The sequence below is a fragment of the Pseudomonas sp. GM50 genome, from assembly GCF_000282375.1.
Taxonomy (GTDB): domain Bacteria; phylum Pseudomonadota; class Gammaproteobacteria; order Pseudomonadales; family Pseudomonadaceae; genus Aquipseudomonas.
This window is the reverse complement of sequence record NZ_AKJK01000103.1, coordinates 1-55,996: the sequence shown is the minus strand read 5'-3', so window position 1 is coordinate 55,996 and position 55,996 is coordinate 1. Positions and strand designations below refer to the sequence as shown.

Genomic DNA, 55,996 nt, shown 5'->3' with positions numbered 1-55,996 from the left:
ACCGCGCAGAGCCCAAATCCCCTGTGGGAGCGAGCCTGCTCGCGATGAGGCTCTTACATTCAATATCGATGTCGCCTGACACTCTGCCATCGCGAGCAGGCTCGCTCCCACAACTGTGTGCCTGCTGGCTTGCGGCTACCCGACTGTCGGTTTTCACACAGCACAAAACAGCATTGTCTACAGTTTAAAGTGGCGGTAGTTCCGTTGCCGTCACCGTGATCGTCCAGAAAAACCCGGCCAACGCACCGGGTTTCCACCTGATCAGGAGTGCACGATGGACCTCAACCGTCGTCAGTTCTTCAAGGTCGCTGGTCTCGGCCTTGCGGGCTCAAGCCTCGGCGCGCTGGGCATGGCCCCGGCGCCAGCTTTCGCCGAACAAGTGCGTCATTTCAAGCTCGCCCATACCCATGAAACCCGCAACACCTGCCCGTACTGCTCGGTCGGTTGCGGCTTGATCATGTACAGCCAGGGCGACAATGCGAAGAATGTCGCCCAAAGCATCATCCACATCGAAGGCGATGCCGACCACCCCGTCAATCGCGGCACCCTCTGCCCCAAAGGCGCAGGCCTGCTCGATTTCATTCACAGCCCCAGCCGTCTCCAGTACCCGCAGGTGCGCAAGCCCGGCACCACGGAATGGACGCGAATCTCCTGGGATGAAGCGCTGGATCGCATCGCCGACCTGATGAAGGCCGACCGCGACGCCCACTTCATCGAGAAGAACGCCCAAGGGCAAACGGTGAACCGCTGGCTGACCACCGGGTTCCTCGCGGCGTCGGCATCGTCCAACGAAGCGGGTTACATCACCCACAAGGTGATTCGCAGTCTCGGCATGCTGGGGTTTGATAACCAGGCACGTGTCTGACATGGCCCGACGGTGGCAAGTCTTGCCCCGACGTATGGCCGTGGTGCCATGACCAACCACTGGACCGATATCGCCAACGCGAATCTGGTTCTGGTGATGGGTGGCAACGCCGCCGAAGCGCACCCTTGCGGTTTCAAATGGGTGACCGAAGCCAAAGCCCATAACAAGGCGCGGCTGATTGTGGTCGACCCACGTTTCACCCGTACCGCCTCGGTGGCCGACTATTACGCACCGATCCGCACCGGCACCGACATTGCCTTCATGGGCGGGCTGATCAATTACCTGCTGACCGAAGACAAGATCCAGCACGAATACGTGCGCGCCTATACGGACGTGTCGTTCATCGTCAAGGCCAACTACGGCTTCGAGGACGGGTTGTTCAGCGGTTACGACGCGAGCAAGCGCACTTACACCGACAAGTCCGGCTGGGGCTATGAAATCGGCGAGGACGGTTTCGCCAAAGTCGACCCGACCTTGCAAGACCCACGCTGCGTCTATCAATTGATGAAGCAGCATTACAGCCGCTACACCCTGGAGCTGGCCAGTCAGGTCTGCGGCATGCCCGTGGACGCGATGCAAAAAATCTGGGAAGAGATCGCCACGTGCTCGCAACCGGGCAAAACCATGACGATTCTCTACGCGCTGGGCTGGACCCAGCACTCGACCGGCTCGCAGATGATCCGCAGCGCGGCCATGGTGCAGCTGCTGCTGGGCAACGTCGGCATGCCGGGCGGGGGCGTCAATGCCTTGCGCGGGCACTCCAACATCCAGGGCCTGACCGACCTGGGCTTGCTGTCCAACCTGCTTCCCGGTTACCTGACCCTGCCGGCCGAGGCCGAACAGGACTACAACGCCTACATCGCCAAGCGCGCACTCAAGCCGCTGCGTCCCGGGCAGATGTCCTACTGGCAGAACTACGGCAAATTCCACGTCAGCCTGATGAAAGCCTGGTACGGCGCCAATGCCACCGCCGAGAATAACTGGGGCTACGACTGGCTGCCGAAACTGGATATTCCCGGCTACGACATCCTGAAAATGTTCGACATGATGGGCAAGGGCGAGGTCAATGGCTACATGTGCCAGGGCTTCAACCCGATCGCCGCGTTGCCGGATAAAAACCGTGTAATGAAGGCGCTGGCCAAGCTCAAGTGGCTGTTGGTGATGGACCCACTGGCCACTGAAACCTCGGAGTTCTGGCGCAACGTCGGGCCTTACAACGATGTGCAAACGGCCGAGATCCAGACCGAAGTCATCCGTCTGCCCACCACCTGTTTCGCCGAAGAAAACGGTTCGCTGGTCAACAGCGGTCGCTGGCTGCAATGGCACTGGAAGGGTGCCGATGGCCCGGGGCTGGCGCGCACGGACGTGAAGATCATGGCCGAGCTGTTCTTGCGCCTGCGCAAGCGTTACCAGGCTGACGGCGGTGCCTGGGCCGAGCCGATCCTCAAGCTCGACTGGCCCTACAAGATCCCCGATGACCCGACGCCGGAAGAACTGGCCCGGGAATTCAACGGCTACGCCGTCGCCGATGTCACCGACGCCTCGGGCGCGGTGGTCAAGGCCGGTCAGCAGCTGTCCGGCTTCGGCCAGCTCAAGGACGATGGCAGCACGGCGTCCGGGTGCTGGATCTTCTGCGGCAGTTGGACCGAGCAGGGCAACAACATGGCCCGGCGTGACAACAGCGATCCTTTCGGCATGAAGCAGAACCTGGGTTGGGCCTGGGCCTGGCCGATGAACCGGCGGATTCTCTACAACCGCGCTTCTTGCGACCCTCAAGGCAAACCGTGGGACGCCAACAAGCGGCTGGTGTGGTGGAACGGCAAGGTCTGGACCGGCACCGACGTGCCTGACTACAAGGCCGATGTGCCGCCTGAAGCCGGGATGAACCCGTTCATCATGAACCCCGAAGGCGTGGCGCGTTTCTTCGCCCTCGACAAGATGAACGAAGGGCCGTTCCCGGAACACTATGAACCGTTCGAGACGCCCATCGGCATCAACCCGATGCACCCCAACAACAAGAAGGCGACCAGCAACCCGGCCGGGCGGATCTTCGATTCAGTCTGGGACACCCTCGGGCAGGCCAAGGACTTCCCTTATGCAGCGACCAGCTACCGGCTGACCGAACACTTCCACTTCTGGACCAAGCATTGTCCGATCAATGCCGTGACCCAGCCTGAGCAGTTTGTCGAAATCGGCGAGGTGCTGGCCAAGGAGAAAGGCATTGCTGCCGGTGACCGGGTAAGGGTCAGTTCCAAGCGCGGACATATCGAAGCGGTGGCGGTGGTGACCAAGCGGATTCGTCCGCTGCAGGTCAACAATCAGGTGGTGCACCAGATCGGAATCCCGTTGCACTGGGGCTTCACCGGCGCCACCCGTCACGGTTACCTGACCAACACCCTGGTGCCGTTCCTCGGCGATGGCAACACACAGACCCCGGAATCCAAGTCATTCCTGGTCAACGTGGAGAAAATCTAAATGGCCAGCCAAGACATCATCGCCCGCTCGGCCACCACCACCGTGCCGCCCTCGGTGCGCACGCAAGAAGAAGTGGCCAAGCTGATCGACACCACCAAGTGCATCGGCTGCAAGGCCTGCCAGGTCGCCTGCTCGGAATGGAACGAGCTGCGCGACGACGTCGGTCACAACCTCGGCACCTACGACAACCCTCAAGACCTCAGCGCAGACACCTGGACCTTGATGCGCTTCACCGAGCATGAAACCGACGCCGGCAACCTCGAATGGCTGATTCGCAAGGACGGTTGCATGCACTGCGCCGAGCCCGGTTGCCTGGCGGCGTGCCCCAGCCCCGGCGCGATCATCAAGCACGCCAACGGCATCGTCGATTTCGATCAGGACCATTGCATCGGTTGCGGCTATTGCATCACCGGGTGCCCGTTCAACATTCCGCGCATCTCGCAAAAGGATCACAAAGCCTATAAATGCACGCTGTGTTCGGACCGGGTGGCGGTGGGGCTGGAGCCGGCCTGTGTGAAAACCTGCCCGACCGGCGCCATCGTTTTCGGCACCAAGGAAGACATGAAAGAACACGCCGCCGAACGTATCGTCGACCTCAAGAGTCGCGGTTTCGAAAACGCCGGTTTGTATGACCCCGCGGGCGTTGGCGGCACCCACGTCATGTATGTGCTGCACCATGCCGACACGCCCAGGTTGTATGCCGGGTTGCCGGATCACCCGGCGATCAGTCCGCTGGTGGACCTGTGGAAAGGCCTGAGCAAACCCCTGGCGTTGCTGGCCATGGGCGCGGCGGTGCTGGCCGGGTTCTTCCACTACGTGCGCGTCGGGCCACAACTGGTCGAGGAAGACGAACATCCAGCCACCCTCGACCCGGCGGTGCATGAGTTCGATCCATCGGTGCACACCTTTGATCCGACGAAACCCGGCGGGGAGGACAGGTCATGAACGACAAACCGATCCTGCGCTACACCGCCAACCAGCGCACCAATCACTGGCTGGTGGCGATTCTGTTTCTGATGGCCGCGCTGTCGGGGCTGGCCTTGTTCCATCCGGGGTTGCTCTGGCTCAGCAACCTGTTTGGCGGCGGTTCGTGGACGCGCATTCTGCATCCGTACATGGGCGTGGCGATGTTTGTGCTGTTTCTCGGCCTGGTGTTCAGCTTCTGGCGGGCGAATTACTTCAGCGCCAACGACCGGTTGTGGCTCAGGCGCGTAGGGACGGTCATGCGTAACGAAGAGGAGGGCGTGCCGCCGATCGGCAAATACAACCCGGGGCAGAAGCTACTATTTTGGGTATTGCTGATCTGCATGCTGGTGCTGTTGTTCAGCGGGCTGGTGATCTGGCGTGCCTGGTTCAGCGTGTACTTCGGCATCACCGGTATTCGCTGGGCGATGCTGCTGCATGCGCTGGCGGGTTTCATCCTGGTGCTGAGTATCATCGTCCACGTCTACGCCGGCATCTGGATTCGCGGCTCGGTGCACGCCATGGTGCGTGGCCGGGTCAGCCGCGCCTGGGCGAGAAAACACCATGAGCTCTGGTACCGGGAAGTGACCCGAGACGAGACGCCTGAGCGACCGATCACAAAAAAAGGATGATCCCTTGGCGACAATCCTCGAGCCTGGGCAGATAGAAGCGGCGGCGAGTTCACCGCCGTTTCTGTACCTGCCACCGAACAACCTGTTCACCTTGCGCGCGCTGCGCCTGGAACGCCTGGCCGACGGGCATCCCATGGCGGACTATCTGCGCTTGATCGCGGGGCTGTGTCACGTTCAGCAGAACCTGATGGACGATCCGCCCGTGACGACCCTGCCCGAACCCGAACGCCTGCGGGTGTGCATGGAACATGGCTTGCCGCCGTTTGCCGCCGACAGTCTGGTACGTGAAAACGTTTGGCTGCCGTATCTCGAAGCCTTGTTGCAACGCTATCAGCCACCGCCACAATCGGCGGTAGAAAACGCCGTGGCGACGTTGCGCAGCGCCAACCCGGGGCTGCTCAAAGCGTGGGCGATTGCCTTGGTCAGCGGCCAGTATTCAATGCTGCCGGCAGAGTTGGTGCCGTTCCTCGGTGCAGCGCTGCAAGCGGCCTGGAGCCATTGGTTGCTGAGCACACCCAACCTTGAACTCAAACGCGGCGACAGCCTCAGCCAATGCCCGGCCTGCGGTTCGCCGGCGATGGCCGGGGTGATTCGTCATCGCGGCAAATACAACGGTTTGCGTTATCTGGTGTGCTCGTTGTGTGCCTGCGAATGGCACGCGGTGCGGGTCAAATGCGTGTACTGCGAACAAAGCAAGGGCCTTCAATACGTCAGCTTCGAGGATGACCGTCGCGCTGCCAATCAGGCACCGTTGCGGGCGGAAGTCTGCCCTGGCTGCAACAGCTACCTGAAACTGATCTACCTGGAAAACGATGCCGAAGCCGAAGCGCTCTCGGCAGACCTGTGCAGCTTGATGCTGGATATGCGCCTGGAGCAAGAAGGCTACCAGCGGCTGTCGCCCAATCTGATGCTGGCACCGGGAGGCGACTGAGCCTGTCCCCTTGATGTTCAGGCTTGAGATAAATCCCACCCAGTAAGCGAGCCACGAAGCGTGCTGGTCAAATCCGATGCAAATAACTGGTCGAGTCAGGGGTATTCCTGCCTGGCATGCAAAACGGTCAAGATCTCGATTCGATCCGTCACCCGGTAGACCACCAAGTAATTGGGATGCACAACAATTTCCCGCGTACCGGGTACACGACCAAATCGATAAAGGTAGGGATGTTGCGGAAGGGCCGAGGTAGCAACCTCAATGGCTTAGTACAGTTCGCTCGCCGCTACAAGGTGGCGGTCGCCAATATAATCAATGATTTGCCACAGTTCAGCCCGCGCTTCGGGCCGCCACTCAACCAGCATCGCGCTTATTGCGCTTGGCTTCGAGAAGGGATCGCATATCAGCCATTACCTGATCGTGCGGGACATTCGGGCGTGGATCATCGAGCGACGCCTGCACTTTGGCACGGAACCAACGGTCGTAGCTGGCGGCCTGCTCTTCGGTTTCAAACTCTGAAACGATGGGGGAAAGTTCGGCGCTCATAGTGACCTCCGGGATCAATACTTGGCAGTCTAATCGGTATGTGGCTCACTGTCGTGGGTGTCAAGATGAAGTACACCCAGCCAAGCATCACGTGGTCCTATCTCTCTACCTGATGGGCGCAACCACATTAAACCTCTCGCTTGCGACAGCCAACCCCTAAAAGATGTCGGACGCTTCCTCAATTTTTTGAACGCTTTCATGTGTTTAACGTACGCGTTTAAAGACACCCGCCGTTACGTCCTAACGGCTACAACGCCTTGCGTCGTTACCTACGCGTGCGCCAGAATCGGCTGGCTTGTGCGGCTGTGGGGCGGGCTATATCGTTTCCCTGTCACTGAAAAACAGTGATCGGGTTTGGTAGCCCGCCTTTAAGTAGTCGCATGGCGACACCTTATGCAGTCTCTTTTTTGGCTCTCAGCTTTATATGGTGGTCATGCGTGGGGCTCCATTGTGAGCGCCGGGTTTCCTACTTAGACCGGTCTACCAACCCGCGTATGGCCGCCACCCTTCGTTTGGTAGCGAGGGTGATGGCTCTTATTTATTCTAAGTGGGAGTTTCATCTATGTTCAAAGTGACACCCAATCCACCGGAACCGGACACCGATCCGGCATCCCCGTACGAATCCCTCGACTCGAAAAAATTCCACGAAGCCGCCGAGCGTGCCCTGAATTTCTACCTCAACCCGGCAGCGGTCATGAACAACACCCCCCGCAAACCCAGCACCATGTACATGGTTGCGCCGGATGTCGGCCATGAAGCCTTGCTGGTTCAAACGTGTGAGAACTTGGCCTCGGCCAGTGTCATGGCCAGTGACATTGCTGCATTGGTGGAGGGCACCCACCGCAATACCCTGCTGGCGCTTCAGCAAGTCATCATGCTGGCTGAACTGGCGGTGAATCGAATGCTGGATAATTTCGTTCCACCTAAGTAATCACTCAGCCCTTTACCGAGAGGCTTGCCCCTCGGTAAAGAGCTTTGATCAAAGCGCTGTCTTTTTAAAGTCGATTAAAAGTCAGCACCACGGTCAGGTGCGATGCTCTGGGTTCTTCAAGAGCAACCCAGCCGGAGCACCAACAATGGCCGACCCACTCAGCTTCACCCTCAAATTCCCCTTCAAAAGCGCCAGCGGCGACACGATCACAACGCGAGCCTCAAACGCAAAGACATCACCGCCGCGCAGACGACGACCAAAGACGAAGGCGGCGCTCGGCATCACCTTGAACAGTGAGCTCAGCGGCTACACTCAGACGCGACGGTCACTCGTTTCCGGGAGCTCTGATGTCCGCACCTTCCGCCAGCCAAGCCTTGCGGCTGCCCTCCATCGACAGCTTGCTGCGCCATCCTGCCTGCCAGGCGTTGGCCGAGCGTTATGGACGTGACGCGCTGTTGGCCGGTTTGCGGCAACTGCTTGATGATCTGCGCGAGCCGGTGCTCAAGGGTGAACTCAATGCCGTTGAAATAACCCCCGACGTATTGGCGGGCAGGGTGGGCGAACGTCTGGCAATCCAGCATCGCAGCCAAGTCCGTCGGGTGTTCAACCTGACCGGCACAGTGCTGCACACCAACCTCGGTCGAGCGTTGTTGCCGGAGTCTGCTATCGAAGCCGTTCAACTCGCCGCCCGCTACCCACTCAATCTGGAATTCAACCTGCACAGCGGCAAGCGCGGCGACCGCGATGATTTGATCGAAGGCCTGATCCGCGAGCTGACCGGCGCCGAAGCGGTGACCGTGGTCAACAACAACGCCGCTGCCGTGTTGCTGACACTCAACAGCCTGGGCGCGCGCAAGGAAGGCATCATTTCCCGTGGTGAACTGATCGAAATCGGCGGCGCCTTCCGCATCCCCGACATCATGGCCCGCGCCGGAGTGCGGCTTCACGAAGTGGGCACCACCAACCGCACCCATGCCCGCGATTACGAGGCCGCCATCGGTCCGCGCAGTGGCCTGGTAATGCGCGTACACGCGAGCAATTATTCCATCGAAGGTTTCACCGCCCGGGTGCCGACGGCTGAGTTGGCGGAACTGGCTCACCGTCACGGGCTGCCGTTGCTGGAGGACCTGGGCAGCGGCAGCCTGCTGGACCTGACTCGCTGGGGCCTGCCCGCCGAACCGACGGTGCGTCAGGCGCTGCTCGATGGCGCGGACATCGTCACCTTCAGCGGCGACAAGCTGCTCGGCGGTCCCCAGGCCGGGTTGATAGTCGGCCGCAAAGACTTGATCGCGAAAATCAAAAAGAATCCGCTCAAGCGCGCCCTGCGGGTCGACAAACTGACCCTGGCCGCCCTCGAAGCCGTATTGGCGCTGTACCGCGATCCTGATCGGCTGGCCGAACGCCTGCCGAGTCTGCGCCTGCTGACCCGCCCCCAAGCCGACATTCATGCCCAGGCCGAACGCCTGCAACCGTCACTGGCGCGGGTGTTGGGTGACGGCTGGAGCGTCAGCGCGGTGCCGGCGCTGGGCATGATCGGCAGCGGCAGCCAACCGGTGGCACGACTGCCCAGCGCCGCGTTGTGTCTGCGACCCAACGTTGCCAAACGTCTGCGCGGGCGACGATTGCTTGGGCTGGAGGCCGCGTTTCGTCGGCTGCCGATTCCCGTGCTCGGGCGCATCGACGATGACGCGCTATGGCTGGATTTGCGCCAACTCGACGACGAAGCCGCATGGCTGGCCCAGCTCGATCAACTGCAGGAGGAGGGCCGGGACGGGTGATTGTCGGCACGGCGGGGCACATCGATCACGGCAAGACCTCCTTGCTCCAGGCACTGACCGGCCAGGCCGGCGACCGTCGCCGGGAAGAACGCGAACGCGGCATGACCATCGACCTCGGCTATATCTACGCGGCGCTGGAACCGGGCGACGCGCTGACCGGTTTTATCGACGTGCCCGGTCATGAGCGCTTCACCCACAACATGTTGGCCGGGGCGCAGGGCATTGATCTGGTGTTGTTGGTGGTGGCGGCCGATGACGGCGTCATGCCGCAGACCCGCGAGCATCTGGCGATCGTCGAGTTGCTGGGCATTCCTCGGGCGCTGGTCGCCATCAGCAAATGCGACCGCGTCGATCCGACGCGTGTACAGGCAGTCCGTGAACAGATCGAAGCATTGCTGGCACCCGGACCGTATGCCGACGCGACGCAAATCGCGCTGTCGAGTGTGACCGGCGAGGGCATCGAGACACTTCGCCAGGCTTTGCTGGATGCGCAGCATGAGGTGCTTCAACGCAGCGCCAGCGGCGGTTTTCGCCTGACGATTGATCGGGCGTTCAGCGTGGCCGGTGCCGGGATCGTGGTGACCGGCACCGCGTTGTCCGGCCAAGTGGCCGTGGGCGATACGCTGATGTTGAGTCCGCTGGGCAAACCGGTACGGGTGCGAGGCCTGCATGCGCAGAACCAAGCGGCCGACAGCGCAACGGCCGGGCAGCGAGTCGCGCTGAACCTGAGTGCCGAACGTCTGGCCCTGGAGCAGATTCACCGTGGCCACTGGCTGTTGGCCGAATGGCTGCATGCGCCGACCCAGCGTCTGGATATCGAGATGACCTTGTTGGCCAGCGAAGCGCGAAGCTTCGAGCACTTTCAACCGGTACACGTGCATCTCGGTACTCAGGACGTAACGGCGCGGGTGGCGTTGCTGGAGGGCGCAAGCCTGGCACCGGGGCAGCAGATGTTCGCGCAACTGCTGGTGAACGCGCCGGTGCTGGCGGTGAAAGGCGACCGCTTGATCCTGCGCGACCAAAGCGCCCAACGCACCCTCGGCGGTGGCCGGGTGCTCGACCCGTTCGCCCCGGCCCGACACCGCCGCAGCCCCGAACGATGGGCGCAACTACAAACGCTGGCCACCACGACCAGTCTGGAAGACGCACTGCCGGCGCTGCTGGCCAACAGCGACACCGGGCTTGATCCCCGGCGTCTGGAGCGCCAGTTCAATCGTCCGCGCGATAGCTGGGAATTGCCCGATGACGTGCGCTTGATTGATACGCGGCAGGGGCCGTTGCTGTTCAGCGCTGCCCGTTGGGAAGCCCTGAAAGCGCCGCTGCTGGAGCACCTCGCACGCTTTCATCAACTCGAACCGGATCAAATGGGGCCGGACAGGGACCGCCTGCGGCGCTTCGTCGGCACCGCGCTGGAGCGGCCGACCTTTATCAGCCTGCTCGACGAATTACTGGCCAGCGGCGCGATCGTCGCCAGCGGCCCGTGGCTGCATTTACCCGATCATCAAGTGCGTTTGAGCGAGGACGACGAGACCTTGTGGCAACAGCTACAGCCGCTGTTCGAACAGGCAGTTTTCGATCCGCCATGGGTGCGTGACTTGGCCAAAGTCGCTGGCCGTGAAGAGGCCGCCGTGCGCCTGCTGCTGCGCAAGATGGCGCGGCTGGGACTGCTGCATCAAGTGGTTCGTGACCTGTTCTACACCGACACGCTGCTGCGCCGATTGGCGGCTATGCTGGTGCAACTGGCCAGCGATGACCCGGTGATTCAGGTCGCTGCATTTCGCGATGCCGTGGGCCTGGGGCGCAAGCGCAGCATTCAGATTCTTGAGTACTTCGACCGAATAGGCCTGACCCGACGCTTTGGCGACCGGCGCCACATCCGACTCGACAATGCACTGGCCCAGCAAACAGAAGACTGAGTTCAAGGAAGGCAATCGCGCCCGGTGGCGCGGCCGGGCTTCAAACCCGGTTGGGGACGGCATCCGTTCCCGGGCAGGTTCGACTCCGGCTGCCTTCCGCCATTTTCAGCCTAACGGTACATAGTTTCGTGAGTGGGTACAGGAGGTCTGGCAGGGGTAAGCCTTCGAGCATCAGTGCCTTGCGATGTAAAAATACATCGTAAGACATCGCAATTCCTAAGCGCTGACAGCGATGTCGGCGCTTTTTATTACGGGACGCATACTTAGGTGAGGCTCTGCGTCCGGATTTCCATCCTCAGCATGGGTAGTTGCACGGACTTGTGCTTCCCATCTGAATTCGATCTGACCGGCCGAAACAGACGGTGGTAACAGGCATAAATCGGCCAAGAGCTGCCGGTCGCAACAGGCGATTTCCGTACTGAAGTAGTCAACCGTCTATCAATCTCGCGGAGCCTGGTCAGTCAAATTTCCAATGCTCGCGAGAAAAACTCTGGTATCCCGATTGGACCGCAGACAGACTACGCGGCAAGTGGATGGCGCAGTCGCCACGAGTTGCTGCATCTTTGCTCGCGCTGATTTTTTCGTCCGCCACATGAATCTAAAAAACTCCGGCAGATTCGCCAGCAGTTCGGGGCAGTTCTCCGGCAAGTCAGGCCGAGACCGACCGCGCTGGAGCAGCGTTCTGAGCACTACGCGCCAGAATCGAAGCGTCGCCGAACGATCAATCCATATCAAAAGATCTGCGCGGGCCACCCGATTGTCCCAAGTGGCTGAATGGCCACCTTCGAATATCCAGCGTTCACGGGCCTCGATCTCGCGACAAAGATGCGTCTTCTCGCCCCAGCTCCGTTCGACCCACCCTGGCTGCCAGTGGATAGTGTCGATATGAATGATCGGTAAGCCCGTAAGCTGGCCAAGCTTACGCGCCAAAGTGCTTTTACCAGACCCGGGTTGCCCAACAATCATCACCCGCAGCATCTAAGCTCCTTCTCGCTATGCAAGCTGATTTTTTGGGGGTGGCGATTTTACGTCAATGCCAGTCTCCGTCAACAACAAGCGGTCAGCGTGATGCTTCCGGCTAAAAGACGTTCATCCAAGGACTTCTTCCGGCCCAGAGTGTGTAAAAACGCTGTCTTTCGCGAAACTTTACAAATCTATGATGTACTGTCGGTCGCTAGGACTAGATCGATTCCAAAGGGATGAAAATGACATTGACTGTCGAAAGGTTGGTCAGGATAGCAATGGCCAATCCAATAAATACTGAAATCACCTCACGTTTACCTTCACTCGGTTTGAATCAATGCATGCTCACGGCGGGTTGCCTGTTCCAAGCCGTCTGGAATCATCAGTCACAACTGCCGCCAGCTTGGGGGGTGAAGGATTACGATGTTTTTTACTTCGACAATGATCTGTCTTGGGAGGCCGAGAATGAGGTCATCAACTCAACTCAGCGTCTCTTCCAAGACCTCGAAGTTAACGTTGAGATCAAGAATCAGGCTCGCGTTCACATGTGGTACAGCCAGCGCTTTGGCGGGGATTATCCTCAGCTTCAGTCGGCTAAAGACGGGATTGATCGCTACCTGATTTCCGGTACCTGCATTGGTTTGGATGTTGAAACTGGCGAAGTCTATGCTCCCAACGGCCTGGCCGACACAGAGCAAGGGCTACTTCGCATCAATCCAAAGAATCCCAAGCCAGATCTGTTCGATCAGAAGGCGAAAAGTTATCAAGCTCGCTGGCCTTGGCTCAGGATCGTAGAAACCCAAAGTTGAATCGGAACGCGCGGAGTATGCCGATGAAGAAACTTATTGGAGATGAGAGCCGATTGCTGCCTGTCACGACGGGCTGCAATCGAAGCGGACAGTCGAAGGGGCAGCAATTAATGAAGTAGTTCAGTCAGGTTGAGCGTGTCCTTCCAGAATCTCAAATCCATCATCAAAGGGAGCGTACCCCACAACTTTTCTGGTCTTCTCGATAGAAAGTCGCTTATATCTGTTATCTGAGACCCCGTGGATAACATGAAATCCGCTCAGCTCGGCCTCGACGCAATTACTAAGTAGTGCGACAACATCCCTGATACTAATAAAAGCAGCTACATCCCTGTGACTGTGGTTTTCCCCTTGGTGAAATATAGCTACGTTTGCAATACGGACTGCGATTGTTGTCATTTGACCATCGTTTGCATACATCGAAGCCAGCGCTTCCCCGAACGCTTTGCTGACCCCGTAAAGATTGCCTGGCTTAGGCGCCATACATTCATGTATCTGGACATCCTCTGGATAACCTTCGATAGCCTGAGCGCTGCTCGCAAATATAAAGCGCTCGCAGCCTTGAGCCTTTGCGGCGAATAGCATGTTGTAGGTGCCCACAATATTCACAGGGAGCAGGGATGTCATGAAATCGGCGTCTGGGCGAGGGTCAGCAGCTAGATGAATCACTGTATGTATGCCTTCGCAAGCTTCAAGGCAACTGGCTTGAACGCTGATGTCGAGAGCGAAACGTTGTGCCGATTGCGGAAGTGTTGATACATCTAAGTCGGCTAAACGCAAATCTGACTTATCGTAATGCGCTTTCCAAAAAGCGCTGCCGATTCGGCCCGCAGCACCTGTGATTAAAATTTTTCGCGCGTTCATTTCAGCATGTCCTTATGGTAAACGTCACTGTAGCTTCCCATCGTCGTGGTCGGTTCTCAACAACCAAAATCATCCTTTTTACTACTCCGTTAATTGCGCCATCCTTGCAGTCCTGCCAAATAGTTTGCAGCCACTATCATCGCTAAAGCGGCAGTGAGGTCTGTAAAGTCTCAGCATCAGCTGTTGGAATTTCGAAATTGTCCAAAGCTAGCATGCTGCCGTTAGAGAGCTGCCAGTCGTAGAAATCTGAAAAGTCGCTCTTGGCCAGAGCGCGGATTGTCTTTGCAACGAAGCCATGCGCAACAAGCAATACATTTTTTGACGGGTACCTCGATTCCAGCTCAACCAAACCGTCTCTGACCCGCTTCACAACGTCGGCAATTGACTCACCACCGGTTGGCCCAAGATCCCAACGACGAGTGATGTTTTGCGACCAAAGCTGCGGATATCGCTCCCTTGCGTCAGCTTGAGTCAACCCCTCGAAAACCCCTACATCACGCTCTCGAAAGCAGTCCATGATCTCGGCCTGGAGGTTAAGCCCTTCGTTAAGAATACTGGCGGTTTCTCTGGCCCGTAGACGTGGGGATACGACAAGCGCGTCCAGGTTTTTGGGCAAATTTACCTCAAGCGCTTGAGCTTGCTCACGTCCCCGTTCTGTAAGCGCTGGATCGAGCGATCCAAGGTAACGCTTTTCGGCATTTGCCCAAGTTTCCCCATGCCGCACGACATACAAATGCATGAAATCCATCTCATCGAGTCAAGAGCGGGGATAGTATCAACTTGGAACCGCTTGGAGCTGGTGAGTCCGGATCACTAGGCGCACATACCGAGTCTTACGTGCGAGGTAGCTCGCGAATTTCCACTGTACCGCCAGCCTCATAAACCGGATTGCCAGTTAGCAGCGCCTTGACCTCTTCGAGATTGGCTGCACGAACCCGGATGAATCCGCTGAGGTCAGTCACGCCGGGGTGACTCATTTGCCCTTTGCGCAGACGTTGCCCCTTACCGATCGAGCTACCACCATCGAATTGCCCGGTGCCACGTAGCCAGGTGATATATCGAGCCCACCGCTCTGGATCAATAGCCGCTTCCTGGTCGAAAGCATCCAGATACATAAGCAGTATGTATTCGTTCACGTGTTCCTCCTTTGTTCACGTTATTAAGGTGATGCTGCTCAAGCAGCGGTTGAATGTACTGGATAAGGTGAACGACCGCTTCGGGTCGATTCTGTTGAAAAAGTCGATCATGGTTTCCACGGCTGAAAAGTACGTGCTTGAGATTGAAATCTTTGCCTTGAGCACAGGACTCCAGGCTCAAATTTCAATCTCGGACGCGTACTTTTCGGATGCGCAAACCATGGCCGACTTTTTCAACACAATCGACCAAATGCAGACGTTCGCCGTTGGCTCCTTACACCCCGAAAGGGGGACATTCCACCAGGAATCAAACCTTATTTTTGCCCAATGAATCGGCCCATTTATTGGCGAATCTATACAGAGGGAAGAACGACTCCGAAAGCTCCGTACCCAGTGGAGTGAGCCCGTAACCGCCCTCGTTTGACTCGATGAAACCTGCCCCACGAAGTTCGTTGACCCTACTTTGCAAGACAGTGGGCGAGATATCGCCACACACACTTCGCAGTGCACGGGAACTGAGTGAACCGTGCTGAAGCTCCCAAAGGATCCTCAACGCCCATTTCTGTCCGAGCACATCCAAAAGCGCCATGATTGGGCGACGCCCACTCATCATTTGCAATCCCAAGCTTTGATCATCATTCATGCATATGGCCCTTGCTCGCTACAGATAATGTAGCAAATACTAGCGCTACACATTTGATAGCGAAGGGTACATCATGGCTCGAATCAAAACACTCGAAAAACCCTACACGGAAGGCCTCCAGGCGACGTTCGACAAAATAATGGGAGAGGGCGTCCCACCACTGTTGTTGTTCACCACCATCGCCACCAGCGAAAGGGCATGGCGGAAGTTCACGGCTGGTTCACTGCTGGATGGAAACCTGCTGACGCTTCGTCAGCGGGAGCTAATCATCAATAGGGTCTGCGCACTTACCGGATGCGAATATGAGTGGGGTGTGCACGTTATGGCTTTCGCAGAGCGGGCCGGATTGACGAGAGACGATATCGGCCACACCTTGGATTATCCGCTCCGGGCGGAGCACTGGACGGAGGAAGAGGCGGTGCTGCTGGCTACTATTGATGCCCTGCACAATCGCGCTACCTTGACTGAAGCGGAATTTCAGGCCACTCGACGATACCTCGATGACGATCAAATCCTTGAACTGCTGATGCTGGCGGGCTTCTATCGAACGGTATCGTATATCGCCAATAGCCTGACCCTTGCCCTTGAACCAAACGCGGCGAGATTCCGTGATTTTCGGCATGAAGCAGCGCAATCGTCTTAGGCTGACGACTCGCTTTCTGGCCGTGAGCTGCCCCCGCGAAGGGCAGCTTTGGGGCTGTGGATTCAACCGGTCGTTTTGGACTGGAAAATAGATCTGTCCCGTTATCTCAATTCCTAAGCGCCGAGTTCAGCTAGTTACCGCCATATACCTCACCCCGGTGCTGAAGGGCGACGAAAGCGGCTGCTGTTATCTGTTGATCTGTCCAGTTCCTGGTTAACCATATGGTCAGAGACGCGCCGGATAGGTGCCACCACAGCATTCGTTGACTTGTGTTCTGTTTGATCAGGTGATCAGAAGCCACCCATCAGGCGACCCGCATACTCCTATCGGTTTTCCCTTTCAAAATGAAAAGGTCGTACAGATACGAATACGGACTGATGCTCATGGGCGCACTGCTCTGCGACAATAACTGTACAGGTCAAGTCTAGGTCATCTGAGCAGACAAGCAGGGGAACCAGAGTCTTCCAACCAGGCGCAGTGGAATATATCCGGTCCCATATCAACAAGTTATCTTCATCGCTGTACAAGCCTGAATGGGCAGCTACGAGGTCGAACTCAGCAGCCGGGTTCTGCCTAGGCAGCCAAACCTCCAGAGGCACTCCGTCAATGGCAAAGGTCGGGTAGAAGCCGCTGCTGTATTTGGATTTATGGCTGGCAATTGATAGCAGGTTGATCATTCCATTCCTCGCTTTCCCTGAAATCTGTACAGACTAATTCTCCCACTTGTAAATGTGTGCTTTTGGCTTTTCTGCCAGTCCCTGCCTGTCACTCTGGACAGACCCAGTGGGGATAACCACGGAGTGTTTAAAAACTCTATTTTTCAGGGGCCCCTAACTATGCATTCTCAAGCGGGGGGGGAATAATCATCAGGGGCTGCCAGGATCAAAAGCATCCGTCGGGACTTCCATGCCCACCTTGATATTACTCATCGATACCAATGTCTTGAAGCGCTTAACGTTGTCGTTCTCAAAGAACAATTGCGCGGTCAGTTCGGTGTACTGCTCCATGTTCTTCACGAGCATGATGAGGACGAAGTCGCATTCTCCCGCCACGTAGTAACACTGCTGAACCTGTGGGCAGCTCAGAAAGCCGCGCTTCATGGCGTCGAGCTGATCAGGGCGTTCGCTCGCGACTTCAACCTCCGTGATGATCGTCAGGTGATAGCCCACTTGTGCCGGGTTGACCAGCGTGATGGTTTTTCGAGTGACCTTGTCGGCTGCCAGCTTTTTCAGGCGACGGTTGACCGCCGCCGGTGACAGGTTGATCCGGGCGCCCAGTTCATGTTGAGAAATCGTCGCGTCCCTCTGGACGGCGTCCAGCAGTGCAAGATCGAAGGCGTCAAGGCTCATAAGTGAAGGCTCTGAAGGGGCGCTCGAACACGAGCTGAAATACGCAATGAAATTTCATCCGGAGGGGGCAAATCAAGAAAATCCTGCAGCGTTCTCGAAATACTATTTACCACATCGTGAACAGCGTGACGTTGCGTTAGCGCCTGTTCATCCCGTACCTCTTGTGCCGGAGAGCCTTGTGCGTTCATTGACCGCTGACCTTCGCCTGAATGGCCAAATCCTTTTGCAGCAAATCCGTACCCTTGGGGAGATTGGGGTAGATGAAGCCAATGGCGGTCGCACGCGCATCGCCCTTACCGACACTGAAAAAGTCGGCCGCGATCAGCTCGTCGAGTGGATGAAGGCGCTTGCGCTGGACGTTCGGGTCGATCGGATCGGCAACATCTTCGCCACGTTGCGTTCGGCGACGGACCAAGGTGATCAAGCGCCACTGATGATTGGTTCGCACATCGATTCTGTGACCAATGCCGGCGCGCTCGATGGTTGTTATGGCGTGCTTGCGGGGCTGGCTGTCGTCAGGGCATACCGCGACGCTGGAGTGCTGCCGGCGCGTTCGATCACCATTGCTGCCTTCACCAATGAAGAAGGTGTGCGCTATCAACCGGACATGATGGGATCGCTGGTGCATGCCGGGGGAATGGATGTCGGGCAAGCGCTGGATACGCTTGGCACCGATGGAAGCCGCCTTGGGGATGAACTCGAGCGCATCGGCTATGCCGGTGACATGGAGCCCGGTTCGATCATTCCGTTTGAGTACCTGGAACTGCATATAGAACAGGGCCCGATACTGGAGGCCGAAGGCGTATTGATCGGCGTGGTTGAAAACCTTCAGGGCATCTCGTGGCAGCAGGTGGTCGTGCAAGGCAACGCCAACCATGCCGGCACCACTCCCACTCGCTTGCGCCATGACGCCGGGTATGTCGCTTGTGCCGTGGTGAACGAGTTGCGCCAAATAGCGATGGATTCAGCGGGGACTACCCTGGCGACCGTGGGTTGCATGAGTTTTGAGCCCAACGTGATCAACGTCATTGCGCGCAAAGCGACGTTCACCGTCGATTTGCGTGACCCTGACGAGTCGAGACTGGTTGCAGCCGAGCAACGATTGGCACAGTTCCTCTTCAGGGCTTGCGAGGAAGAAGGCGTGCGATTCAGCACTGAACAGTTAGTGCGGTTCGAGCCAGTGACCTTCAATGCCGAGCTGGCTGATGAGATTCAGGCGGCCGCCGAGCGGTTGGGCTACAGCCACAAACGGATGACGTCCGGGGCCGGGCATGACGCGCAGATGATTGCCCGCATCGCGCCGTCGGCGATGATCTTCGTTCCCAGCCGTGGAGGTATCAGCCATAACCCGCGAGAGCACACCGATGACGATCAGCTGCTCAATGGCGCCAATGTTCTGCTGGATGTGGTCATGAGGCGTCTCGACACTGGCCGCTGAGCCATTTCACCCGATAGACCGATTCGCTGGCTGACATCCGCCAGCGACGACTTCGCTTTGCCTGAAAATGGAGTGCCCCCATGTTAATCGCCAACCCCAACGCAAGACGTGAACCCTATCCTGATGACCTGCTGGACATCATGAGCATGCAGAAAGCTGCTGAAAGTCGCGCCTGGCTGGCCCATTGGCAGCACCTGAATCACCAGGGCACGCCTTTGTATTCGCTACCCGGCCTGGCCGCGCAACTGGGCGTCGGGCACGTGTGGGTGAAGGATGAATCCGCGCGCTCTGTGCTCGGCAGTTTCAAGGCACTTGGCGCACCGATTGCCCTGGTCCGTTTGATCCTCCGGACATTTCCAGCGCGAGGTTATGACGCGCCAGGTCTGCTTGCAGGCAAGTACGCGACGTCACTGGCCGACTTCACGGTCATCAGTGCTACCGACGGCAACCATGGCCGTGCGCTGGCCGCAGCCGCGCAAAGCATCGGCTGCCGATGCATGATCGTGCTGCATGCCAAGGTCAGTACCGAGCGCGAAGAGGGCATTGCAGCTTATGGCGCAGAGATCATCCGTATCAGCGGCAACTACGATGAGTCGGTCGAGCACGCAGCAGCCCTGGCTGCGAGCAATCAATGGCGGGTTGTTTCTGACACTTCCTATGATGGCTACGAAGAGATCCCGCGGGACGTCATGCAGGGTTACGGCACCATGGCCGCAGAGATCATCGAGGCGTCGAGTGAATGGCATGGCAGCGGGTGTGCATTCACCCATGTTTTTCTGCAAGGCGGGGTCGGCGGACTGGCGGCGGGGATCGCCAGTTATTTCTGGGAGCAGTATGGCGAGCAACGACCTGTGTTGATTGTCGTGGAGCCCGAGCAAGCCGATTGCCTGTACCAAAGCGCCCTCAGCGGTAAAGCCGCAAACGCAACGGGCTCGGTAGACTCGCTGATGGCCGGGTTGGCCTGTGGAGAAACCTCTACGCTTGCGTGGAAGTTTCTTCGTTCCAGCGTCGATTTTTTCATGACTGTCCAGGATCAGGATGCCGTGGACGCCATGTGTAAGCTCGCTACCGGTAGCCCACAAGATATCCCGGTGGTCGCTGGAGAATCCGCCGTTGCCGGGCTAGCCGGGCTTACGCAGATCATGTCGACGCCAGGCCTCGCCTCAAAGACCGGTATCAACCGGCAATCGAAAGTCCTGTTGATCAGCACCGAAGGGGCGACCGCACCCAATGTGTACGCTGAGCTGGTCGGTGAGACAGCGACATCGGTTTTAGCCCGTCAAAAAGAATGGTTGGCGGCCGTTTGACCGGATAACCGGGCGGCCCGCTCGCAGTCTGTCTCGACCTCTTTCGGCCACGGATCAGGCCCTCTTTGCTCTCTCTTTTTTTGCCTCACTACTTGGCACTTACGTTCTTTCTGAAATTTTTTGGTGCATTTTTTTGAGCATTAATAGTGCGTTCGATATTTATCGAGGCGTCGGGTGGGATGCTTTGTATTACAAGGGCAATAAAAATAATGAGTAGAAATTTCCCGCTTATAGGGCAAAAAACGCCCCGGAGTTGCTAATCGCACCATTTTTGCCCGCTCCAGAGTTGTGCAAGTTACAAGTGGGAAAAACGTTTCAGCGATCGCATCTGTTTTTGTCTCAAAAATGCAATGAAATGTCTCTCTGGTGTCTTTACGGAGGGGTTTTTCGTTTTTTATGAGCAGTAACAATACTTGGGCACAGCCCTTGCAAAAGTACTTTCCAACCACCGCAAGTGTGGTTTTCAACGAAAAAAGATAATGGGGAACGTTATAAATGGGGCGCCAGAAATCAAACCGCAGAGGCCGAATCTCTGGCGTCGGGACGCGTCAAGAGATTGCCGGAGTCATGAGGAAGTTATTTCCGAATGTGACAGGAAGTTAACGACGCACACTGAGGTGCTCAACAGAAACAGTACTCACTAAAACAACGTAAGGCCTTATTTTATTGAAATAGCAAAGTGATAAGAAAATGCCGTCTGTATCGCGGCAAGGAGTAGGGTATGTCCCGAGCTTTTTTTAACGAAATGTATGATGCGAGTGGTGGCTGCCGCCCACATTACCAGGAGTTCGCGCGTTGGTTGGCGGACACACCTCTGGAGTTGCTGGATCAACGTCGTCGCGAAGCCGACCTGTTGTTCCACCGAGCCGGCATCACCTTCACCTTATACGGGGACGAGCAGGGCACAGAGCGGTTGATTCCGTTCGACATCATTCCACGCAGCATCACCGCCCGCGAATGGCAAACGGTGGAGCGTGGCTGCATTCAACGGGTCCAGGCATTGAACATGTTCCTGGCCGACATCTACCACGGGCAACGCATTCTCAAGGAGGGCATTATTCCGGCCGAACAGGTATTGGCCAACGAGGGTTATCAGGTCGCCATGCAGGGCCTGAATCTGCACCGCGGCATCTATGCCCACATCTCCGGGGTCGATCTGGTCCGCGATGGGGATGGCAGTTACTACGTACTGGAAGACAACTTGCGCACCCCCAGCGGTGTGAGCTACATGCTCGAAGACCGCAAGATGATGATGCGCTTGTTCCCTGAACTCTTCGCCGCCCAGCGTGTGGCGCCCATCGATCACTACCCCAATCTGCTGCTGGACACCCTCAAGAGCTCCAGCCCCCTGGACAACCCGACGGCCGTGGTATTGACCCCGGGTCGCTTCAACAGCGCTTACTTCGAACACGCATTCCTGGCCCGTGAAATGGGCGTGGAACTGGTCGAAGGCGCCGATCTGTTTGTGCGCGACGATCATGTCTACATGCGCACCACCGCCGGCCCGAAACAGGTGGATGTGATCTATCGCCGCCTCGATGATGCCTTCCTCGATCCGCTGTCCTTCAATCCAGACTCCATGCTGGGTGTCCCGGGGCTGGTGGCGGCCTATCGCTCGGGGAACGTGGTCCTGGCCAACGCCATCGGCACCGGTGTGGCCGACGACAAGTCGATCTACCCCTATGTCGACGACATGATCCGCTTCTACCTCAGCGAGGAACCGATCCTCAAGAACGTGCCGACCTGGCAATGTCGCAAACCCGAAGAGCTGTCCCACGTGCTGGCCCATCTTCCCGAGCTAGTGGTCAAGGAGACCCAGGGTTCCGGTGGCTACGGCATGCTGGTTGGGCCGGCCGCCACGGCGGCGGAAATCGAAGACTTCCGCGCGCGCCTCAAGGCACGCCCCGAAGCCTATATCGCCCAACCCACCCTGTGCCTGTCGACGTGCCCGACCTTTGTCGAAAACGGCATCGCTCCACGCCACATTGACCTGCGCCCGTTTGTACTGTCGGGCAGCGAAACCCGTCTGGTGCCCGGTGGCCTGACCCGCGTCGCATTGCGCGAAGGCTCGCTGGTGGTGAACTCGTCTCAGGGCGGCGGCACCAAAGACACTTGGGTAGTGGAGGACTAAGACATGCTTTCAAGAACCGCTTCGGACCTCTACTGGATGTCCCGTTACCTGGAGCGCGCCGAAAACCTGGCGCGCATGCTCGAAGTCAGTTACTCGCTGTCCCTGATGCCCCATGCCGGGCGCACCGATGGCCGCGCCGAACTGGCGATGTCGCTATTGGCCGCCGGCACGCTGGACGACTACAACGAACGCTACGGCGAACTCAACACCGAGCGCATGCTGCACTTTTTCGCGCTGGATGAAACCAACCCCGGCAGTATCTATTGCTGCCTGCAGGCCGCCCGGGCCAATGCTCACGCGGTGCGTGGACGCATCACCGCCGACATGTGGGAGAACATCAACGCCACGTGGCTTGAGATGCGCAATATCGCCAGCAATGGCCTGGGTCGCTACGGCATCAGCCATTTCTGCGAGTGGGTCAAGGAGCGCTCGCACCTGTTCCGTGGGGCGACCTCGGGCACCATCATGCGCAACGATGCCTATTGCTTTATCCGCCTGGGCACCTTCCTCGAACGGGCCGACAACACCCTGCGCCTGCTGGATGCGCGCTACGAAATGTTCGGCGAAGAGTCGGAGGAGGTGAGTGACAACTCTGCGCGAGGCTACTACCAGTGGAGCGCCTTGCTGCGCGCCTTGTCATCCTTCGAGGCGTTCAACGAGATATATCGCAATGCGCCCGGCGCCGAGCAGGTGTCCGAGATGCTGCTGTTGCGCGGCGATGTGCCGCGTTCGCTGCACGCTTGTATCGAGGAGCTGGACCAGATCCTCGCCAGCCTGCCGGGCAAAAACGGCCGACCGGCCCAGCGCCTGGCAGCAGAACTGAATGCGCGGCTGCGTTACACCGGGATCGACGAGATTCTCGGCTTCGGTCTGCACCTGTGGCTGACTGATTTCATCTCCCAGGTTCGCCATCTCGGTCAGACCGTGCACGAGTCCTATCTGGAGGTCGTATGAAACTGTCCATACGCCACGACACCACTTACAGCTATGCCGACGAGGTCTGCACCAGCATCCAGTTCCTGCGGCTGACACCGCAGAACAGCGATCGCCAGCGCATCCTCGAATGGCACCTGGAATTGCCGCGCCTGGTCCGCAGCCAGTTCGATCCTTACGGCAACATCCTGCATGTGTTGACGATGGACGAGCCCCACGGAGCTCTGGTGCTGACGGCTTATGGTCAGGTGGAAATCGATCCGGACCGGGAGTTTGAACGCGACAGCCAATCGCCTTTGCCGTTTTTGCGCACCAGTCACCTGACAAAACTGGACGATGCCCTGAATGCCTTTACCGTGCAGCACTGCGGTACGCGGCGTGATCGGACGGCGCTGATCGACCTGATGAATGGCCTGGCCGACCACATGGTCTACAACCCGGGTGCGACCACGGTGGATACCACCGCAGCCGAGGCGTTTGCGGGCGGAGGAGGGGTGTGCCAGGACCACACCCACGCTTTTCTTGCCTGCGCCCGCAGCCTGGGAATTCCCGCACGTTATGTCTCTGGCTACCTGTGTACCGAAGATGAAAATCACTTGGCCAGTCATGCCTGGGCCGAAGCGTGGCTCGACGATGGCTGGTACAGCTTCGACGTGACGAATCGGTTGGCCCGGCCCGAACGCCATCTGAAACTGGCGGTGGGTCTGGACTACCTGGACGCCTGTCCGGTACGCGGTATGCGTCGTGGCGGCGGGGCGGAGTCGATGCTGGCCCGGGTACAGGTAACGTCCCTGTTTCAGGTTCAACACCAATAACCCCAAGTCAGTCGCAGCAACTGGCCATACCGTCGTGGAGACGGTATGGCCTCTCATCTCAAATTCACGAGTTAACACGAATGACTTATTGCGTCGCTATGCACCTGGCCGACGGGCTGGTGTTCATCTCCGATTCAAGGACCAATGCCGGTATCGACCAGATTTCAACCTTCCGTAAGTTGTTTATTTTCAGCACGCCAGGAGAGCGGCTGATCGTGCTGCAAACCGCGGGCAACCTGGCCACGTCGCAATCGGTGGTCAACCTGCTCAAGCAACGTGCGAGCGGGTCGGGTACCCATCTGTTGAATGTCCGCACGCTTTATGACGCCACCGTGCTGGTGGCCGAAACCGTTCGCGAAGTCGTCGCCCGGGATCGCACCAAGTTGGCGGGCAAGACCGACTTGAGTTGTTCCTTTCTGGTCGGTGGGCAAATCGCGGACGGGCCCATGGACGTGTACAGCATTTACCCGCAAGGCAACTTCATTCAAGCGACTGAAGACACGCCGTTCCTGCAATTGGGTGAAAGCAAATACGGCAGGCCGATCCTGGATCGCAACCTGAAGTTTCGCACCTCACTCGACGAAGGCCTGCGCTGCGGGCTGATCTCGTTCGACTCGACCATGCACAGCAACCTGTCGGTAGGCATGCCGCTGGACCTGCTGGTGTACCGCAAAGACAGTTTTACCCGCGCGAAAAGTTACCGCATCACGGCCGACGACCCTTACTTCAATCGTATCCGTACGCAGTGGGCCGCCGGGTTGCAAGACATGCTCGCTGCACTGCCGGAGCCTCCCGACGTGTACATGACGCCTGCATGACCGTAGTCGGCTGATAACAAAAATAACGATTCACCTCTTGTTCAAGCACCGCCCCGATTCAAGGGCGGTTTGCTTGCTGCCCGGTTCAGCGCACTTGAGCGGATAAAAGTCGTTCAGTGCATGGATCAACCTATTGCGAATGAATCGCTGCCATTGAGGCAATTGGAACTGGGTTAAACCCATGGAGGTGTTTTATGAAGAGCAAATTACCGGCTGCGGCATGGATTCTGATCGCCATGACCTTGGGGATCCTTATCGGTTACATGGTGTTCATCAACTTTCCGGACAAGGAATCGGCGACCAAAGTAGCGGGGTACATCTCCATTGTCTCGGATGTCTTTTTGCGTCTGATCAAAATGCTGATCGGGCCGCTGGTGTTCTCGACGCTGGTGGTCGGTATCGCGCATATGGGCGATGCCGCGTCGGTCGGGCGCGTATTTGCCAAGGCTCTGGGTTGGTTCGTGACGGCTTCGCTGGTGTCTCTGGTGCTGGGGCTGGTCATGGCCAATCTGCTACAACCTGGCCACAACCTCGGCCTTCCACTGCCCGATATCGGTGCCCACACTAACCTTGCAACGTCAGCCTTCACCCTGAAGGATTTCGTCGTCCACCTGGTACCCAAATCCTTCGCCGAGGCGATGGCCAACAACGAAATCCTGCAGATCGTGGTGTTCTCCATGTTCTTCGGCGTCGCGCTGGCGGCGCTGGGCAAAAAGGCCGAGCGCCTGGTGGGGCTGATCGAAGAGTTGTCCCACGCGATGCTGAAAATCACCGGTTACGTGATGAAGTTGGCACCCATTGCAGTGATGGCCGCCATGGCCGCGACCGTGTCGGTGAACGGGTTGGCAATCCTGTTGAAATTCGCCGTCTTCATGGGCGATTTTTACCTGGGGCTGTTCTTGTTGTGGGGGCTGCTGGTGCTGGCTGGCCTGCTGTTTCTCGGACCTCGGGTGTTCAAGCTCGTGGTGTTGATCAAGGAAGCCTTTCTGCTGTCTTTTGCCACGGCGAGCTCCGAATCGGCGTATCCGAAAATTCTCGAGGCCCTCGATCGCTTTGGTGTAAAGCGCAAGATCTCCAGTTTTGTCATGCCGATGGGGTACTCGTTCAACCTCGACGGCTCGATGATGTACTGCACGTTCGCAGTGCTGTTTATCGCCCAGGCTTACGGCATCGAGTTGTCCATCGGTACCCAGATCACCATGTTGCTGATTCTGATGCTGACCTCCAAGGGCATGGCCGGTGTACCGCGGGCGTCCCTGGTGGTGATTGCCGCGACGCTGAACCAGTTCAATATTCCCGAGGCCGGGCTGTTACTGATTCTGGGGGTCGATACGTTCCTCGATATGGGGCGCTCGGCAACCAATGCGGTGGGCAACTCCATTGCCACTGCCGTGGTCGCCAAATGGGAAGGCGAACTGATGAGCGAAGAAGAGGCCCAGGCTCACGCCAGAACGCTGGATCTTGAGGATGCGGTGGTATCGGCGGTCCCGGTAAAGGCCTGAAACGCGGGCGTGCAGCCTAATAGAATAATGCCCCTGCGTTTCTGATCTGCTTTTGGTGCCAGCCCCGCGGGACATCAGCTCATTGCGCGGGGCTACCGGTCATTGCCATCCGGTTGATTGAAAGGACACCAACAAACACAACTATGACCTACGCTTATTCCCAGATGCCTGTTCAACGAGCAGGGGCTACCCCTGATCGAAAACAACAAGAACTGTTATCGGGAGATCACACATGCTTGCCTTGTTCCGTCGATTCAGCAGCAACATGGCCGCCGCTGTCATTACCGCCGCCACGCTCGCATCACCTGTTTTTGCGCTGGACACCGTCAAGTTCATGGCCCCAGGTTCGGTCGGTGGTGGTTATGACCAGACCGCACGGGTCCTGGGCAAAGCCATGGTCGAGGCCAAAACGGCCAAGGCCGTCACCTTTGAAAACAAGGGCGGTGCCGGTGGGACCCTGGGGTTGGCGCAATTTGCCAACGGCACCAAGGGCGACGCCAATGCCCTGATTGTGGTCGGCGCGATCATGGTCGCGGCCATCGAGCAGAACAAACCGCAAATCACCTTGAAGGACGTGACACCGATCGCCCGGCTGTTTACCGAATACAACGTGATTGCCGTGCGTGACGACTCCCCGTACAAAACCCTGGACGACTTGCTCAAAGACTTCAAAGCCAACCCGTCCAGTATCAAATGGGGCGGTGGCTCCAAAGGGTCGATCGACCACATTGGCATCGCCGAACTGGCGAGCAAAATGGACGTCCCTGTCAACAAGGTGAATTACGTCGCCTTCGCCGGTGGCGGCGAAGTCGTCGCCGCGGTGCTGGGTGGCCATATCACGGTGATCACCGGCGGCTACGCCGAGCTTGCCAAATACGTCCAGTCCAAACAGTTCCGCTTACTCGCCATCGGCGCGCCCAACCGCGTTGAAGGCATCGATGCACCGACCCTCAAAGAGGCTGGATACGACGTGACGATCGGCAACTGGCGGGGTGTTTACGGCGCAGCGGGCCTGACGCCCGAGCAACGTAAAGAACTGACCGAAGCCGTCCTGACCGCCACCAAAAGCACCGTCTGGCAAGAAAACGTAAAAACCAATGCGTGGTCACCGAGCATTTTGACCGGGGATGATTTCGGTAAATTCGTCGAAGAAGAGCACGGGCGCCTGCGCGCGATGCTGGTCAAGGTCGGGCTGCTTTGAGATGGCCGGGCGCTGGAGAGTCATGCCGGCCCAACTGGCGATTGGCTTAGGTGTCGTCGTCATCAGCGCGGTATTGGCGTTCGGCGCCTCGCGGTTTCCTCCCGAGATGGGCTTCGTCATCATGGCGGCCTATGTCTACCCCTATGCCGTCGCGGTGTTTCTCGGCGTCGTCGGTTTGTTGATGTGCTATCAGGCGCTCACCGGTGGTTTTCGCAACCTTGGCGACGACCACGAAACCACCCAGGCTCAACCCGGCGGCAAGCTCGGCGCGACCTGGGTCACGGCGGGGCTGGTAGGGGTCGCCTTGCTCATTACCTACATCGGCTTCGTATTGGCAGCGGCACTGCTGTTTGCCTGTTCGGCACGGGGCTTTGGCAGTCGCAGCCCACTGCGGGACCTCGCCATAGGTATCGCCCTGACGCTGCCGATTTACTGGCTTTTCACCGCCGGGCTAGGGGTTTCCCTTCCGCCCCTGGTCAACGCCTGGATCTGATCCGGGCCGAAGGAGGTCGACAAGGTGGACATTCTCGCAAGTCTGGCAAGCGGCTTCGGGGCCGCGTTGGCACCGATCAATCTGATGTGGGGCTTTATCGGCTGCCTGCTGGGTACCGCAATCGGTGTTTTGCCGGGGATCGGACCGGCGCTGACTGTCGCCTTGTTGCTGCCGATCACCGCCAAGGTCGATCCTACCGGGGCGCTGATCATGTTCGCCGGCATCTATTACGGCGCTCAGTTTGGCGGCTCCACCACCTCGATTCTGCTCAATACCCCCGGGGAGTCGTCCTCCATGGTCACGGCCCTGGAAGGCAACCTCATGGCCCGTAACGGACGGGCCGGCCCGGCGCTGGCGACGGCCGCTATCGGTTCATTCGTGGCCGGCACCATCGCGACGATTTTGTTGACGTTGTTCGCGCCACTCGTTGCCACGCTGGCACTGAAATTCGGGCCAGCGGAGTATTTCGCGATTCTGGTGCTGGCCTTCACCACGGTGTCGGCGGTGCTCGGTGCGTCGATGCTGCGCGGCTTTGCCTCACTGGGCATCGGGCTGACCATCGGCTTGATCGGCCTGGACTCGACCTCAGGCATTGCCCGCTACACCATGGAGGTGCCCGAGCTGGTCGATGGCATCGAAGTGGTGCTGGTGGCGGTCGGCTTGTTTGCCGTCGGTGAGGCCTTGTACAGCGTGCTCTACCAAAAGGAAGAAACGGGCAGCCGACATCGCCTGACCTCGTTGTGGATGACCCGCGCCGACTGGAAACGCTCGATTCCCGCGTGGCTGCGGGGCACCTTGATCGGTTTTCCCTTCGGGTCGATTCCAGCCGGTGGCGCGGAAATTCCGACGTTCCTGTCTTATTCGACCGAACGCAAACTCAGCAAATACCCGAAAGAGTTCGCGGCCAGCAAAGGCGAGGGCGCCATCGAAGGTGTCGCCGGCCCCGAGGCGGCCAACAACGCCAGCGCTACTGGTTCGCTGGTGCCGCTGCTGACGCTGGGCATCCCGACCTCCGCCACGGCGGCGATCCTGTTGGCTGCATTCCAGAACTACAACCTGCAACCGGGGCCGCTGCTGTTCCAGACCTCGGGTGAGTTGGTCTGGACGCTGGTGGCCTCTTTGTACATCGGCAACGCCATTCTGTTGGTGCTGAACCTGCCGTTGGTTGGGCTGTGGGTCAAACTCTTGCAGATTCCACGGCCCTACCTGAACGCCGGCATTCTGGTGTTCGCCACCATCGGCGTATACGGCATGCGCCACTCGACGTTCGACCTGTTTCTGATGCTGGGCATCGGCTGGGCGGGGGTGTTGATGCGCCGTTTCGATTTCCCCGTCGCCCCGGTGATCGTCGGCATGCTGCTGGGCCCGATGGCGGAAAAACAACTGCGCAACGCCTTGTCCATCAGCCAGGGCGACTGGATGGTGTTTGTGACACAACCGATTGCGGCGTCGGTTCTGGTGCTGACGTTGTTGGTGTTGCTGGTTCCGTATTTGCTGCATAAACGCGGGATCAAATTGCATGAGGATGATTGAGTGCGTTGTAAGCCGGTTTGATGATCTGCACGACGATGCATGTCAACGCCAGCTCCAGCCCCAGCGCTGCCCTTGTGTTTTCCTCTTACCTCAAAGTTGACATCTTGGCCCCTGTTTCGTCCGTCTATCGAGGGTATTACCTCAATCTGGTGCTGCGCTTGACGATGTATCGCTATTCGATATAATTGGTTTTGATTCAAGTTGATTAGTGACGAGACAAGACAAATCACATCAGGAGTAATCGATCATGGCCACTAACGCGAAAACCCGATCCGTGACAGCCCATGTCCCTGTGCAGCTTGCCGAGAAAGTCGATTTGATGGCTGAGCGTCTAGAACGCTCCAAGAACTGGATCGTCAAACAGGCGCTATCCGCTTGGATAGATCAGGAAGAAGAACGCAGTCGACTTACTCGTGAAGCCTTGGCCGATGTAGATGCTGGTCGCGTGATTGACCACCAGACTGTCCAGTCCTGGGCTGATAGCCTCAGCACAGACACACCGTTGCCGGCGCCGCGTTGATGGATTTGAAGTGGACAAGTAAGGCGCTTTCCGACATTACCCGGCTGTATGAGTTTCTGGCGGCGGTGAATCAACCTGCTGCCGCACGGACAGTACAGCAACTGACGACTACACCGACCACGCTGCTGGCCAACCCACGCATTGGCGAGCGTCTGGAAGAGTTCGAGCCGCGTGATGTGCGACGAATTCAAGTCGGCCACTATGAGATGCGCTACGAGATAGTCGAGTCCACCATTTACCTGCTGCGTTTGTGGCACACGCGTGAGGATCGATAGCCTGGCAAATGCAGGCCGCCCGGCCCGATGGCGGAAAAAACTGCGCAACGCCTTGTCCATCAGCCAGGGCGACTGGATGATAAATGCGGCATCAAATTGCATGAGGCTGATTGAGTGCCGATCGTTCCCACGCGATCGTAGGAACGATCAACTTTGTGGCGCACAACTTTCCAAGACGTTTCCTACAACGTACCCTGTTGCCGCGTTTCGGTATCGCCCCCTATAGTTCGTGCTCGCGGAAAACACCGCGAACGACCTTGGCCGGTCGGTCACCCCAAAACGCATCAGCGTCATTGTTCAGACCTTTTTATGTCTGGATATCGTGTTATGGCAGCTGTGCGCGGGACACCCTCGGGTGTGCCGGTTTTGGGTGTGCCGGTCGGCCAACCCGCACACAGCTGCCACCTTTTCGCTTGGCCGCGGACGGTGGTTGCTCTATTTGGAGTTACACCCTATGTTCGATCAAGTCATGCCCCGTTACCTCCCCATCGACACCTACGACGCCGAAACCCCGGTGCTCTTCATCAACACCCACAAAGAACTCAGCGACATGGCCGCTTGCGCCATGCACCGCTTCACCGTGGTCCGCGATCTGACCGACACCTTGTCCAGCCTCAATCTCAAAGGTATTTCCGACTGCGACCTGACCCGTATCACCCGGGCGGTGCACCTGCTGACGCGTGAAGGTTGCGCAATACTGGATGTGATTCAGGCTCGGGCGTTGCAGCGGGAGGAGGGGTTCAAGGCTGCTGTTTAGCGGTGTGTCATCTGACGCTATCGCGAGCAGGCTCGCTCCCACATCGGGTTTTCTGTGAACACATTATTTGTGTACGCCAGCGATCAACTGTGGGAGCGAGCCTGCTCGCGATGGGGCCGGCACATCCAGCATAACCATCGCCTGACACTCCCTCATCTTGCACACAACCTTGTGGCGAGGGGGCTTGCCCCCGTTGGGTTGCGAAGCAGCCCCAAAACTGACACCGCATTATTTCAGGTACACCACGAGCGCTGATTTTACGACTGCTGCGCAGCCGAACGGGGGCAAGCCCCCTCGCCACAAGTGTTTGTGGGAAACAGCCTTCACCCCCGATAACGCAGCGCATCCACCAACAACGCAAACGCCGGCGATGCCTGACGCCGGCGCGGTTCGCGTCGATGCACCTTTCAAAGCAACTGCACCGGCCCGGGTCAGTGGCGGCACAGTCACCTTCGAACCCGGCGCTCGCACGGCATGGCTTGCCCGCGATAGCGGTGTATCAGCCAACATTAATGCCGACTGACACTCCCTCTTCGCGGGCAAGCCCGTTCCCACAGGGATTGCGCTTACCTGACTGGCATTAGCTTTTCATCCTTGGGCTTTGCGTGACGCGAATACGTCCTTCAGGACAGGAACAGCAAACATCTCCTTCGGCCAGCCGACGTAAAACGCCAGGTGCGTGATGACCTCGGCGGCTTGGGGTTGGGTCAGGCCTAAAGAGGCTGGATAGATCGATTAAGGCCAATAAGCCGTGGGCTCATCAATTGAGCCCGAAAAGATCGCAGCCTTCGGCAGCTCCTACGGATTTTCGTGGGTGTACCCGGTCGGCGTAGGAGCTGCCAAAGGCTGCGATCTTTTCGGGCTGCCAATGTTTAACTGACAGAAATCAGAAACGGAACGCTTGTCGTCCTACCAGTAGCCATTTGCCTTTCTGTTTCTGCCAGACCTGGAAGTTCTCGATTTCCGTCGGAACGATCTCTTCACCCTTGATGGCTTGTGCCGAAAAATGATGCCGGACCAACGCCACATCACCCGACAGCGTGATGGTCTGCCCCTGCATTTCCAGTGTCTTGAAAGCGCTTTTTCCGGTTTCGATGTCGGCGATGAACGCTTTCTTGTCCTGGATTTTCCCGCTGGAATGGCCGTAGGTTAGGTTTTCAGCGGTGAGCGCATTCAGTTGGGGAATGTTCTTGGTCAGCATGGCTTGCGTCAGATGGTCTACCGCCACGGCGACATCCTTCTCACCCGAGGAGGGGGCTGCCATCACATAGCCGCTGAAGAGGCACAAAAAGCCGATAAGCAATTTCGTTTTTTTCATGGGTATTTTCCTTGTTGTTATAGGGATGACAGGCAAGAGGTACGTATCTCGTCTGTCATCGTACAACTTAGCAGATTTTTGTTACGGGATGCATCCAGTCAGTCAATGAAACGCAATCCTGTGGGAGCGGGCTTGCTCGCGAAGACGGCGGCACATTCAACATTGATGTCGCCTGACACATCGCTTTCGCGAGCAAGCCCGCTCCCACAGGTTCCGCTCTCGCAAATACCTGCGGCGCGTTTTTTATCACTTCATCATCTGCTTGGAACTCCCCGCCAGACACCCTCGTCATCTGCAATGAAGCACCACCGCGGGCACACCGCGGCCACTTCCTGACGTGTTCATTACGAAGGCGAGGGATGACATGACTATTCCAGACAGCAGGACCGGACAACCGGATGCCCCTCGGGATCCCGCAGGCTCCGAACAAAACTTTCAGCATTTAAAGGAGGAGGTTACCGAAGCGATAGGCGGTGCGCGGCATCAGGCCGATGAGCAATTCGGCCAATACCGCGATACCGCAGCGGATCAGATTGAAGCATTGGCCAGAGGCGCCCAGTCAGTCGTTTCCGAGATCAGGACGAACGATACGTTCGGGATGTCCGACTACCTGGCAGACATGGCCGACAGCATGAGCAGCCTGGCGGGAAAATTGCGCAGCAAAAGTGCCGAAGAGCTTTTGCACGATGGCGCTGACCTGGCACGCGACAATCCAGGGTTGTTCATTGTCGGCAGCATCGCGGTGGGGTTCGGTCTGTCGCGGTTCCTGAAAGCGGGCACGGCGATCTTGCCGACAACGACCGACCGTGAGTTCGCCGCCCAAAGCAGCACACCCACGTTCAGTGGCGATGGCTCGCAAGGACTGTATGAAACTTCGATGCCATCCGGAGGCGATTTGTCGCCCGGGTTGGCCACTGGCATCACGCCGTCCACGCCGAGCGCGCCCGACCATCGTGGCGATAGTTCCTCAATGCCGGGGTCCAGCCCCTTCACAGGAGAACGGTGATGAACAGAAACGATCCAGAACTGCAACCCACACCACCCGTCACACCGTCTGTCACGACGGTTGATCATGACGCTTCCGTGGTCGGTTTATTGCGGCAGTTAACTCGGGAAGTACCGGCGTTATTCACCAAGGAGCTGGCGTTGGCCAAGGTGGAATTGCAGGCCAGCCTGACGACGTTGAAAGCAGGGATTGCCGGGGTCGTCGGCGGCGCCATTGTGCTGCTCGCCGGGTTCATCATTGTGCTGATGGCGGTCGTCTACGCCTTGAGCATGGTGATGGCGCCCTGGCTGGCCGCGCTGATTGTCGGCGTCGTGGTGATGGTCATCGGATTCGTGATGCTGCAGGCAGGCAAAAAACAATTCGAGCCTTCCCACTTCAAGCCTGATCGCACCCTGGACGCGTTGAACAAAGACCAGGAAGCCCTGCGGAGGAAAGTGTCATGAACCGAGAATTCGAAACCGAAGCGGCCAAGAGCCCGGAAACCATCGAGCGTGAAATCGATGCGCAACGGGAGAACATCGGGCATATCGTCGACGCGCTGGAAAGCAAGTTTACCCCTGGCCAGATGTTCGATCAGGCGCTGCTGATGATGCAAAGCAACGGCTCGACCTTCCTGACCAACCTGGGCACCAGCGTGCGCAACAATCCCGTGCCCGCAGTGCTGACCTCGGTCGGGCTGATGTGGTTGATGATGAGCCAGAATCGCCCGCCAACACCCCGGGAATATCGCGTCGAGCCGGATGTCGACTGGGCCGATGACTTGGCCGAAGGGCTCGCCGATGGCATGGACAGCGCCCGACAGCGTCTGCACAACACCACTGATTCGCTCAAGGACAGCTATCAGGCGGTCAAGGGTAAGGCCGCTCACCTGAGCGATAGCCTGCATGCGAAGACCGATCACCTCAGTCACGCCGTCCATGACACCAGTGATCGCCTGGCGCGCAGGACTCATGAAATGGGTGACCAGTTCAATCACCTGCTCAAGGAGCAACCACTGATGATGGCTGCGGTCGGTATAGCGGTGGGAGCGTTACTGGGCGCAGCGCTACCGACCACCGCGACGGAGCGTCGCTATCTGGGCAGGACCAGCGCAAGCCTCACCGGCAAGGTCAAACGGCAAGCACGGGAGGGCTATGAGGCGGTGCGCGAAAAGGTGATGGAAACCACGGAGCCCCATGCGTCAATCGCGGGAGAAACGGGAGAGATGCGCAAGACTGCGTCCGAAACCTCGGCCGATCTGTCGCGTGGCTTGGGGACTTCTTGACAGGTATCAGGGCAAGGCGGGAGGTCTTGCACAGACGTCCCGTCGAGCCCGGTGTATCGGTATCGAGGCCATCTGGAACGTGCGTCAGCCGCCACTGATTTTCCAGTGTTTGACGTTATCGGCAAACACCATCTGATGCATTTCGTGGGCGATTCCGTAGGCCAGGGATTCATGCGCCGCGATTACTTTTTCTTCCGCTGAAAGGCAATGGAAAATGTCCAGTTTGGTATCCGCGTGGGCGGTTTCCAGGGCAAAGATTTGCACATACCGCGCGAGGTCGTTATCCAGGCTTGAGAGGTATTCGCGCAGCCGTTGATGGTCGACCGAGCTTTGGCTGAAGTACCAATTCATGGGGTGAATCAGAAACCGCGAATGGGGCGCGGTGATCCTTCGTCCGGCGGCCAGGTACATGATGATGCCCATCGACTCGATGTTGCCGGCATTGATCGCACACAGCGGCACCGGCAGGGATTTGAGGAAGGTATAGAGGGCGAAACCAAAATTGGTGCTGCCGCCGCTGGTGGAGAGATTCAGCAGTAAGGAGGAGGCGCCCTGGTCGATGGCGTCGAGGCAGCAGTCCCTGAAGCGTTCCATCGTGCCCTGATCAATCTGGCAATGAAAGTGGACGATGTGCTCGGTCATCGACGTACCTCCATACAGGATAAATTAGAGAGCTGACAGTTCAGCGTAACTGCTTGAATGATGCCAGACCTCAACGCGCTTTTCTTTCATCAATTTGTATAACCGGAACTCATTTTTATACTCGTTTTACTCACACCCATTAGTCGCCACATCCGGAGTTTTCTGGAACTAATCATCCCGATCCGCTTGTCGCAAGAACGGCAGATCAGTTCAAACTTTCAATCGCAGAAAACCTCGGAATTAGACGAGCCGATGACGAAGGCTCGTGAATAACAATGAGGAGAACGGAAATGGCTAACACCGGAAACAAGAACCCAGGCAATTTTGCCAATGACCCTGGAAAAGCCAACGAAGCCGGTAGAAAAGGCGGGGAGTCGGGCGGCGGTATGATGAACGATCCGCAACGCGCCTCCGAAGCCGGCAAAAAAGGTGGACAGGCCTCAGGGGGCCGTCAATCCAGTGATACCAATCGTTCTGGCAGCGGACAGGGAGGAGGCCGCCCAGGCACCTTTGTCGAAGACAGAGAGAAATCATCTGACGCAGGCAAAAAAGGAGGAGGGCAATATCCCGGCGGCGGGCGTAAACCCTGATGCCGAGTGAAATACACCAAGCCCCGCTTTTGGCGGGGCTTGGTTTTATCCAGGTCAGAATCCTGTTGCCTCACGAATCATGCCGGTCCGTGACAGGCGCATGCTGTGCCATCAACTCAGCGACCCAATCAATGAATACGCGCAACTTGAAGCTGATATGCCGGTTCGGCGGAAAGGCCACGTAGATCGGCATCGGATCGAGGCGCCAATCTTCGAACAAACGGACCAACTCGCCGCGCGCTTCGTATGGTTTGGACATGTAGTCTGGCAGCCAAAGAATTCCGAGGCCGGCCAGCCCGGCCGCGATGTAGGCATTGCCATCGTCGACTGCCAACACATAGCGACCCTTGATATGGACGCTCTCGCTGTTGCTGCGCATGGCATAAGGCACGGCTTTGCCTGTGCGTGCCCACAGGAAACCGACGACACGATGATGCGAATCTTCTAGCTCTTGCGGATGCGACGGTGTACCGAGGCGCTCCAGGTAGCTCGGTGCCGCATAAACGCCCAACTGGAGTTCGCCTACCCGCCGAGCCATCAGAGACTGATCGGTTAGTTCGCCGCCGCGCACAACGCAATCGACATGCTCACCGATCATGTCCACGATGCGATCGCTGACGCCCATGTCGATCTGGATGTCAGGGTATCGAGCATGAAACGCAGGCATCGCCGGCACCAGAATCATGCTGGCCAACGGGCTCGGCACATCCACTCGCAGCCGGCCCCGGGGCAGGGCCGAGGCGCTGGACAGGCTAGTCTCGGCATCGTCCATGTCAGCCAACAAACGTACGACGCGCTCGTAATAGACGGCGCCGTCGGCCGTTACGTTGACCTTGCGCGTCGTGCGGTTGAGTAATTTGACGCGTAACCGGGCCTCCAACTGCTGCACCAGTTGCGTCACAGTCGTCTTGCTCATATGCAGTGTTTCGGCCGCCTTGGTGAAGCTGCCCGTTTCCACCACCCGAGCAAATGCCAGCATCGCATCGAAACGGTCCATTTCTGCCCCGGATATCTATTGGATTGTTTGGGTTTTACAAACAGTGATGGCTACAGTTGCTCGTTTATCGGGCCGGCACAAGTCCTTAAAGTCTCTTTCATCATTAATTGCGGGTCGGCTTTGATCCGTTGAAGGAGGCACTGTATGACCAAGCGTGATGTTGTTTTTCCGCCCGGACGCCAAGCGCTTTATGAGCGCAATCGCTATTCGCCGGCTATCCGGTCCAATGGCTTTTTATTCGTTTCGGGGCAAGTCGGTAGTACCGAAGACGGCTCACCCGAGCCCGACCTGGAGACCCAGGTTCGGCTCGCATTTAACAATCTGAACGCGATCCTGGGATCTGCCGGTTGCACCTTCGACGACGTGATTGACATAACGGTCTTCATCGTCGATCCGCAAGAGAAGTTCGAGACGATCTGGAAGGTTGTGCCGGAGTTCTGGGGTAACGCACCGCACCCGACATTAACCGCTGTCGGGGTCACGTGGCTGTATGGCTTTGAGTTCGAGATCAAGGTGATCGCCAAGCTTCCTGAAACCATCAAGAGCTGACCCGCGATAGCGCGGCGTAACTATCGGTTCAAGTAATAGTGACAATCAAGGAACGCAAGTTCTGGTTTGTTGGGCAAAGGTGGAAAATCGCCTCCATCGAAGACGCTGCTCAATGAACCAGACTTTTTATTTTCAGGACTTCACCGATGCGCCCTTTATTTGTTCCTGTCATGGCTTTCGCCTCTTTGCTGCTGGCCGGTTGCGCCTCCGCGCCGAACGACCCGACGCAGACCTTCCAGACGAAAAAAACGCCTGCCGAGTACGCCGACTGCGTGATTCCGAAGTTGCAGGGCAGCGCACTGAACCCGACGGTCTCGCAAACCCAGCGCAGCTACCGGATCGTGGTGCCGAGCAAAGTCGCGGCAGACAACGTTCTCGAAGCCTACAAGGCCCCGAATGGCGGCAAGGTGTTTTTGTATGAGCGCCACTTGCTGGCATCGAACTTCATGCCTTCGAGTTTCGAACGTGCCGCGCAGGAATGCCTGTAACCGGTAACCGCTTTTAAAAATGCTCCTTTGGTTGGCCGCAACCAACCAATTTTTTGTCCCGTGCCTCATTCGGTCACGGGACTTTTTTTGCGTGCGGTTTTTTGCGTGCAGGTTTTTGCATGCAGGTTTTAGTGTGCAATGGATCATTCTTTGAGAAGTGATCCTGCCGCGTGGCTGGCCTGGTTCCTGCTCCTGAAATGTGAGAATTGGTACGCGATGGCCAACCAAATGAACCATGCAGGCATTACGCACAGTGCAAGACGGGTGTCTGGCCGAAGAGCCAGCAGGCACAGCACAAATGCAAGGAATGCGAGGGAGAACCACGCCATCGGCACGCCCCCAGGCATTTTGTACCGCGATTGCGCATGCAGGTCGGGCCTTGCTTTGCGATACGCGATGTAGGACGCCAGGATGGTCGACCAGGTAAAGATCACCAGGATGGCCGACACCGTCGACACGATGGTAAAGGCAGTCATGACTTCAGGGATGATGAACAGCAGCAGCACACCCAGCAGCATCAGAAAGGTCGTGAAGGCCAGGCTGATGAGCGGAACGCTGTTTTTCGACAGCCGTCTGAAAATACCGGGTGCGTTACCCAGGTCGGCCAGGCCGAACAACATGCGGCTGGACGAGAACACGCCGCTGTTGGCGGAAGATGCCGCAGAGGTCAGCACCACAAAGTTGACAATGCCGGCCGCCGCTGGAAAACCCGCGATCAGGAACAGTTCGACAAAGGGACTTTTGTTGGGCGATACCTGCTGCCACGAGGTCACCGCGATGATGCAGACCAGGGACAGAACATAAAAAAGGATGATCCTGAGCGGTATGGAATTGATGGCTTTGGGCAGCGTTTTTTCGGGCGACTTGGTTTCGGCGGCCGCGGTGCCAATTAACTCCGTGCCCGCGAACGAAAAGATCGCCATCTGAAAGCCGGCGAAGAAGCCGAACAGGCCGTTGGGGAAGGCGGCCTGCTTGTCCAGCAGGTGCGTCAGGGAAGCCGTGACTCCCGTGGGTGAGACGAAGGAGCTGGCAATCAGCACCACACTCACGGAGATCAGCGCGACGACTGCGATTATCTTGATGATCGCGAACCAGAATTCAACCTCGCCGAACAGTTTGACGGTGAGCACATTCAAGGCGAACAGGGTCAGCATCATGCCGATGGCGGGGATCCAGGCCGGTACATCAGGGAACCAGTATTGAAAGAACCCGCCAACGACCACTGCATCTCCTACAACGGCCACGCTCCAGCTCAACCAGTATGACCAACCGAGAAAGAAGGCCGCACGAGGGCCGAGGTAGGCCCCGGCAAAGTCAGCAAAGCTTTTGAAGTTCAGGTTAGATAAAAGCAGCTCTCCCATGGCACGCATAACGAAGTAAACAAAAAGACCGATGATCATATAGATAAGTATGATCGAGGTGCCGGACAGGGCGATGATCTTGCCGGAGCCCATGAACAGCCCCGTACCAATGGCGCCGCCCATGGCCATTAGTTGAATGTGACGATTGCTGAGCGTGCGCTGTAATGCGGGTTGTTCAGCTATTTCATGCATATCTGATTTCATCACAAAACCTCTTGATTTTATGTTTTTGAGTTTTGGCAGATAAATAGTGCGTGTGTTTTATTGTTGTATGTATTGCCTTGCAGGGTGAGCACTCTTGCAGTAGCGGTTAATCAGTTAGCGTTTCCCTCAATCAGTTGATACAGGTTTTTTATATTGGCTGGCGTGGGTACAAGATGGATTTTTTCACCGACTGCGTATTTGCCAGCCTGGTCATGCAAATAACGAAGTGAAGAAAAGTCTTCAAGCGCGAATCCTACCGAGTCGAACACCGTGACTTGGGTGTCATTTTCTCGGCCTGGTTCGTTATCCCGAACGATGCGGAAATATTCGATGACGGGAAAGTCAGCGTCCAGTTGCTGAATGTCGCCTTCAATGCGTGTTTGCGGTTCAAACTCGACAATAATCCGGGCGTCGCGCAGGATATCTACGTGAAGTTCGGTTTTCCCGGGGCAGTCACCGCCAACCGCGTTGATGTGCATGCCCGGCTCGATCATGTCGGGCGTCAAGATTGTCGCGTAGGCCTTGTCCGCTGTGACGGTGGTGATGATATCGACGCCTTTGACGGCTTCATGCACCGAGGAGGCTACGGTGACATTGATGCCGGTATAGCTTTCCAGGTTTTGTTTCAATTTCAATGAGGCAGCACTGTCGATATCGAATATCCGCACCTCGTTGATCCCGAGCATTTCATAAAAGGCAATGGCCTGGAATTCGCTCTGGGCGCCATTTCCGATAATGGCCATGCGTGTCGAACCCTTGCGCGTCAGGGACTGGGCTATCAGGGCGGACGTTGCCGCTGTGCGAACCGCGGTGGTCAGGGTGAGTTCGCTGAGGACTGTGGGGTATCCGCTATCAACGTCCGCCAAAACACCAAAGGCCATGACTGTCAGCAGATTGTTGCTGGCATTGGCGGGATGGCCGTTCACATATTTGAATGAATATTGCTTGCCGTCGTCGGTCGGCATTAACTCGATGACCCCGGAATCGGAGTGATTGGCCGTACGTGGGGACTTATCAAAGTCAGCCCAACGGCAATAGTCGGCTTTGATGTAGAGCGCCATTTCCCTGATGGCATTACCGATTCCGATTTTACGAAAAAGCGTCGCAGCATGATCAACGTCTATGAATAGAGTCATATGTGTTCTCTCTGAGTTGTAAATCCAGGGGGATATATCGGTCTTCAAAACTCAGGATTGTTTACTCTCATATCCATGAAGTACGTTGACCGCATTGATACCGATTTCATCGACCATGTATCCACCTTCCATGACGAAGAGCGTGGGGGCGCCAACAGTGGCGATAATTTCACCCATGCCAAAGAAGTCGTCACTTTCCAGAAGAAAATGGCTGATCGGATCGTCCTTGAAGGTATCGACGCCCAAGGAAATAACTAACAACTCCGGCGAGAAGTTCCTGAGTTTTTTACAGGCATGCATCAGGGCGTTCTGGTAACTCTGCCACGTGGTGTTTTTTGGTAGCGGATAATTCAGGTTATAACCTTCGCCGGCACCGGTGCCGCATTCGGAACTGAAACCTGAGTAATAAGGATAAGAAACCGACGGCTCTCCATGCAGAGAGGCAAACATCACATCATTGCGGTTATAGAAGATGTTTTGCGTTCCGTTACCATGATGGAAGTCGACGTCCAGCACCGCGACACGTTTTGCACCTTGGGTGAGTGCATGTTGCGCGGCGATGGCTGCGTTATTCAGGTAGCAGTAACCTCCCATGTATTCACGAGCGGCATGGTGGCCGGGTGGACGACACAGGGCAAAGGCACTGTTATGGCCTTCGTTGATCAACGATAGGCCGGTGAGAGCAATGTCCGCGCTGGTTTTGACTGCATCCCAAGTGGTCGCGGTGATCGGCGAGCCGGCATCCATGGCAAAGAAACCGAGTTTGCCATCAATGAACGCGGGGACTTGTTCATTGGACAAGTCGCGTACCGGCCAGACGAGGGGCAGGGCATCATGCTCCCGTCCGGTTGCTGTCCATTCGGACCACGCGCTTTCCAGAAACGAGACATAGCGCTCACTGTGTGCATTGACGTAGCACGCCCGGTCAAACGTTCGCGGGACGATGATATCGCCGAGCCCGACGTGCTGGACTCGGTCGCGAACGGTATCCGCTCGGCTTGGCTGTTCGAAAGAAGGTTTGAGAACGCCGTCCTTTAGTTCAGTGCCATGGTGCAGTCGATGAGAATCGCTAAAAACTGTAAGCATTAAAACGCATCCGTCATTGTGGTCCAGTGCCAATAGTTTGTTCTGGTTCGGATGCACTTTCTTTGCTTTTCATTCTCGTTCTGCTAGCGTAATCGGGATTATTTACCCTTGGGTGGCGTCATGCAGAAAAAAAATACTCACCGCGCAATGCTTGACGATACCGACCTTTCCATCCTTGCCTTGTTGCAGGAAGACGCCAGCATTTCCAACGCCGAGTTGAGTGAACGGCTGTCGCTAAGCCTGACGCCATGCTGGCGGCGACGTAAGAGACTGGAAGAGGAGGGGGTGATCAAGGATTACCAGGCCAACCTGGATCGGCGAAAACTGGGCCTGGATATTATGGCGTTCGTGCATATTCGCTTTGCCACGCACACTGACCACACCCCGGAAGCCTTTGAAGCCGTCATCATGCAGCTCCCCGAGGTCTTGTCTTGCCACAAGATCACGGGGGATGCCGATTACCTTTTGCAAGTACTGGCCCAGGATCTTGATAGTTACAGTGACTTCGTCGAGAGCGTATTAAGGCGACAACTCGGTATTGCCTCAATCCAGTCAAGTCTTGCGTTGCGTGAAGTCAAAACGACCAGTCGTATCGCCATTCCGGGGCGGACAAAGCAGTAAAGGGGCGTTACAGACCGGACGTCCCACCAACGTTATGACGGCCTGAGCTTGCGCTAGCATGAAAGATGTTCAGGCCACTCGCCATTGAGACTGGTCATGGGTGTGTCGAGTGTGCGTGACGGGCTCTGCCAATTGCAGGGGCCGGAGGAGGCGTGTTGAAACCATTCCAGCTCAGACCTAGCGCCTCAACCCTGAACATGTTGCGTCAAGCGTGCCTGCAACGGCGTGATGCGGTGCCACCAACGTTAACGGAAAAAGCGCTCATCCCGGGCATTCCAGATGCTCGCTACTGGCTGGACCAGGACCTGACGCCGTTCATTCGGGATGTGAGCCAGGCCAACCTTCGAGAGGCTGAGGCGCTCGCCAGCGCAGGGCTACCGAACGACATCCTGCCGCGGGCAAATATGCTGGCCGTTTCGGGCGGCGGTGATGCCGGCACATTCGCGGGGGGCATCATTGCGGGATGGACCCTGCATGGGACTCGACCTGTGTTCAAAGTCGTCACCGGCATTAGCGCTGGCGCCCTGGTCGCCCCGTTTGCCTACCTGGGGCCCCAGTACGACGATGTCATTGTGCGTATCTGCAATGCAGTCGGTCCAAAAGACATTTTCCATGCGCGCAATATGCTGACCCGTCTTACCAGCGATGGCATGGCGCACAGCAAGCCACTGTCGCGGCTCATTGCACAGCACGTCACTGCCGAGATTCTTGCGGCGATCGCGGCGGAATACGCCAAGGGACGGCTGCTGATGATCGGTACCACCGACCTTGATTCAGGGCGCCCGGTCACCTGGAACATGGGGGCTATTGCCTCCAGCCAGGCACCGGGAGCGCTCGAGCTGTTTCGCAACATCATGGTCGCCTCGATGAGTATTCCCGGTGCCGTCTCACCCGTCATGATTGATGTGGACGTTAACGGCCACCCGTTTCAGGAAATGCACGTGGACGGAGGTGTCCTTACGCAGGTGTTCCTTTACCCACCCGGCACCGTGATGGCGCTGAACCAGGTGCCTGGGGCGCGTTTGCGCCGTGAACGGCATTTCTATGTGATTCGCAACGGCAAACTGGAACTGCAATGGTCCGGAACGAAGCGCCGCACCTTGAGCATCGGCGGTCGAGCCATCAGCGCATTGATCCAGACTCAGGGGATCAGCGATCTGGATCGAATTTACCGGATTGCCCAGCAAGATGGGGCGGACTTTAATCTGGCGTACATCGGCTCCGACTTCCGCATTTCTCGCCTCCATAAATTCGATGGCGAGTACATGAAGCGCTTGTTCAAATACGCCTTTGAACTCAGTGCCAAAGGCTATCCATGGCATAAATCGCCGAGTACGTGAGAGACGGTCTCAGCCGATCGGCTCGGCGGTACAGCTCATTTCCCCTGAGCCTGGCTTCTGGAAAAGGGCCGCGTTGCCGTCTTGCCAGAAGCGGTAATTCCCTTGGTAATCCTTGCCCGTGTATTGGGTTCCCGAATCGCTCTGCACCTGGTTCAGGGTGATCGAGGCGTTCGCCCACTTCAGGTACACGACACCAGGCTGCGTGTTAAAGAAAGTGGCGGCAATCAACGTGTTCAACCCTGTACAGCGAAAAGCCAGTGGGCCTTCGGTGAGTCTGTCCGGATCCTTGGTTCTCGCAATGACCGAGCCTTGGCGTAGCTGGTGCGCGCGCTCGGCATAACTTCGGATTGTGCATGTCTTGGGCGCAGGCTCGGAGGCACACTGATTGCGAGCGTCGATCCAGAACTGCTGGTCGATCATGACTTTGTCTGGACGCGGCACCGAATGATCATCCGTGAGCGCCAGGCGATAAAGACGCGTCAGTTCGATATCCATTTGCGTTAGTTGTGGATCGCGACAGATAAGCTTTTCGACGGATGCCCTTGCCGTGGCGCAGTCGAAGCTGGTCTGGATGATGGGCGCAGCAGTGGCACAGGTGCTCGTCGCCGCGCAAACGCTGGCAGCGAGCAGACGGGTGACTGTTTTCATGTTGGGCTGATTCATTACCTGATACCCGGATTGCTATGGGAGCTATCGATCCGTTGAACAGTCATTTGTTCGCATTGGGTGTATCGCAGTGTAAGTCAGTGCTCAAAACTTGCCGCACCCGTTCGAGGGAGTAGAAGCAGAAAAGGAATTAGAAGTTGCATCATAAGAACTTTGTTCCAGGGTTAGTCGCCAGACGCTGAACTAGACTCAAAGATCCAAAGCACACTGATAGCAGTGGAGGCTTTATGAAGAAATCCATCCCGCCCTGTCTGGCTACGATTGTCTCGGTATTCTGCCTTTGCGCTTCAGCCGAGACCGTAACGCCGCTCAAAGGGCAGTCCCCCGAAATGATTCAGCAGGACATAAGCTCATGCCAGGCTCAGGCCGGGAGCGCCGCCAGCACCAGCACAACACCTCAATCAGGTGGACGTGCCCGTGGTGCCGCTACTGGCGCAGTAGCAGGTGCGGCGGTTGCCGGAGCGCGCGGTCGTCAGTATGACGAGGTTTATGACAAGGTAGACGACGATGTTAAACAGGAATATCGACAGAACAAAGCCAAGGATGCGGCTGTGGCAGGTGCGGTTGTAGGTGGATCTCGGCAACGTCAGGATCGTCGTCAGGATCGCCGGGCAGAACCGGCTGCAACTGCTTCCGCCTACAGCAGTTGCATGCAGCAACGGGGCTACCAGATAACCCCTTGAACCTGAACAACAAAGGGTCATTGCATCAAGATCTGTATCGTTTTTGAAGGGCGCGACGGTGCAGGGAAGGGCGGAACGATCAAGGCGCTCAAGCCTGCCTGACCACATAGGGGGTGCAATGCGCATTCCATTGTTTTACGCGGTGTCGGCTGTATTGTTTTTGAGCGGATCTTCTTGCCTGGCGCAATCATTGGATGCGAGCGCGACTACAAACGCTGCCGATACAGCGCCCGTCACCGCGGTGGCCAAAGATGCCGTGTTTACCCAGGAGCAGCTGGATCAAATGCTGGCTCCTATTGCGCTTTACCCGGACCCACTGCTGGCACAGGTGCTGATGGCCACCACGTACCCCGGGGAAATCGCCGAGGCGGTAACCTGGTCTAAAGCACACGCGGACGCCAAGGGCGATGATGCGGTCAAACAAGTGGCAAGCCAGCCCTGGGATCCGAGCGTGCAGGCGCTGGTAGCTTTCCCACAAGTCATGGCAACGCTGGGACAGGATCCCGTCTGGGTACAACGCCTGGGTGATGCCTTCCTGGCGCAGCCCGACGATGTCATGGGGGGCGTGCAACGCTTGCGTCATCAGGCGCAAGCAGCAGGCAACCTGCAGAGCAACCAATATCAGAACGTGACGGTTCAAGCGGCTGCGGCACCGACACCGGCAGCTGCGGCTCCGGCCAGCAGCACCTCCACCATCATCATTCAGCCCTCCGATCCGCAGGTGGTTTACGTCCCCAGTTATAACCCGACGACAACCTACGGCACCTGGCCCTATCCGGCGTCGCCTCCTGTTTACTATCCACCGCCGCCGGCCTATTACCCCGGTTCGGCATTGATGGCCGGGCTGGCCTTTGGTACCGGCGTGGCTATCATCGGCTCGTTATGGGGTGAATGTGACTGGGGCAACAACGACATCGACATTGACGTCGACCGCTACAACAACATCAATCGCAACAACCAGATCACTCGGAATCAGAACAAGTGGCAGCACAACGCTGTTCATCGCGACGGCGTTCCCTATCGAGACAGTAAGAGCCGCGAACAGTACGGCCGACAACTGGACGGTGCCCGTCAGCGTGAAGCCTATCGAGGGGACAATGCCCAGCGAGCCCAGGCTCGTGAAAAAGCCCGTGGCTCAATGGACAAGCACGGTATCGAGCGACCTGCCACCAGCAACCGCGAAGCCCGTGATTCGGCGCGCAAAGCCCAGTCCGCAACTTCGCCTGGCAATCGGATGCAAGCCGGTGCAGACAGACCGAAGGCGTCTGACAGGAGCCAGGGCACTGCCAGAAACACTCGGGAGAATCAGCAATCCAGGCAACAGACCGCTCAAGTGAATCAGCGCGGGCAGGGCGATTTGCAAGGGCGCCAGACTGCGCAAAAACGACCGGCTGCCAGTACGAGTAGCGCGGGCAGTGCCCGCAACAATGCATTCGCCGGCGTGCGCTCACCGTCCCAGGCCAACGCACAAGCCAGTCGTGGCCAGGTCAGTCAGGCATCCGCCCGGCGCCCCAGTGCCTCGCGTCCAGCCGGCCATCAGGTCAGTCGGCCGTCCAATCCACCAGCGCGTCAAAGGGGGGGCCGTCGTTGAAAAACAATGCTCGAGTGAAGGCACTCATGGGCTTGCGCTTTCATGTCTTGGCGATCGCTGCCAGCTTGGCGTGGTCGCCCATGGCTACGGCACAGCAGGCATTTCCAACGCCAGAAATGGCCGCCCAGGCGTTCGTCGAAGCGCTGGGTACGGAACACGCCGATCAGGCACGCCTGGCAGAGTTGCTGGGTAATGAATGGCGCAGTTTCATCCCGCGCGAAGGCGTGCAGCGCAGTGATGTGGATGCGTTTTTGAAGCAGTACCGCGAGCAACACGCCATTGAAAAAACCAGCGATCGCAAGGCGGTCCTGTCGGTTGGCAGTGACCACTGGACACTGCCTATCCCCATGATAAAAGCCGCGAACGGTTGGCGCTTCGATATCGACGCCGGTAGCGCCGAAGTCCGTGCACGTCGGATTGGCCGCAATGAACTCGCCGCGGTGCAATCAGTGCTGACTTATCACGACGTCCAGATGGACTATGCATCAGTGGATCGTGACGGTGACGGCGCACTCGCCTATGCGCAGAAAATCTTCAGCACCGCCGGCAAGCACGACGGCCTTTATTGGGAGGACGACGATAGCGGTCAGATCAGCCCGTTGGGTCCCTTGTTCGGCAAAACCATTGCCGGCGAAGACTGGCAGGGTTATCACTTCCGCATCCTTGATGGCCAAGGTCCTTCGGCACCGGGCGGCGCCTACAGCTACCTCATCGGTGACAAGATGATCCGTGGCTTTGCGCTGATCGCCTGGCCGGCGAAATACGATGACACCGGGGTGATGAGTTTCATGATCAGTCATGAAGGGCAGGTGTTCGAGAAAGACTTGGGTCCTGGTGGTGACAAGTTGGCGCAGTCGATGAAACGCTTTGATCCAGATGACAGTTGGAAGGTGGTGGCTGTAGATCAAGAGTAGATCGGCCTGGGACTGCAAATCCCTGTGGGAGCAGGCAAACCTGCCCCCACAGGATGCGGGTTTAACCCAAGGCTGTGAAATCGCTGACGTGCAGATCCTGGACCCCCACCAGTTGGATTTCGAACTCGGGAGTGGCGTCGGCATCGACACTGCCGTAGAGAATGCCATCGGCAAAGCGCAGTTGGCCGGTGGCGTCGGCAGGGTCGAAGGCGTTGCTGCCGATGAAGGTGAAGGCGTCAACAGCGGTGGTCAGCGGGTGGGCGTCCAGGCCGGTGAAATCCAGAAGATCGCCCTCGGTGCTCTTGAAACCATTGATCACATCGCGCAACGCCCCGACGTCCATGTCCGACAGCGCACCAAACGCGTAGGTATCCGCGCCCGTGCCACCGGTGAGGTTGTCGGTGCCTGCACCGCCAATCAGCCGGTCATTGCCCGAACCGCCCACCAGCGTATCGTTGCCCGCCCCCCCGTTCAGAACGTTCGCGGCGCTGTTGCCCGACAGACTGTCGGCGTAGGCGCTTCCCGTCAGGTTTTCAACGAATTTCAAGGTGTCGAGCCCGGAACCCCCGGTGTTTTGTTGCGCTGACGTCGAGAGGTTTACGGTAACGCCGGACAGGGCGCGCTCAAAAGACACCGTGTCGTTGCCATCGCGCCCGTCCAGCACATTGTTGCCGGCGCCGGCGAACAGCGTGTTGTCCAGCGCGTTGCCCGTGCCATTGGCGGCGCCAGTGCTATCGATATACAGACGCTCGACGTTGTTGCCGAGGGTATAGGCCGCCAGGCTGCTGTGCACACTGTCGATCCCTCCAGACACCGTATTGCTGTTGGTCTCGATCACGCTGTCGTTGGCGTTATCGACAGAGTAGGTGTCGTTGCCATCGCCGCCGCTCATGCTGTCGTCCCCTGCGGCACCATTGAGCACGTTATTGGCGGCATTGCCGGTGATGAAGTTGTGCCGCTCATTGCCGGTGCCGTTGATGGCCGACACGCCGGTGAGCACCAGGTTCTCGAGATTGGCGCCCAGGGTCCAGCTGACCGAGGCCTGCACCGTATCGATCTGCGAGGTCGAGGTGTTGGTTTCCACGACGCGGTCGGACGCGTTATCGACCACATAGACGTCGTTGCCATCGCCACCGGTCATGGTGTCGGCGCCCAGTTTGCCATCCAGTGTGTCGTTGCCCGAACTGCCCACCAGGGTATCCGCCTGGTCGGTACCGGAAATCATGTTCTGAGCGTTGTCGAAAATCTCCTGCACGCTGTTGTTGTCGTTGGGGTTGCCCTGGAAGCCCAGGTCATTGGCAATGTAGTCGGCCAGGCGCTGGCCGACGATCTCCGCCGACTCCTCGTGCAGGTGCCAGACATCATCGGGATACGCCAGCGGATCGACTTCGTGGCGCAAGGGCAGGTCGGTGTAGTCCACCGCCAGCTTGACGTCGGCGCGCTCGGCGGCGATGGCTTCCTGGGCGGCGCGGACATAGCCGGCCCCTTCGACGATGGAGGCAATTTTTTCTTCCGAATAACCACGGGCACGCGCCGCGTCCTGTTCGTAGTGACCGGTTTCCATCATGTACACATTGAAGTTGCCGAACTGGGCATGCAGGTAATCGAACACCTTCAGGGTCGCGGCCTTATAGGCCGCTGCTGCCGCTGCTTTGTCCGTGGCGCGGGCGATCTCCTGGGCGGCTTCCTCGCCCTGGCCCCAAATGATGCCCATGGTGACGTTACCGGTGGATTGCAGTTCGGTGAGCTGGTCGCGCAGCAGCGTCACGGCGCGCAACAGCGCAGCCCCGGGCTGGTTGGTGTCGGTCAGCCACCAGCACAACTTGAGTTCCTCGGCGCTGAGCGTCGACAGGCCGGTGACCGTGCTGCCGCCCACCGCGATGTCGATGCCGTTGCCATTGGCGTCGGTGAACTGGCTGCGCACGTCATAGGGGGTGTAGCGGTCCAAGTCGTTGACCAGCGTCGAGGTGCCGGATTGATTGTCGTCCTCCGTCATGCGCAGCAGGCGCGCATTGGACTGGCCGAGGGTGGGCAGGTAGAGGATGTCCTGCTGGACGCTCTCGCCGAACACGAAGTCGCTGGCGGTCAGGGTGTTGAGGTAGTTGCCGCTGAGGGCGATTTCAAAACGATTGCCATCGGCATCCGCTTCAGCGGACTTGATGTAGGTCTTGTCGCCGGCCGCGTTGAGGGTGACGTACAACGTGCCATTGCGGCCATCGCCGAGGCCTTCAAAGCCAACGCCCGAAACATCGATCTTGTCGACGCCCGTGGCGAAGTCATAAATCGTGTCGGTGACCGTGACACCACCGGTGTCATAGTCGCGGTAGCTGTCGAGTACGTTGGTGTAGCGGAAGGTGTCTGCACCGTCGCCGCCGTACAGCGAATCGCGTCCGGCGCCGCCATCGACGATGTCCGCGCCGGTGCCGGCCTTGATCGTGTCGTTGCCACCGAGGCCGAGGATCAAGTCCGCACCCGCCGTGCCGTTGAGGGTTTCGGCATTGTTGGTGCCGGTGATGGTGTTGGCGGGCGCATCGGCCACGACCAGGGCGAAGCTATCGCTGACCGATGCACCGGCCGGGTCCGTGGCCTTGACCAGCACGTTGTAATTGCCGGATGCGGTGCTGGTCGGCGTGCCGGTGAAGGTCAGGTTGGTGGCATTGAAACTCAGCCACGCGGGCAGGGCGCTGCCATCGGCCAGGGTCGCGGTGTAGCTGAGGCTGTCATTATCCGGATCGGTGAAGCTGGTGTCCGGCACCGAGTAGCTGAACGAGGTGTTTTCGGTCGCGTTCTGATCCAGCAACGCCGTTGCCACCACCGGCGCATGGTTGACCGTTGGCGAAGTGGCGAAGACGAAGTTGGCGCTGGTCAGCTTGCCGAGGTAGTTGCCGTCCAGTGCCACTTCGAAGCGGTTGCCATTGGCGTCGGCGGTCAGGGACTTGATGTAAGTCTTGGTGCCCGCACTGTTGAGCACCACGTACACGGTGTTGTTCTTGCCATCCCCCAGGCCGGTGAAACCCATGGCCGAGAGGTCGATCTTGTCGGCGGTGATATCGAAATCGGTAATCAGGTCGCCAAGGTTGGCACCGCCGGTGTTGTAGTTGCGGTAACTGTCCAGGCGATTGGAGAACACGAACGTGTCCGCCCCGGCGCCACCGGTGAGGGTGTCCATGCCTGCGCCGCCGTCGAGCTTGTCGTCGCCCGCGCCGCCATTGAGGCTGTCGTTGCCCGCCAAGCCGAGCAGGGTGTCGGCCGAATCGCTACCCAGCAGCGAGTCGCTGCCGCTGGTGCCGGTGACCACACGATTGAAGATGAAGTTGCTGGCGGTGAGGGTGTTGGCGAGGTTGCCCGAGAGAATCAACTCGAAGCGATTGCCGCTGGCGTCGGCATCGTAGTCCTTGATGTAGGTGCGGTCGCTGCTGGCGCTGTAGCTGACTTGCAGGGTGCCGCCACGGCCATTGCCCAGGCCGGTGAAACCGAGGCCGGCGAGGTCGATCTTGTCCTGGCTGACGTCGAAGTCGGTGATGGTGTCGTCGAAGCTTGTGGTTGCATTGCGGTAACTATCGGACTGCGCGGCGAAACGGAACGTATCGGCGCCGGTGCCGCCGGTGAGTTTGTCGATCCCGGTACCGCCCACCAGAATGTCGCCACCGGCCCCGCCATTGATGGTGTCGTTGCCGGCACCGCCGTAGAAAATCTCGCTGGCGGCGCTGCCCAGCAGGGTGTCATTGCCAGCCGTACCTTGCACGGTGATCATCGGCACCGTGGCGCTGACGTAGCTGCCGTCGCCATAGACCAGCGTGGCACCGTTGCTGGTGTGGCTGATGGTGTTGCCGATGATGGCGTTGCGATCAGTGCCGTCTTCATTGCGCTCCGCAACGCCGTAGGTCGATAGGTTGCTGCCAGTGATGATGTTGCCCTGGATCGTGTTATCGCTGCCGTTGAAGTACTTGCCGGACACGCCCAGGGTGTCGTTGTAGGACTGGATGATGATCTCTGGTACGGGGTTGCCCAGGGAGTTGTTGTTGAGCGTGTTGTCGATGATCTCGACGTGGTTACTGCCGTAGATGCGTATCCCGGCGCTGGTGTTGTCGTGAATGTCGAGGCCGCTGACCGTCACCTCGCTGGACATTTTGATCAGCACCCCTTCGGCGCCGTTGCCGTACACCTCGCCACCGGTGATGGTGATGTTGCTGGGGGAGGGAATGTCCTCGCTGCCGCGCTGGACCACGATGCCATTGCCACCGTTGTCGTAGGCGACGTTATTGGTGAGCGTGAAGTCGTGGGTGCTGGTGACGACGTTGAAACCGTGGCGGTCGTTGTCGTAGGCGATGTTGTTTTCGAAGGTGCTGTTGCTGAGGAAGTCAGCCACGAAGCCGTCCAGGCCGTTGCCGTGGGACACGCTGTTCTTGATGACCATGTTGACGGTCTGCTCGTGGGGGTCGAAACCGTACCCGGAGCAATCCTTGATCTCGACGCCGTCGAGGGTGACGTTGGAGTCGTAGCCCGCTTCACCGGGAATGTAGCCATTGAACCAACCGTCGATCTTGCCCGTGGTGCTGTCACGGTTGCCGTCGATGGTGAGGTTGCTGACGCCGAAGTCGTGGGTTTCCTCGCCATAGGCGGAGCGGATGACCCCCGTGATCTTGGTGTCGGAGCCGTCAGCCACCTTGACGGTGGTTGCTCCCATGCCGTCGCCGTACAGGTAGACGTTGCTCTTGAGCATCAGGCAACCGTCGGAGGGTTCCTCACCTCCCGAAACGATGTAAGTTCCGGACGGCATATACACCTGCCCCCCGCCTGCAGCGGCCGCCGCATCAATTGCACTTTGTATTGCCGCTGTGTCGTCAGTGATGCCATCTCCTTTGGCGCCAAAATTTTGTACATTGAAAATCATGAGTTTATCTCCGTATCAGGCGAAAACCTCGGTAGATGCCAATATTCCATCGACAGCTACCGGGTTATGACCCAGCGGAGCGCAAAAGTTGTGACCGCGTATCGGGGAAGTGTCAAAAAACCGGACTAACTGATTAGCGGTTGCGAGGGTTTTTGAGATTTTTCGAAAAAATAACGTTCTGTTGACGCTCGCTCAGGTAGAGGTTGGGTCTACGAGAAGGCGGGTGAACATCTAGGGGCGGCGGTAGAACGGCGAGTCCGAAGGGTTGTTCGCAACGGGTGGCGAATCCGCTGCAGGCGAAATCGATCTGCCTCCCTTCGTCACTCATACCATACTACTTGAACGTATTAATGAGGCCTTCGATCTGATGCATGAAGGCACCATCAAATACTGATCCGCACCCTGGAGCTCAGGCTCCAGATCCAGTTCGAATACTCCCTGATACTGGAGGTTTATCGTGAGCAACTTGAAGCTTCATCCTTCACTGGATAACGGCATAGAGCCAAGCGCTGCAAATTTCTCTGGCGGTACCCTGCAATGCCTGTGTCCGACCGATAAGGTTGAAATCAGGATTGACGCCCAGACTCTGCACAATCATGCCTGTGGCTGCAGCAAGTGCTGGAAGCCCGCAGGTGCGAAATTCGCGGTCGTGGCTGTTGTTCCTCGCGATAAAGTCAGCGTCATCGCGAACGCTGAGAAGCTGGTCATCGTTGACGAGCGCGCCACTATCCAACGACATGCTTGCAAAGAGTGCCATGCGCATATGTTCGGCCGCATCGAAAATAAAGACCATGCGTTCTATGGCCTGGACTTCGTGCATACCGAGCTTTCTCCGCAAAAAGGCTGGGCTGCACCGGGCTTTGCAGCCTTCGTTTCGTCGCTCATCGAAACCGGCACTCCGCCGGAGGACATGAAGGCAATTCGCGAAAAACTGCGCGCGCTCGGTTTGGAACCTTATGACTGCTTGTCGCCAGCTCTGATGGACGCATTGGCTACGCAAGTGGCGAAGTTGAATGGTGTTCTCGCATCCCGTTAAACCCATGTGCCGAATGTATTGTTCGGCACGATCCACCTTGGCGGAACCATGAGTGCAACGCCCTTCACGGTGAAGCTCCAGCCATTGCCAAACGGCCTCAATGGCAGCCACCCAGCGCGCATAGTGTCGTAGCTGTTGGCGGAGATTCGGGACTTAATAATTTCAGCAATATCGGACATGGTGATCTCTGGGCAGGGTAGGGAGATGAGCGCAGCCCCATTTTTTGCATCGAGCCTGCGCGTGTCATGGAACTTAGCGGGTGAAACCGTCGAAAGGCGTCATGTACACGGCCCCGAAGGGGTCCAGCCGCTTGCGGATCTCGGCGTCATGTATTCGGCAGCGGTACCGGTGTTTTTAACAATGCTTTCGGTGATTTCGGCAGCGACAGCCTGTTTAGCGGCACTGTCTTTTCCTTCGAACCAACTGACACGTACTACGGGCATGGAGTAATCCTCTGAAACACTCATCTGAATAAGAAGTGCATGTCAGAGCAATGCTAATGTAGTAAGGTTTGGCAATAATTTGGAGAATTAAAAGATACAAGCGGCTTGGTAGCACGGTGACTTGCCCGGCAACGCTGGGCAATCTGTGCCGCGCCAAGTTACCTGGCGCGCTACGGAGTTCCTGAAACAGTGGAAGACTTGGGCCATCACCACTGTATTGTCGGCCATCGACGAGGGCAGCCATTATCGTGGCGTGTAAGGCAAGGTTTCGAAACTGTGCGATACGCTCCACCGTCGACCCATCAGATAGGTGATGGAGAGGCGATGATTCTCGCTGCTGTAGCCGGAATCGGCTTATGTCAGATGCCGCGCTGCCTGTTCAGGAATGATATTGACGCTGGCAGGCTGGTCGAAGTGCTTGGTTATGTGAGCGTTGGCAGTGACGCGTACTGATGCATGTGAGGGCAGTGCAACACTTCGAAACTTCGGAAAAAACAAGTAACAGTAGATATTAACTCTACTGATTATAGATTTTCAGGCTGTTTATCGAGAGCCAGATCCACTTTAGGATCGAACGCACACAAATATCATGGTCACGCTCGTCGGGGCGCTTGCGGACATGGTTTTTTGATTTCACGTTTCGCTAATGATTAAAAAGCATTTCGTACAGGACGGTAACGACGATGTCGCAATCAAACACCGATGGATACACGAGCACTGCAAAATGGTTGCACTGGGGGATGGCTCTGGTTTGGATTTGTAGTTGGGGGCTGGGCATCCTGGCTACCCACTGGCGCGATGAGCTCAACCCGCACCATGAACTCACCTTCCTGCACAAAGCGCTGGCCAGCACTCTGCTTTTTGTCCTTGTTGTGAGAGTTGCCTGGCGTTTAATGAACCGGCCACCGGCGTTGCCCGAGAGCATGAGTCCGCTGATGAAGCGGGGGGCAATGATCGGTCATATTTTGCTTTACGCAGTTGCTCTGATTGCCTTGCCCCTTTCGGGTTGGTATTGGAGTTCGATTGCAGATAAGCCCATTCTCGTGCTCGGACTTTTTCTTTTACCTCCCTTGGTCGCGCCTGATCCTGACCTCTACGACTTGGCTAAATACATACATACCTGGACGGCATGGTGCTGTGGTGTGCTCGTCGGCGGTCATTTGTTGGTCGCTCTTAAGCACCACTTCCTCGACAAGGATGGCATCTTGGACGGCATGCTCCCCAATACCAAGAATTGAGGCGGAACTGGATCCCGGAAATAGTGCTGCTAACACTGCTTATATGCGCGCGCTGCTACCTGCCATCAATCGAATACTTGCCAGGACCTGTAATGCCCAGCAGCAGCAAGCCGCCCATGATGCTGAGGTTCTTGAAATATTGGGTCATGTTGGCCGCGCGCTCTGGGTCAACCATAGTCCAAAAGTGATGCCCGATCAGAGCTGTACCGAGTACGAACAAAACGTAGAGAAATGCGAGTGGACGGGTGTAGAAACCCACGACGATCGCTATAGCGGCAAAGAACTCCATGACGACCGCAACCCCCGCAGCGACCATGGGCATGGGCGCGCCGAGTGAGCTCATGTAAGCAACGGTACCGCCAAAGTGGGTCATCTTGCCCCAGCCGGAAATGATGAAAAGGATCATTAGAAGGATACGGGCGAGCAGGATGATCTCGTTTCTCTGATTCTCAAACAGGTTGTATCTCATGGTATTCCGCCTGTGGACGCGAGAGAGGAGGCGCAAGTAAGTCTGGTATTGAAGCCTTGCGCGCACTTTTAACACTAGCAGTTGATTGTCAGCCTGCTCTGGGACGGGGGAGGGGCGATAAAAGCGTTTCTGTCTGCCAGCAGGTGGCATATGGAGCTGCTAGTGTTAATCCGCATGCCGTCAAAGTCTCTGCAGCCGGGTGGGTGTGAGCCGCAGTTTTGTTCGTGACCAAGCGCTACATCTGCCGCTGTGGTTCGTCGGCAGTGGTTGTAATCCAAGATCTTCCTAATCCATCG

Annotated in this window: 53 protein-coding genes, 1 tRNA gene and 5 pseudogenes; 40 read left to right on the top strand and 19 right to left on the bottom strand. The window is 57.7% G+C overall.

The genetic code is table 11. From position 1 onward, the window contains the following. The first annotated feature begins 274 nt into the window (after positions 1-274). From fdnG to fdhE, 4 genes are read left to right on the top strand one after another with little or no spacing between them, the layout of a single operon-like run. Complete coding sequence (gene fdnG / locus PMI30_RS05620; RefSeq protein ID WP_157173045.1) at positions 275-3,340, top strand: formate dehydrogenase-N subunit alpha; 3,066 nt, start codon at positions 275-277, stop codon at positions 3,338-3,340. Beyond that, positions 3,341-4,285, top strand: coding sequence for a formate dehydrogenase subunit beta (gene fdxH / locus PMI30_RS05625; RefSeq protein WP_008013279.1), 945 nt, complete (start codon positions 3,341-3,343; stop codon positions 4,283-4,285). It abuts the gene before it with no gap. Next, positions 4,282-4,935: a formate dehydrogenase subunit gamma gene (locus PMI30_RS05630; protein ID WP_008013277.1), complete on the top strand. Its 654-nt coding sequence runs from the start codon at positions 4,282-4,284 to the stop codon at positions 4,933-4,935. Before fdxH ends, PMI30_RS05630 begins: the two co-directional genes overlap by 4 nt. 4 nt (positions 4,936-4,939) lie before the next feature. Further along, a complete protein-coding gene (gene fdhE, locus PMI30_RS05635) occupies positions 4,940-5,866 on the top strand; it encodes a formate dehydrogenase accessory protein FdhE (protein ID WP_008013276.1) in 927 nt (308 codons plus the stop codon). Positions 5,867-5,961: 95 nt separating this feature from the next. Here the strand turns inward: fdhE and PMI30_RS30865 are convergent. Continuing rightward, positions 5,962-6,231 (bottom strand): annotated as a pseudogene (locus PMI30_RS30865) (type II toxin-antitoxin system RelE/ParE family toxin). Continuing rightward, positions 6,221-6,412 (bottom strand): type II toxin-antitoxin system RelB family antitoxin, encoded by a 192-nt coding sequence (gene relB, locus PMI30_RS05640; protein WP_007902309.1) that lies wholly within the window; start codon positions 6,410-6,412, stop codon positions 6,221-6,223. The pseudogene PMI30_RS30865 and the gene relB overlap by 11 nt, the downstream one beginning before the upstream one ends. Positions 6,413-6,974: 562 nt before the next feature. Here relB and PMI30_RS05645 point away from each other — a divergent pair. The 4 genes from PMI30_RS05645 (at position 6,975) to PMI30_RS0129875 (ending at position 11,139) form a co-directional block, all read left to right on the top strand. Beyond that, positions 6,975-7,343 (top strand): DUF6124 family protein, encoded by a 369-nt coding sequence (locus tag PMI30_RS05645; protein ID WP_007902308.1) that lies wholly within the window; start codon positions 6,975-6,977, stop codon positions 7,341-7,343. Between the two features lie 347 nt (positions 7,344-7,690). Then, a complete protein-coding gene (gene selA, locus PMI30_RS05650) occupies positions 7,691-9,121 on the top strand; it encodes an L-seryl-tRNA(Sec) selenium transferase (protein ID WP_008013273.1) in 1,431 nt (476 codons plus the stop codon). Continuing rightward, positions 9,118-11,037 carry a selenocysteine-specific translation elongation factor gene (gene selB, locus PMI30_RS05655; RefSeq protein ID WP_008013271.1) on the top strand — a complete coding sequence of 640 codons (1,920 nt, stop codon included), beginning with the start codon at positions 9,118-9,120 and terminating at the stop codon, positions 11,035-11,037. The genes selA and selB overlap by 4 nt, the downstream gene beginning before the upstream one ends. 6 nt (positions 11,038-11,043) lie before the next feature. Further along, positions 11,044-11,139 (top strand) — tRNA-Sec (locus PMI30_RS0129875). Positions 11,140-11,475: 336 nt separating this feature from the next. On the opposite strand, the gene PMI30_RS31990 is transcribed toward PMI30_RS0129875, so the two are convergent. Then, on the bottom strand, positions 11,476-12,015 hold the full coding sequence (locus tag PMI30_RS31990; RefSeq protein WP_008013268.1) for a hypothetical protein: 540 nt from the start codon (positions 12,013-12,015) through the stop codon (positions 11,476-11,478). Positions 12,016-12,278: 263 nt separating this feature from the next. On the opposite strand from PMI30_RS31990, the gene PMI30_RS05665 reads away from it, so the two are divergent. Further along, a complete protein-coding gene (locus tag PMI30_RS05665; RefSeq protein ID WP_008013266.1) occupies positions 12,279-12,809 on the top strand; it encodes a nucleotidyltransferase family protein in 531 nt (176 codons plus the stop codon). A gap of 120 nt (positions 12,810-12,929) precedes the next feature. On the opposite strand, the gene PMI30_RS05670 is transcribed toward PMI30_RS05665, so the two are convergent. From PMI30_RS05670 to PMI30_RS05680, 3 genes are all read right to left on the bottom strand, one after another. Further along, positions 12,930-13,670: an NAD-dependent epimerase/dehydratase family protein gene (locus PMI30_RS05670; RefSeq protein WP_008013264.1), complete on the bottom strand. Its 741-nt coding sequence runs from the start codon at positions 13,668-13,670 to the stop codon at positions 12,930-12,932. A 142-nt stretch (positions 13,671-13,812) separates the two neighbouring features. Then, positions 13,813-14,418 carry a histidine phosphatase family protein gene (locus PMI30_RS05675; protein WP_157173044.1) on the bottom strand — a complete coding sequence of 202 codons (606 nt, stop codon included), beginning with the start codon at positions 14,416-14,418 and terminating at the stop codon, positions 13,813-13,815. 85 nt (positions 14,419-14,503) lie between these two features. Next, entirely contained in the window at positions 14,504-14,806 is a 303-nt protein-coding gene (locus PMI30_RS05680; RefSeq protein ID WP_008013259.1) for a hypothetical protein, read from the bottom strand. Positions 14,807-14,834: 28 nt separating this feature from the next. On the opposite strand from PMI30_RS05680, the gene PMI30_RS05685 reads away from it, so the two are divergent. After that, on the top strand, positions 14,835-15,137 hold the full coding sequence (locus PMI30_RS05685; RefSeq protein ID WP_157173043.1) for a hypothetical protein: 303 nt from the start codon (positions 14,835-14,837) through the stop codon (positions 15,135-15,137). On the opposite strand, the gene PMI30_RS30860 is transcribed toward PMI30_RS05685, so the two are convergent. Then, positions 15,114-15,395: a winged helix-turn-helix transcriptional regulator gene (locus PMI30_RS30860; RefSeq protein WP_238542023.1), complete on the bottom strand. Its 282-nt coding sequence runs from the start codon at positions 15,393-15,395 to the stop codon at positions 15,114-15,116. The genes PMI30_RS05685 and PMI30_RS30860 overlap by 24 nt on opposite strands. A gap of 127 nt (positions 15,396-15,522) precedes the next feature. On the opposite strand from PMI30_RS30860, the gene PMI30_RS05690 reads away from it, so the two are divergent. After that, complete coding sequence (locus PMI30_RS05690) at positions 15,523-16,092, top strand: carboxymuconolactone decarboxylase family protein (RefSeq protein ID WP_008013255.1); 570 nt, start codon at positions 15,523-15,525, stop codon at positions 16,090-16,092. Positions 16,093-16,958: 866 nt separating this feature from the next. On the opposite strand, the gene PMI30_RS05700 is transcribed toward PMI30_RS05690, so the two are convergent. Continuing rightward, entirely contained in the window at positions 16,959-17,441 is a 483-nt protein-coding gene (locus PMI30_RS05700) for an Lrp/AsnC family transcriptional regulator (RefSeq protein ID WP_008013253.1), read from the bottom strand. 178 nt (positions 17,442-17,619) lie between these two features. On the opposite strand from PMI30_RS05700, the gene PMI30_RS05705 reads away from it, so the two are divergent. The 13 genes from PMI30_RS05705 (at position 17,620) to PMI30_RS05765 (ending at position 31,164) form a co-directional block, all read left to right on the top strand. After that, positions 17,620-18,879 (top strand): Zn-dependent hydrolase, encoded by a 1,260-nt coding sequence (locus PMI30_RS05705; RefSeq protein WP_008013252.1) that lies wholly within the window; start codon positions 17,620-17,622, stop codon positions 18,877-18,879. A gap of 80 nt (positions 18,880-18,959) precedes the next feature. After that, a complete protein-coding gene (locus PMI30_RS05710; RefSeq protein WP_008013251.1) occupies positions 18,960-20,186 on the top strand; it encodes a diaminopropionate ammonia-lyase in 1,227 nt (408 codons plus the stop codon). 721 nt (positions 20,187-20,907) lie between these two features. Next, entirely contained in the window at positions 20,908-22,317 is a 1,410-nt protein-coding gene (locus tag PMI30_RS05715; protein WP_007902297.1) for a circularly permuted type 2 ATP-grasp protein, read from the top strand. A 3-nt stretch (positions 22,318-22,320) separates the two neighbouring features. Further along, positions 22,321-23,271, top strand: a complete 951-nt coding sequence (locus PMI30_RS05720) for an alpha-E domain-containing protein (RefSeq protein WP_008013250.1) — start codon at positions 22,321-22,323, stop codon at positions 23,269-23,271. Then, positions 23,268-24,065, top strand: a complete 798-nt coding sequence (locus PMI30_RS05725) for a transglutaminase family protein (RefSeq protein ID WP_008013249.1) — start codon at positions 23,268-23,270, stop codon at positions 24,063-24,065. The genes PMI30_RS05720 and PMI30_RS05725 overlap by 4 nt, the downstream gene beginning before the upstream one ends. A gap of 80 nt (positions 24,066-24,145) precedes the next feature. Continuing rightward, positions 24,146-24,883, top strand: coding sequence for a proteasome-type protease (locus tag PMI30_RS05730; RefSeq protein WP_008013248.1), 738 nt, complete (start codon positions 24,146-24,148; stop codon positions 24,881-24,883). Between the two features lie 194 nt (positions 24,884-25,077). Beyond that, entirely contained in the window at positions 25,078-26,385 is a 1,308-nt protein-coding gene (locus tag PMI30_RS05735; protein ID WP_008013247.1) for a dicarboxylate/amino acid:cation symporter, read from the top strand. A gap of 232 nt (positions 26,386-26,617) precedes the next feature. Next, positions 26,618-27,586 carry a tripartite tricarboxylate transporter substrate binding protein gene (locus tag PMI30_RS05740; RefSeq protein ID WP_008013245.1) on the top strand — a complete coding sequence of 323 codons (969 nt, stop codon included), beginning with the start codon at positions 26,618-26,620 and terminating at the stop codon, positions 27,584-27,586. 1 nt (position 27,587) lies between these two features. After that, entirely contained in the window at positions 27,588-28,079 is a 492-nt protein-coding gene (locus PMI30_RS05745; protein ID WP_032836027.1) for a tripartite tricarboxylate transporter TctB family protein, read from the top strand. A gap of 24 nt (positions 28,080-28,103) precedes the next feature. Next, complete coding sequence (locus tag PMI30_RS05750) at positions 28,104-29,612, top strand: tripartite tricarboxylate transporter permease (protein ID WP_008013242.1); 1,509 nt, start codon at positions 28,104-28,106, stop codon at positions 29,610-29,612. A 247-nt stretch (positions 29,613-29,859) separates the two neighbouring features. Continuing rightward, positions 29,860-30,132: a CopG family ribbon-helix-helix protein gene (locus tag PMI30_RS05755; RefSeq protein ID WP_008013240.1), complete on the top strand. Its 273-nt coding sequence runs from the start codon at positions 29,860-29,862 to the stop codon at positions 30,130-30,132. After that, entirely contained in the window at positions 30,132-30,407 is a 276-nt protein-coding gene (locus PMI30_RS05760; RefSeq protein ID WP_008013237.1) for a type II toxin-antitoxin system RelE/ParE family toxin, read from the top strand. Before PMI30_RS05755 ends, PMI30_RS05760 begins: the two co-directional genes overlap by 1 nt. Before the next feature lie 454 nt (positions 30,408-30,861). Next, the gene (locus tag PMI30_RS05765; protein WP_008013235.1) at positions 30,862-31,164 is read left to right on the top strand and encodes a hypothetical protein; all 303 of its coding nucleotides are present in this window, start codon (positions 30,862-30,864) and stop codon (positions 31,162-31,164) included. Positions 31,165-31,752: 588 nt separating this feature from the next. On the opposite strand, the pseudogene PMI30_RS31380 reads toward PMI30_RS05765, so the two are convergent. Both PMI30_RS31380 and PMI30_RS05770 read right to left on the bottom strand, forming a co-directional pair. Then, positions 31,753-31,878, bottom strand: a pseudogene (locus PMI30_RS31380) (carboxymuconolactone decarboxylase family protein); the annotation flags it as partial. A gap of 172 nt (positions 31,879-32,050) precedes the next feature. Next, complete coding sequence (locus PMI30_RS05770; protein ID WP_008013234.1) at positions 32,051-32,482, bottom strand: nuclear transport factor 2 family protein; 432 nt, start codon at positions 32,480-32,482, stop codon at positions 32,051-32,053. 364 nt (positions 32,483-32,846) lie between these two features. Between PMI30_RS05770 and PMI30_RS05775 the strand changes: the two genes are divergently transcribed. From PMI30_RS05775 to PMI30_RS05785, 3 genes are read left to right on the top strand one after another with little or no spacing between them, the layout of a single operon-like run. Then, complete coding sequence (locus PMI30_RS05775; protein WP_008013232.1) at positions 32,847-33,488, top strand: hypothetical protein; 642 nt, start codon at positions 32,847-32,849, stop codon at positions 33,486-33,488. Further along, positions 33,488-33,931 (top strand): phage holin family protein, encoded by a 444-nt coding sequence (locus PMI30_RS05780; protein WP_008013230.1) that lies wholly within the window; start codon positions 33,488-33,490, stop codon positions 33,929-33,931. Before PMI30_RS05775 ends, PMI30_RS05780 begins: the two co-directional genes overlap by 1 nt. Continuing rightward, positions 33,928-34,752 (top strand): DUF3618 domain-containing protein, encoded by an 825-nt coding sequence (locus tag PMI30_RS05785; protein ID WP_008013228.1) that lies wholly within the window; start codon positions 33,928-33,930, stop codon positions 34,750-34,752. Before PMI30_RS05780 ends, PMI30_RS05785 begins: the two co-directional genes overlap by 4 nt. Before the next feature lie 84 nt (positions 34,753-34,836). On the opposite strand, the gene PMI30_RS05790 is transcribed toward PMI30_RS05785, so the two are convergent. Further along, a complete protein-coding gene (locus PMI30_RS05790; RefSeq protein WP_007900348.1) occupies positions 34,837-35,394 on the bottom strand; it encodes an ATP-dependent Clp protease proteolytic subunit in 558 nt (185 codons plus the stop codon). Positions 35,395-35,684: 290 nt separating this feature from the next. Between PMI30_RS05790 and PMI30_RS30855 the strand changes: the two genes are divergently transcribed. Then, positions 35,685-35,984: a general stress protein gene (locus PMI30_RS30855; protein WP_008013226.1), complete on the top strand. Its 300-nt coding sequence runs from the start codon at positions 35,685-35,687 to the stop codon at positions 35,982-35,984. 70 nt (positions 35,985-36,054) lie between these two features. Here the strand turns inward: PMI30_RS30855 and PMI30_RS05795 are convergent, their stop codons facing one another. After that, positions 36,055-36,981, bottom strand: a complete 927-nt coding sequence (locus PMI30_RS05795) for a LysR family transcriptional regulator (protein ID WP_008013223.1) — start codon at positions 36,979-36,981, stop codon at positions 36,055-36,057. Positions 36,982-37,125: 144 nt separating this feature from the next. On the opposite strand from PMI30_RS05795, the gene PMI30_RS05800 reads away from it, so the two are divergent. Beyond that, on the top strand, positions 37,126-37,530 hold the full coding sequence (locus tag PMI30_RS05800; RefSeq protein WP_008013222.1) for a RidA family protein: 405 nt from the start codon (positions 37,126-37,128) through the stop codon (positions 37,528-37,530). A 146-nt stretch (positions 37,531-37,676) separates the two neighbouring features. Then, positions 37,677-38,018, top strand: a complete 342-nt coding sequence (locus PMI30_RS05805; RefSeq protein ID WP_008013219.1) for a hypothetical protein — start codon at positions 37,677-37,679, stop codon at positions 38,016-38,018. Positions 38,019-38,161: 143 nt separating this feature from the next. On the opposite strand, the gene PMI30_RS05810 is transcribed toward PMI30_RS05805, so the two are convergent. From PMI30_RS05810 to PMI30_RS05820, 3 genes are all read right to left on the bottom strand, one after another. Further along, positions 38,162-39,583, bottom strand: coding sequence for an amino acid permease (locus PMI30_RS05810; protein ID WP_008013217.1), 1,422 nt, complete (start codon positions 39,581-39,583; stop codon positions 38,162-38,164). Between the two features lie 110 nt (positions 39,584-39,693). Next, entirely contained in the window at positions 39,694-40,719 is a 1,026-nt protein-coding gene (locus PMI30_RS05815) for an ornithine cyclodeaminase (RefSeq protein WP_008013215.1), read from the bottom strand. Positions 40,720-40,770: 51 nt separating this feature from the next. Continuing rightward, complete coding sequence (locus PMI30_RS05820; RefSeq protein WP_008013213.1) at positions 40,771-41,805, bottom strand: histone deacetylase family protein; 1,035 nt, start codon at positions 41,803-41,805, stop codon at positions 40,771-40,773. 120 nt (positions 41,806-41,925) lie between these two features. Between PMI30_RS05820 and PMI30_RS05825 the strand changes: the two genes are divergently transcribed. Then, on the top strand, positions 41,926-42,426 hold the full coding sequence (locus tag PMI30_RS05825; RefSeq protein ID WP_008013211.1) for an Lrp/AsnC family transcriptional regulator: 501 nt from the start codon (positions 41,926-41,928) through the stop codon (positions 42,424-42,426). A gap of 155 nt (positions 42,427-42,581) precedes the next feature. Further along, the gene (locus PMI30_RS05830) at positions 42,582-43,766 is read left to right on the top strand and encodes a patatin-like phospholipase family protein (RefSeq protein ID WP_008013209.1); all 1,185 of its coding nucleotides are present in this window, start codon (positions 42,582-42,584) and stop codon (positions 43,764-43,766) included. A 9-nt stretch (positions 43,767-43,775) separates the two neighbouring features. On the opposite strand, the gene PMI30_RS05835 is transcribed toward PMI30_RS05830, so the two are convergent. Further along, on the bottom strand, positions 43,776-44,429 hold the full coding sequence (locus PMI30_RS05835) for an MliC family protein (protein WP_008013208.1): 654 nt from the start codon (positions 44,427-44,429) through the stop codon (positions 43,776-43,778). Between the two features lie 230 nt (positions 44,430-44,659). Between PMI30_RS05835 and PMI30_RS05840 the strand changes: the two genes are divergently transcribed. From PMI30_RS05840 to PMI30_RS05850, 4 genes and pseudogenes are all read left to right on the top strand, one after another. Then, positions 44,660-45,115 (top strand): YMGG-like glycine zipper-containing protein, encoded by a 456-nt coding sequence (locus PMI30_RS05840; RefSeq protein ID WP_008013206.1) that lies wholly within the window; start codon positions 44,660-44,662, stop codon positions 45,113-45,115. A 24-nt stretch (positions 45,116-45,139) separates the two neighbouring features. Further along, positions 45,140-45,205: pseudogene (locus tag PMI30_RS31985) on the top strand (hypothetical protein); the annotation flags it as partial. A 28-nt stretch (positions 45,206-45,233) separates the two neighbouring features. Beyond that, positions 45,234-46,706: a DUF3300 domain-containing protein gene (locus PMI30_RS05845; protein WP_008013203.1), complete on the top strand. Its 1,473-nt coding sequence runs from the start codon at positions 45,234-45,236 to the stop codon at positions 46,704-46,706. Between the two features lie 26 nt (positions 46,707-46,732). Then, positions 46,733-47,620, top strand: a complete 888-nt coding sequence (locus tag PMI30_RS05850; protein ID WP_008013201.1) for a DUF2950 domain-containing protein — start codon at positions 46,733-46,735, stop codon at positions 47,618-47,620. Between the two features lie 61 nt (positions 47,621-47,681). On the opposite strand, the gene PMI30_RS05855 is transcribed toward PMI30_RS05850, so the two are convergent. Beyond that, on the bottom strand, positions 47,682-52,514 hold the full coding sequence (locus tag PMI30_RS05855) for a M10 family metallopeptidase C-terminal domain-containing protein (protein ID WP_008013200.1): 4,833 nt from the start codon (positions 52,512-52,514) through the stop codon (positions 47,682-47,684). 295 nt (positions 52,515-52,809) lie between these two features. Here PMI30_RS05855 and PMI30_RS32225 point away from each other — a divergent pair. Both PMI30_RS32225 and gfa read left to right on the top strand, forming a co-directional pair. Continuing rightward, positions 52,810-52,908 (top strand): annotated as a pseudogene (locus PMI30_RS32225) (hypothetical protein); the annotation flags it as partial. 63 nt (positions 52,909-52,971) lie between these two features. After that, positions 52,972-53,550, top strand: coding sequence for an S-(hydroxymethyl)glutathione synthase (gene gfa / locus PMI30_RS05860; RefSeq protein ID WP_008013198.1), 579 nt, complete (start codon positions 52,972-52,974; stop codon positions 53,548-53,550). Between the two features lie 278 nt (positions 53,551-53,828). On the opposite strand, the gene PMI30_RS30850 is transcribed toward gfa, so the two are convergent. Further along, positions 53,829-53,993, bottom strand: coding sequence for a tautomerase family protein (locus PMI30_RS30850; RefSeq protein ID WP_008013194.1), 165 nt, complete (start codon positions 53,991-53,993; stop codon positions 53,829-53,831). Between the two features lie 78 nt (positions 53,994-54,071). On the opposite strand from PMI30_RS30850, the pseudogene PMI30_RS0129865 reads away from it, so the two are divergent. Both PMI30_RS0129865 and PMI30_RS05870 read left to right on the top strand, forming a co-directional pair. After that, positions 54,072-54,416 (top strand): annotated as a pseudogene (locus PMI30_RS0129865) (LysR substrate-binding domain-containing protein); the annotation flags it as partial. A gap of 260 nt (positions 54,417-54,676) precedes the next feature. Continuing rightward, positions 54,677-55,231, top strand: a complete 555-nt coding sequence (locus tag PMI30_RS05870) for a cytochrome b (RefSeq protein ID WP_008013191.1) — start codon at positions 54,677-54,679, stop codon at positions 55,229-55,231. Between the two features lie 55 nt (positions 55,232-55,286). Here the strand turns inward: PMI30_RS05870 and PMI30_RS05875 are convergent, their stop codons facing one another. After that, a complete protein-coding gene (locus tag PMI30_RS05875; RefSeq protein WP_008013189.1) occupies positions 55,287-55,700 on the bottom strand; it encodes a DoxX family protein in 414 nt (137 codons plus the stop codon). Between the last annotated feature and the right edge of the window lie 296 nt (positions 55,701-55,996).

Coding starts and splice junctions, on each gene's coding strand:
- PMI30_RS05855 (WP_008013200.1), bottom strand. CDS start 52,514: ATGATTTTCAATGTACAAAATTTTGGCGCCAAAGGAGATGGCATCACT.
- PMI30_RS05760 (WP_008013237.1), top strand. CDS start 30,132: ATGGATTTGAAGTGGACAAGTAAGGCGCTTTCCGACATTACCCGGCTG.
- PMI30_RS05815 (WP_008013215.1), bottom strand. CDS start 40,719: ATGACTCTATTCATAGACGTTGATCATGCTGCGACGCTTTTTCGTAAA.
- PMI30_RS05715 (WP_007902297.1), top strand. CDS start 20,908: ATGTCCCGAGCTTTTTTTAACGAAATGTATGATGCGAGTGGTGGCTGC.
- PMI30_RS05730 (WP_008013248.1), top strand. CDS start 24,146: ATGACTTATTGCGTCGCTATGCACCTGGCCGACGGGCTGGTGTTCATC.
- fdxH (WP_008013279.1), top strand. CDS start 3,341: ATGGCCAGCCAAGACATCATCGCCCGCTCGGCCACCACCACCGTGCCG.
- PMI30_RS05665 (WP_008013266.1), top strand. CDS start 12,279: ATGGCCAATCCAATAAATACTGAAATCACCTCACGTTTACCTTCACTC.
- PMI30_RS05770 (WP_008013234.1), bottom strand. CDS start 32,482: ATGAAAAAAACGAAATTGCTTATCGGCTTTTTGTGCCTCTTCAGCGGC.
- PMI30_RS05720 (WP_008013250.1), top strand. CDS start 22,321: ATGCTTTCAAGAACCGCTTCGGACCTCTACTGGATGTCCCGTTACCTG.
- PMI30_RS05745 (WP_032836027.1), top strand. CDS start 27,588: ATGGCCGGGCGCTGGAGAGTCATGCCGGCCCAACTGGCGATTGGCTTA.
- PMI30_RS05805 (WP_008013219.1), top strand. CDS start 37,677: ATGCGCCCTTTATTTGTTCCTGTCATGGCTTTCGCCTCTTTGCTGCTG.
- PMI30_RS05810 (WP_008013217.1), bottom strand. CDS start 39,583: ATGAAATCAGATATGCATGAAATAGCTGAACAACCCGCATTACAGCGC.
- PMI30_RS05845 (WP_008013203.1), top strand. CDS start 45,234: ATGCGCATTCCATTGTTTTACGCGGTGTCGGCTGTATTGTTTTTGAGC.
- PMI30_RS05820 (WP_008013213.1), bottom strand. CDS start 41,805: ATGCTTACAGTTTTTAGCGATTCTCATCGACTGCACCATGGCACTGAA.
- PMI30_RS05710 (WP_008013251.1), top strand. CDS start 18,960: ATGTTAATCGCCAACCCCAACGCAAGACGTGAACCCTATCCTGATGAC.
- PMI30_RS05795 (WP_008013223.1), bottom strand. CDS start 36,981: ATGGACCGTTTCGATGCGATGCTGGCATTTGCTCGGGTGGTGGAAACG.
- PMI30_RS05690 (WP_008013255.1), top strand. CDS start 15,523: ATGGCTCGAATCAAAACACTCGAAAAACCCTACACGGAAGGCCTCCAG.
- PMI30_RS05735 (WP_008013247.1), top strand. CDS start 25,078: ATGAAGAGCAAATTACCGGCTGCGGCATGGATTCTGATCGCCATGACC.
- PMI30_RS05870 (WP_008013191.1), top strand. CDS start 54,677: ATGTCGCAATCAAACACCGATGGATACACGAGCACTGCAAAATGGTTG.
- PMI30_RS05800 (WP_008013222.1), top strand. CDS start 37,126: ATGACCAAGCGTGATGTTGTTTTTCCGCCCGGACGCCAAGCGCTTTAT.
- PMI30_RS31990 (WP_008013268.1), bottom strand. CDS start 12,015: ATGCTGCGGGTGATGATTGTTGGGCAACCCGGGTCTGGTAAAAGCACT.
- PMI30_RS30850 (WP_008013194.1), bottom strand. CDS start 53,993: ATGCCCGTAGTACGTGTCAGTTGGTTCGAAGGAAAAGACAGTGCCGCT.
- PMI30_RS05785 (WP_008013228.1), top strand. CDS start 33,928: ATGAACCGAGAATTCGAAACCGAAGCGGCCAAGAGCCCGGAAACCATC.
- PMI30_RS05765 (WP_008013235.1), top strand. CDS start 30,862: ATGTTCGATCAAGTCATGCCCCGTTACCTCCCCATCGACACCTACGAC.
- PMI30_RS05825 (WP_008013211.1), top strand. CDS start 41,926: ATGCAGAAAAAAAATACTCACCGCGCAATGCTTGACGATACCGACCTT.
- PMI30_RS05755 (WP_008013240.1), top strand. CDS start 29,860: ATGGCCACTAACGCGAAAACCCGATCCGTGACAGCCCATGTCCCTGTG.
- PMI30_RS05670 (WP_008013264.1), bottom strand. CDS start 13,670: ATGAACGCGCGAAAAATTTTAATCACAGGTGCTGCGGGCCGAATCGGC.
- PMI30_RS05775 (WP_008013232.1), top strand. CDS start 32,847: ATGACTATTCCAGACAGCAGGACCGGACAACCGGATGCCCCTCGGGAT.
- relB (WP_007902309.1), bottom strand. CDS start 6,412: ATGAGCGCCGAACTTTCCCCCATCGTTTCAGAGTTTGAAACCGAAGAG.
- PMI30_RS05700 (WP_008013253.1), bottom strand. CDS start 17,441: ATGAGCCTTGACGCCTTCGATCTTGCACTGCTGGACGCCGTCCAGAGG.
- PMI30_RS05850 (WP_008013201.1), top strand. CDS start 46,733: ATGGGCTTGCGCTTTCATGTCTTGGCGATCGCTGCCAGCTTGGCGTGG.
- PMI30_RS05740 (WP_008013245.1), top strand. CDS start 26,618: ATGCTTGCCTTGTTCCGTCGATTCAGCAGCAACATGGCCGCCGCTGTC.
- PMI30_RS30855 (WP_008013226.1), top strand. CDS start 35,685: ATGGCTAACACCGGAAACAAGAACCCAGGCAATTTTGCCAATGACCCT.
- PMI30_RS05780 (WP_008013230.1), top strand. CDS start 33,488: ATGAACAGAAACGATCCAGAACTGCAACCCACACCACCCGTCACACCG.
- PMI30_RS30860 (WP_238542023.1), bottom strand. CDS start 15,395: ATGGCGCTTTTGGATGTGCTCGGACAGAAATGGGCGTTGAGGATCCTT.
- PMI30_RS05645 (WP_007902308.1), top strand. CDS start 6,975: ATGTTCAAAGTGACACCCAATCCACCGGAACCGGACACCGATCCGGCA.
- PMI30_RS05875 (WP_008013189.1), bottom strand. CDS start 55,700: ATGAGATACAACCTGTTTGAGAATCAGAGAAACGAGATCATCCTGCTC.
- PMI30_RS05840 (WP_008013206.1), top strand. CDS start 44,660: ATGAAGAAATCCATCCCGCCCTGTCTGGCTACGATTGTCTCGGTATTC.
- PMI30_RS05675 (WP_157173044.1), bottom strand. CDS start 14,418: ATGGATTTCATGCATTTGTATGTCGTGCGGCATGGGGAAACTTGGGCA.
- PMI30_RS05835 (WP_008013208.1), bottom strand. CDS start 44,429: ATGAATCAGCCCAACATGAAAACAGTCACCCGTCTGCTCGCTGCCAGC.
- selA (WP_008013273.1), top strand. CDS start 7,691: ATGTCCGCACCTTCCGCCAGCCAAGCCTTGCGGCTGCCCTCCATCGAC.
- PMI30_RS05790 (WP_007900348.1), bottom strand. CDS start 35,394: ATGACCGAGCACATCGTCCACTTTCATTGCCAGATTGATCAGGGCACG.
- PMI30_RS05725 (WP_008013249.1), top strand. CDS start 23,268: ATGAAACTGTCCATACGCCACGACACCACTTACAGCTATGCCGACGAG.
- PMI30_RS05630 (WP_008013277.1), top strand. CDS start 4,282: ATGAACGACAAACCGATCCTGCGCTACACCGCCAACCAGCGCACCAAT.